Below are 57671 nucleotides of genomic sequence, written 5' to 3' on the forward strand. Positions count from 1 at the left end.
ATATCGGTCTGCAAAATGTCCTGCTCCTTAGGGTCTGTTATCACTGAACGCGATGGCGGCAACGGCGACCGTTCTCTCGCATTAGGCTACCTTGATCGGCAACGGCTCCTGCGCCTGCGGGTTCTCGTAGACGTGGTAGATCGACGGTACGCCGCTGCGATCATCAGTGCGCACGCCCAGGTCGCGAATCAAGCCGTCGCCGATATCGTAAATCCAGCCGTGCAGGCTGAGTTTTTGCCCGCGATCCCAGGCGTGCTGCACGGTCTTCGTCTTGGCCAGGTTTTGCACCTGCTCGATTACATTCAGTTCACACAGGCGCACCAGGCGATCCCGCTCATTCATTGCATCGAGATCAGTGGCGTTTTTCGCGTAGACTTCCTTGATATTGCGCAACCAGTTGTCCACCAGGCCGCACTCGTCGTGCCCCATGGCCGCGCGCACACCGCCACAGCCGTAGTGGCCGCAGACGACCACGTGCTCCACGCCCAGCACATCGACGGCGTACTGCAACACCGACAGGCAGTTCAGATCGGTGTGGATAACCAGGTTGGCGATATTGCGGTGCACGAACAGTTCGCCGGGCGCCATGCCGACGATCTGGTTGGCGGGTACGCGGGAATCGGAGCAGCCGATCCACAGGTATTTCGGTGCCTGCTGTTCGGCCAGGCGGGTGAAGTAATTCGGATCCTCCCGCAAGCAGGCCGAGGCCCACTCGCGGTTTTTCAGGAATACGCGATCAATTTCTGCCATCTTCCGATACCCGTTCCACGTCGAGCATATCGATACCGCTGATATCCGCCGCGCAAACCAGCTCGGTGAGAAAGACATCGATCATCTGCCGGCGCAGCTTCTCCCGCAGGTAGTAGCCGATTTTTTCCTCGACATAAGAAAACTCCAGCGGCCGCCCCGGTTCCAGCTGTTCGACATAGATCAGGTGCCAGCCGTACTTGGTCGGCACCGGCTGTTCAACCAGGCCGGTGTCGCCGGCGAATACCGCCTCTTCAAAAGGGGCCACCGTATCGCCGGGACCGACCTGGCCGAGGCTGCCGTCGGCGTCGCGGGAGGAACAGTCCGAATGCTGCCGGGCCAGTTGCGCGAACTGCAGCAGTGGATCCGGTGCGTTGCGGATTTGCTCCAGCAGTGTTTCGGCAAGGTCCCGCTGGCGCTCGTGGGCCCCTTCGTCATCGGGTTTTACCGCCAGCAGGATATGGCGCACTTCGGCCAGCGGCTGCGACCTGAACTTTTGCCGGTTAGCGGCAAAATGGTCAAGGCGCTGTTCGCGGGTCGCCTTGAGCTCCGGCACTTCCCGCTCGAGCAGCTGCTCGATCACCTCGTCGAATGCTTCGCTGCTGACATCGATATCGCTGTCGCACAGCCCGCATTCATGGGCCCGTTCACGCAGCAGCTCGGCCAGTACCAGCGACCGCGCCGCCGCGTAAATGGCCTCCCGCGGCGTCTCCGCGGGGTGATACTGCATCTCTGCATAGATCTCCTGTTCCGGAATCCGCCGGCCGTTTACCAGCACCGGCCCGAGGAACAGCTGATCGTTTGCATCGCTAGCCAACAGTGCGCTCATGACAACCTCCCGGCCTTACAGGCTGCTAGTGGTTTTGGCTCTTACGACCTGATAGTTACGGCGGAAGTACTGCACCGGCACGCTCCATACGTGTACCAGGCGGCTGAACGGGAACACCAGGAACAGGGTCAGGCCCAGGAACACGTGCAGTTTGTAGATGATGTGCACTCCGCTGATCGCGGCCGCCGCTTCGGATCCGTTGAGCGTGACAATGGACTGCGCCCAGGTCATCAGCTTCAGCATTTCCGCACCGTCCATATGACCGGCGGAGACGAAGATGCTCAGCAGGCCGAGGATCAGTTGCACGTACAGCATCAGCAGGATGGTGATGTCCATGCGTGAAGAGGTGGCGCGCACACGCGGGTTGGTCAGGCGGCGGTGCAGCAGTATCGTCATACCGATAAAGCAGACCACGCCAAACAGTCCCCCGGCCCCCATCGCCAATGCCTGTTTGGTGGACGCATCGACGCCCAGCACGTGCCACACCGCCTTCGGTGTCAGCAGGCCAACGAAGTGGCCGGCGAGAATCGCCAGCACACCGATATGGAAGAGGTAACTGCCGATGCGCAGTTTTTTCTTTTCCAGCAGCTGGCTGGAACCGGTGCGCCAGGTGTACTGATCCCGGTCGTAGCGGATCAGGCTGCCCACAAGGAAAACCGTGAGCGCGATAAACGGATAGATTCCGAAGAAAAGTGTATTGACGTAATTCATCGTTAACTCCTAAGCGTCACCGGCTTATCCGGCAGTGTGGTTGCCCGCATCGACCCAAGTGATGGACTTGTCGTCCTTGAATTGCGCCGCGCTGGGGCGCTGCACACTCTGTTCACAGGCGCTGCCCTGGGCAGCGGAGAAGCTGACTACTTCCTCTTCCCAGATCTTGTCCAGCGCCTCCGGCGTATCGTCGCGCTCCTCCTTGGCTACCTGTGCGGCGAGACCTTCCCGGTCGACCTCGACACCGGCGAAATCCACCAGTGCGTCGAGCAGTTCCGCGTACACGGATTCCTTGTCGCGCAGGCGCGCGGCCAGCAGGGCGAGAATATGCGAGATCTCTTCCAGCCATTCGCGCGCGGCGTCTTCCTGGGTCGCGCAGAACTCAAGGTAGGTGGGCAGGTAGTCCGGCAACTCGCGCTCGGCGAGTTCGAGGCCGGCACTGCGGTACTGCTTGAGCAACTCCACCATGGCCTGGCCGCGATCGCGGGACTCGCCGTAGATATGCTCGAAGATATGCAGCGACACCGCGCGGCCGCGCTCGAACAGGCCGTCGTACTCGCTCTGCCAGTCGAGCAGATCGCGACACTCGTAGTGCGCGACAAAACACAGCAGCTTGTCGCGCATCGAGGACGTCAGGTCGTTGGACTCCGCAATAAAGTACGTGAGCTCCGGCAGATGCGCGGCGAGCGCATCGTCCGGGTAGTCCAGCAGTCGGGATATCAACTGAAGGGTTTTCATGACCTGCTCCTGTTAGTCGACAATTTTCGCCGGGATGACCTGGCGCACTGTCTGCTTCTTGCCGCCAAAGATATTGACGGAGTCGTTGCCGGTGCTGCAGCCGTTGCCGAAGCTGAAACCGCAGGAGGACTTCATGTCGTAGGCATTTTCCGCGTAGGCCTTGTGGCTGGACGGCACCACGAAGCGATCCTCGTAGTTGGCCAGGGCCATGTAGCGGTACATATCCTCGACCTGCTGCACGGTCATGCCGGCCTGCTCCAGCAGATCGCGATCCTGCACACCATCCACGTGGATACCGCGCATGTAGGCGCGCATCACGATCATGCGCTCCAGCGCGCGCGCCACCGGCGCCTCGTCGCCCGCGGTCAGCAGGTTGGCGAGGTACTTCAGCGGAATACGCAGCGTGGACAGGTCCGGGATCTCGGCATTCATGCCGACGGTCACTGTCTCGACGTGACCTTCCTGTACCGCGTTCTGGATCGGTGACAGCGGCGGCACATACCAGACCATCGGCAGCGTGCGGTACTCCGGGTGCAGCGGCAGCGCCACTTTCCAGTCGATCGCCATCTTGTAGACGGGGGACTGCTGCGCGGCGTCGATCCACGCCTGCGGAATGCCTTCCGCGCGCGCGGCTGCCTGCACCTGCGGATCACTCGGATCGAGGAAGATGTCGCACTGCGCCTGGTACAGGTCTTTGTCGTTCTCTACCGAGGCCGCTTCTTCGATGCGATCCGCGTCGTACAGCAGCACACCCAGGTAGCGGATGCGGCCAACACAGGTCTCGGAGCAGATGGTCGGCTGCCCGGACTCGATACGCGGGTAGCAGAAGATACACTTCTCGGACTTACCGGTTTTCCAGTTGTAGTAGATCTTCTTGTACGGGCAGCCGGACACGCACATGCGCCAGCCGCGGCACTTGTCCTGGTCGATCAGCACGATGCCGTCTTCCTCGCGCTTGTAGATGGCGCCGCTCGGGCAGGACGCCACACAGGCCGGGTTGAGGCAGTGCTCACACAGGCGCGGCAGGTACATCATGAAGGTGTTTTCGAACTCACCGTAGATGTCCGCCTGCACTTCGTCGAAGTTCTTGTCCTTCTTGCGCTTTTCGAATTCGGTACCGAGGATTTCTTCCCAGTTGGGGCCCCAGTCGATCTTCTCCATGCGCTGGCCGCTGATCAGGGAGCGCGGCCGGGCTACCGGCTGGTGCTTCTGCTCGGGGGCCTTGTGCAGGTTCTGGTAGTCGAAGTCGAACGGCTCGTAGTAGTCGTCGATTTCCGGCATATCCGGGTTGCCGAAAATATTCGCCAGCACGCGGCGCTTGCCACCCTGGCGCGGCTCCAGCTTGCCGTTCTTCTTGCGGATCCAGCCGCCGTTGTACTTGTCCTGGTTCTCCCACTCTTTCGGGTAGCCGATACCGGGCTTGGTCTCGACGTTGTTAAACCAGGCGTACTCGACCCCCTCGCGGGAGGTCCAGACGTTTTTACAGGTGACGGAACAGGTATGGCAGCCGATGCACTTGTCGAGGTTCAGCACCATGCCGATTTGCGCTCTTACTTTCATTGAACTGCCTCCTCTGCGGCCGCAGCCACTTTGACATCTTCTCCGTCGAGCCAGTCGACCTTGTTCATCTTTCTCACAATTACAAACTCGTCGCGGTTACAACCGACGGTGCCGTAGTAGTTGAAGCCGTAGGACTGCTGCGCATAGCCACCGATCATGTGGGTGGGTTTCATCACCGCACGGGTCACGGAGTTGTGGATACCGCCGCGGGTGCCGGTGGTTTCGGCTCCGGGGGTGTTCACGATGCGCTCCTGGGCGTGGTACATCATCGCCATGCCGTCCGGTACCCGCTGCGATACCACCGCGCGGGCGGCGATGGCACCGTTGACGTTGAAGATTTCGATCCAGTCGTTGTCTTCGATACCGGCCAGCTTCGCGTCTGTTTCACTCATCCACACGATGGGGCCACCGCGGGACAGGGTCAGCATCAGCAGGTTGTCGGAGTAGGTGCTGTGGATACCCCACTTCTGGTGCGGGGTGATCCAGTTCAACAGGATTTCCTTGTTGCCGTTGGACTTCTTGTTCAGCACCGGCTCGACGGTCTTCAGGTTGATCGGCGGCTTGTACACACACATGGTCTCGCCGAAATCACGCATCCACTCGTGATCCTGGTAGAACTGCTGGCGGCCGGTGATGGTGCGCCAGGGGATGTACTCGTGCACGTTGGTGTAGCCGGCGTTGTAGCTCACATGCTCGTCTTCCAGACCGGACCAGGTCGGCGACGAGATGATCTTGCGCGGCTGCGCGACGATGTCGTTGAAGCGGATCTTTTCCTCTTCCTTCGGCTTCGCCAGGTGCGTGTGATCGCGGCCGGTAATCTGGCCGAGCGCCTCCCAGGCCTTCACCGCCACCTGACCGTTGGTCTCCGGTGCCAGCGACAGGATCATCTCCGCGGCGTCCACCGCCGATTCGATCTTGGCGCGGCCGTTGCGCTCGGAATCCTCGCTGTAGGTGCGGTTCAGCTTCTTCAGGAAGTCCACTTCCGCATCGGTATTCCAGTTGATGCCCTTACCGCCGTTGCCGAGTTTTTCCAGCAGCGGACCGATGGAGGTGAAGCGGTTGTAGGTGTTCGGGTAATCGCGCTCCACCACGATCATGCTCGGTGCGGTCACGCCCGGCACCAGGTCGCACTCGCCTTTCCACCAGGACTTCACGCCGAACGGCTGCGCAATCTCGGTGGGCGTGTCGTGGTGGATCGGCAGGGTCACCAGATCCTTTTCCACACCCAGGTGGCCCTGGGTCAGGTCGGAGAACTGCTTGGCGATGCCCTTGAAGATTTCCCAGTCGCTGCGCGCTTCCCAGGCCGGATCCACCGCCTTGGTCAGCGGGTGAATAAACGGATGCATATCCGAGGTATTCATGTCGTCCTTCTCGTACCAGGTGGCGGTCGGCAGGACGATGTCCGAGTAGAGACAGGTGGTGGACATGCGGAAGTCCAGGGTCACCAGCAGGTCGACCTTGCCCTCGCGCGGCTCTTCGCGCCAGGTGACATCTTCCGGCTTCTTGCCGCCGGACTCACCCAGGTCCTTGCCCATCAGGCCGTGCTTGGTACCCAGCAGGTGACGCAGCATGTACTCGTGGCCCTTACCGGAGGAACCCAGCAGGTTGGAGCGCCAGATAAACATATTGCGCGGGAAGTTCTGCGGGTTGTCCGGATCCTGGTTGGCAAACTGCAGTTCGCCGCTCTTCAGTCGCTGCACTGCATATTCCTGCGGTGACATACCGGCGGCTTCGGCATCCTTGACCAGCTGCAGCGGGTTCATACCCAGCTGCGGCGCGGACGGCAGCCAGCCCATGCGCTCGGCGCGGCTGTTGAAGTCGATGATGGAACCGCTCCACTTGGCCTTGTCGGCCAGCGGCGAGATCACCTCGGTCATCTCCAGCTTCTCGTAGCGCCACTGGTTGGAGTGGTTGTAGAAGAAGGAGGTACCGTTCATATGGCGCGGCGGGCGCTGCCAGTCGAGTGCGAACGCCAGCGGCGTCCAGCCGGTCTGCGGGCGCAGTTTCTCCTGGCCCACGTAGTGCGCCCAGCCACCGCCACTCTGGCCGATACAGCCGCACATCATCAGCATGTTGATGAGGCCGCGGTAGTTCATGTCCATGTGGTACCAGTGGTTCAGCGCCGCACCGACGATGACCATGGAACGTCCGCGGGTCTTGTCGGCGGTGGTGGCGAACTCGCGCGCAACGCGGATGACATCATCGCGCTTCACGCCGGTGACCTTCTCCTGCCAGGCCGGGGTGTAGGGCTTGTCCTCGTCGTAGCTCTGCGCGCAGGCCGGGTCATTGAGGCCGTGCTCGACACCGTAGTTGGCCAGGGTCAGGTCGAAGACGCTGGCGACCAGGATGGTCTTGCCATCGGCGCCGCTGACCTTCTTGACCGGCACCTTGTACTCGATCACGTCTTCGTGGTCGGTGTGCTGGAAGTAGTCGTACTCGTGCGCCTGGCCTCCAAAATAGGGGAAGGCCACATTGGCGGTCTCGTCGGCGCAGTCCTTCAGGCTCAGTTTCAGCTTCAGCTCGGAACCGTCGGCGCCGTCGCGCGGCTCGATGTTCCACTTGCCCTGCTCGCCCCAGCGGTAGCCGACAGAGCCAGTCGGGGATACCAGTCGTCCATCTTCGTTGATGGCGATGGTCTTCCACTCGGGGTTGTTGTCCTGGCCGAGGTTGTCCACCAGGTCGGACGCGCGCAGGAAGCGATCCTGTACCAGGCGACCGTCTTTCTCCTCCAGGGTCACCAGCATCGGCATGTCGGTGGTGTTGCGCACATACTCGGTGAAGTAGGCGCTGGGCTTGTCGACGTGGAATTCCTTCAGGATCACGTGGCCGAAGGCCATCGCCAGCGCGGCGTCGGTGCCCTGGCGCGGCGCCAGCCAGGTGTCGCCAAACTTGGAGCACTCCGAGTAGTCGGAGGTGATGACACAGGTCTTGGCGCCCTTGTAGCGCACCTCGCTGAGGAAGTGGGCATCCGGGGTACGGGTCTGCGGGACGTTGGAGCCCCACACGATCAGGTAGTTGGAGTTGTACCAGTCGGCGGATTCCGGCACGTCGGTCTGCTCGCCCCAGATCTGCGGCGAGGACGGCGGCAGGTCGCAGTACCAGTCGTAGAAGCTCAGGCAGTTACCGCCGATCAGCGACAGGTAGCGCGCGCCGGCGGCGTAGGAGACCATCGACATGGCCGGGATCGGCGAGAAGCCGGAGACGCGGTCGGGGCCGTAGGTCTTGGCGGTGTAGACGTTGGAAGCGGCGATCAGCTCGTTGACCTCGTTCCAGTCGATGCGCACGAAGCCGCCCATACCGCGGCATTCCTTGTAGGACTTCGCCTTGGCCGGGTCCTCGACGATGCTGGCCCAGGCCTCGACCGGGTCGGCGTGCTTCTGCTTGGCCTCGCGCCACAGTTTCACCAGGCGCTTGCGGATCTTCGGGTACTTGAGGCGGTTGGCGGAATACATGTACCAGGAGTAGCTGGCACCGCGGGGGCAGCCGCGCGGCTCGTGGTTGGGCAGGTCCGGGCGGGTGCGCGGATAGTCGGTCTGCTGGGTCTCCCAGGTGACCAGACCGTCTTTTACATAGATCTTCCAGCTGCACGAACCGGTGCAGTTAACCCCGTGGGTGGAACGGACGATCTTGTCGAATTGCCAGCGGCGACGGTAACCGTCTTCCCAACTGCGGTCATCGTAGGTTTTTTCGCCGTGGCCATCGGCGAACGATTCCTTGTGCTTTTTGAAGTACTTCAGGCGGTCCAGAAAGTGGCTCATACATTACTCCGAGACAGACATGCCGGTGCGTGATTTGTAGGTGGGATGGAATATAAAAGCTGCCACCGAGGAATACACCGGGGGGTAAAACGGCCAAAATGAAGGCCCTACTCCTTTGGGGGTAGAGCCAGGAAAGCGCTACCGCCCCGCGGCGCAGTAATGGCCGGGCCAGCGGGCATTTCTGCCTCCGCGGAGGGGTGGGAACCGCACAGTTGGTTTTTTGGGGGTACTACCAAATACAATGCCTCTAGGCATAATGTGCACGTACCAGCAAAGGCGCCTCCTATGGCCAAGGTTTTCCATCGCATCCGTCAGTCCATCGTGTTCCGGATCGGCGTGTTACTGCTGCTCACCGCCGTAGTCGCGATCAGTTCGATGGTGGCGTCCTACGTCATCTCCGATGCGGCCCAGCACGACGCCGAGGCGATCAACGTGTCGGGTTTCGTGCGCGCCATGAGCTACAAACTGGCCTCCACCGCGCAGAGCGGTGACGCTGCGGCCACGCAGGAGCTGGCGGACGCTCTGAACAAGCGGCTGAAGAAGATCTCCGACATTTCGAATTTCCCCCTGTCCGATTCCTCGGCAGCGGCGCGGGACTTTCGCGAGGTACAGCAGGACTGGCAGCAGCATATGCGGCCGTTGCTGGAAGCCGTCGCCACCGGCGAGCGGGATATCGGCAGTGCGGAACTGTTGGCCACCACCGATACCTTTGTCGACAAGGTGGACAAGCTGGTACTCGACTACCAGCGTATCGCCGAAGACAAGGTCGAGTTTCTGCGCATCGTGCAACTGACCTCGCTGTTCGCCACCATCACCCTGGTCTATTTCTCGATGTTCACCCTGTCGCGCTCGGTGGAGCAGCCGCTGCGCGAACTGATCGCCAGCTGCCGGGGAATCGCGCGCGGCAATTTCCGCCCGCGGCTCACCATGCTGGAAAGCGAGGACGAGCTGGGCATGCTCGCGCAAACGATAAAGGGCATGAGTGAGGTCATCGACCAGACTCACCGCCAGCTGGAAGACCGCGTAAAGGAAAAAACCAAACAACTGCAACAGAGCCACGAAGTACTCGATTTCCAGTACCGGCTGGCGCGGCGCATCAGCGAGGGGCCGCTCAACGGCAACGAGATAGAGCGCTGGCTGGAAGAGTTCAGCGAGCTGACCAATCTCTCCGATCTGGACCTGTGCCTGATGACACCGGAGGGAGAAACCCCCTACGAGCACCTGATTTACGGCGAGGGCAACCGCAGCTGCGAGGAGCAAGAGTGCTTCAGCTGCTCGCGTTCCTGCGGCCCGGCGGCGGGCATCGAGCAGCGCCTATACCGCTTCCCGCTCGAGGCGGACAAGCGCAATTACGGCGTGCTGGTGTGCAGCCTGCCCAGCCACCAGCTGTTGCACCGCGAGCAGCAGCAGCGCCTCAGTGCGTTCGCCGATGCGATCACCACCGCGATCACCCTGAAAGAGCGCGGCGAGCACGAGCGCCGAGTGGCGCTGATGGACGAGCGCGGCATCATCGCCCGCGAACTGCACGATTCCCTGGCCCAGTCGCTGTCCTACCTGAAAATTCAGGTGGCGCGCCTGAGCCGCTGCACCAAGAGTGACAGCATCGATCGCGACCAGGTCAGCGAGATCACCGACGAACTGAAACAGGGGCTGAACAGCTCCTACCGGCAGCTGCGCGAACTGCTAACCACCTTCCGCCTGCAGGTGGCCGAGGGCGGCCTGCGCGATATCCTGCAGCGCTCCGTGGAGCAGTACCGCGAGCAGCACCCGGAAATCAATATCGAGTTCAATTACGAACTGGAGGAAATCCCCCTCACCCCCAACGAGGAGATTCACCTGCTGCAGCTGGTGCGCGAGGCTTCGCAGAATGCGGTCTATCACTCCTGGGGTGATCGCGTCAGCATCAATCTGGTGCCGGGCGCCGGACAGCGGGTCCTCGCCAGCATCTGTGATAACGGCAAGGGCATCAGCGATTCGCCGGAGAAGCGCAACCACTTCGGCATGTCGATCATGCAGGAGCGCGCCAGTAACCTCCGCGGTGAACTGGATATTCACCGGCGCGATACCGGCGGCACCGAAGTGGCATTTTCATTCCTGCCCGAATACGCCCGCGCACGCCTACCGGAAAACAGGGACGATTCCGACGTGTTTCACTCCGACCGCCGGGCTAGTGGTTCAAGCGGTAAATTCGGTAACTAAAGCTCACAGCTACAGACTCCAGGGCAAGGCGAAAAAGCGCAGGACTAGCAGGGCTAATTCAAGCTTTTTCAACGCAGCACTGGGGGCTGTGGCGAAGAGATCAGTTACAGGATTTACCGCTTGGACCACTAGATAACTCCGCAATGACAGTACGCCGCTAAGGAAGCAACATCGATGGACTACGGCCAACTGAAACACCTGCACATGACACTCGCGCTGTTGTCATTCAGTGGCTTCGCCCTGCGCAGTATCGGCCTGATGGCCGGCGCTACCTGGGCTGCGGGCCGGCCGGCAAAAATACTGCCGCACCTGATCGATACCGCGCTGCTCGTCAGTGCCCTGTGGCTGCTCGCCAAGCTCGACTGGGTACTGCTATCGCAACCGTGGCTGATCGCTAAGCTGGTCGGCCTGCTCGGCTATATCCTGTGCGGCATGCTGGCACTGCGCTTCGCCCGCAACAACAGTCAGCGCCTGCTGGCGTCCCTGGGCGCTACCGCCTGTTTCGCCTATATACTCGCCGCCGCAGTGACCAAGAGCCCGCTGCCATTTCTGTAAGGGCATATTGTGCGATGGCTACCCATTAATAGCCGGGCGCACAGCGGGCGGCGCGGATAAAATAGGCTACCCGCAGCAGTAACCACATCGGTCGAAAACGGCGTGAAACCCGATACCACCACCGCGATGCGCGGACTGATTGCCGAGGTCCGCAACACCATGCCATTCAGCCTGCCGGCCGCCGAGCTGTGCGCCGGCCCCTGTCGCGGCTGCCCGAAAAAACTGCTGGAATATCTCGACCAGGAACTAGAGGAGTGGGAGACGCGCCTCGACGGCGGCGAGAAACCGACCCTCGGCGATGTGTCGAAGTTTGCCAGGACCTGCCACCGTATTTACAAATCACTGGCGGCCAACCAGCTGGTGGAGCCGCTCTGAGTTACCGGGTATTTGTGGCACCTTGCGATCCACTTTCAGACGAAAAACCCGGCGCACGTCCGTAATGCTGTTCACTTAACAACACCGGGACGGTACCGCTACCGGGTATAGCTTTGTGAGACACGCCGTAAACCCATCCATGGGGGCTCGACTGCGGCCATCCAGGCCGCAGACGGTCTCACAAAGCTATACCCGATATCGCCACCTTCGCAGCAAGATCAACTAAGTGAACAGCATTGGGCGCGCGGCCGGGTTTGTCGCAGACTGGCAGTAGTGGTTCAGCCCTTACCTGACAGTTCCCGGGCTTTGGCCTGGTCCTTTTCCATTTTCTCGTCGTTTTCTGAGATCACCTGGTGACCCCGTACCTGCAGCATGTATTTGGCTGCGGCCATGCGCACCTCCTCGGACAGATAGTTCTGCGGCGGCATGGCCGGGTAGTCTTCGCGCTTCTTGGTGGGATTGGTAATGTACTCAACGATGCCTTCCGGATTATCCATGTACAGGGCCTGGATAATCTGGGTCGGCGGGCCGATCATGCGCACATTGTAGGCGTGGCAGCCGGCGCAGACGCCATAGTAGGCAGACTTGCCCATGTCTTCCGCGGCGATCTCGCGCTTCGGTGCCGGTTCGTCCAACAGGAAGGTGATCACCTCCGCGGTGTCGCTGAAGCCGCAGGTACCGTAGCTGTCGAGGCCCGTCGTCGGGTACTGGTTGCGGTCGAGGATGCAGCTGTTTTTACTCTCGCCGACGTTGAGGATTTCGACCGGGCCGGTGGTCAGCGACAGGGCCTTGAGCGCCTTGATTTCCGGAATCGGGTCAGTGCCGTTGTCGAACATGAAGTTGTTGAGGATCGCCACCTCGTCCGAACTGGGATCGGACTCCGGATCCAATGTCAGGTTGGGCGCATTGTGGTGATCGGTAATCAGGATGCCGATGTTCTTGTTGCCGCTGATGACATTGCCTTCGATGGTGGTCTTGTCGCCCGCCATGTTCAGGATCCCGGTTCCGGCCGGCACGCCGGCCACAATAGAGCCCACTGCGCCGAAGTTGGCAGTATTGTTGTTGACGATAAAGTTGTTGCGCACGATGGTGTTGACCGTGTCCTTAATCGGCAGGCCCGGGGTGATGAATACCAGTACGCCGCCGGTATTGTCGTGCACATAGTTGTTTTCCACGATGGAATCGCGGGTGTTCTCAATCTCGATGCCCGCAACGCTGTCGAATACCTCGTTGTGCGACACATGGATATTGTCACACATGCCCACGTAGATGGCCGCGTCCTCGATGCCGCTGAGGATATTGTGTGAAATCAGGCCGTTCTTGCCCAGCTGGGGGAAGATGCCGTACACGCCGGTATCGATCACGTGATTGTTGCGGATCAGGAAGTTGTTGCCCGCCTGCCCCATGACCGCATTGCCCTTGTAGTGCTGGATGCGGAAGTTCTCGACGGTGATGTTATTGCCGGAATAGAGAATGGCGTCGTTAAGTTTTTTCAGGCCTTCCATCACCGGCCACTGGCCATCGACGACGACGCCGGTCAGCTGGATATCATCCTTGTCGATGTAGACGGTTTCGCTGTAGGTGCCGGGGTAGACCCTGATCACATCCCCCGGGGCGGCCTCGGACACAGCCTTCTGGATAGAGTCACCGTCCTTTACTTCCCACACCTGGCCGGCACCGCTGGCGCCCACGGAACTGTCAAAACGCGCACTGCCGGACAGCGCTGCCGCTGAAGATTCACTGGTGAAACGGTCGGCATCGCCGATGATCGTGTGGCTGTTGTCCTGCCCCCATTGCTTGCCGACATAGGCGCCGGCCGCCAGCAGGCCCAGCGCCGCGACTGCAGTAACGAATTTGTTGGCCATGTGATGTCCTTTTTATTATGTGCGTGGTGAATGTGAATCGGTTTTGAGCTTTGATCCCAATCAGTTGCGTGCCTGTATTTGCAGCGCTTCCGGCAAGTTGCCGATGGGCGCAAGGCCCGACGGCACCCGCACCGGGGTACGCGGAATGAACATTTCGTCGGTCAGCGTGCCCATGAAATCCACCAGGCGATCGATCTCCTCATCGCTCAGGTCCGGCTCCCAGATGTGCCAGTGCAGGATCATGCGCTGCTTTTCCTCATCCGGCAGCGCGTGGCCGCGGCCGAGGGTATAGAACTCCGCGGCATCGCGCAGGGTGTCAAAAGTCCCCGAGTGCATGTAGGGCGCTGTCTTGACGATATTGCGCAGCGACGGCACCTTGAAGCCGCCGTGCCAGGTGGGATTGTCGAAGACGGCAGCGGCGCCCGGGTCGAACTTGCGCCCTTCCGGCTCGTTCACGCCGATTACCGCTATCTGCTGGTTGGTGAACAGCGGCGGCGTATGGCATTCGGCACAGCGCGCCACGAAGGAGCGGAAAATATTCAGCCCCTCCTTCTCTTTCTCGTTGAGTGCGTCCTGGTAACCGTGCGCGTACTGGTCGTAGCGGCTGTTGAGCGAAACCAGTGACGACTCGAAGGCGGCGATGGCGGTGTAGATCTGCTCCAGGGTCGGCTGCCCCCGGTGCCCCGGGAAGGCCTCGCCAAACAGCCGCCGGTAATCGGCACTGCCGCCGATATCGGCCAGCAACTGCGCAGGATTGCTGCCCATCTCAACCTCGGAATACAGCGGACCCTGCATCTGCTGTTCGAGGTTATCTGCGCGCGCATCCCAGAACAGTTTCTGCAGGAAACCCACGTTCCACAGCGTGGGCGCCGCGCGCGGCACCTCTGCGCCACCAATACCAATACTGGTTGCGCGACCATCGGCAAAACCCAGCTGCGGATGGTGGCAGCTGGCACAGGACAGGCTGTTGTCGCCGGACAGCAGCGGGTCGAAGAAGAGGTAGCGCCCCAGGTCAATCTGCTGCGGACTGAAGCCGTCGCGCACCGCCGGCAATGCCGTCCTCAGACCGCCCACGCCCTTGTCTTCCAGCGACTTGTAACCATCGTAGAGGGTGCGCAGCCTGCACTGGTTGCTGTCGGCCAGCTCGAAGCCCGGCGGGCAGTCGCTGGCCAGCTCAATCGGCGCGGCTGCGGCGGTACTGGCACCGGTAGCCATGCTGCCACTGAGCGTGGCGGCCAGGGCGGTGGCCCAGAGGATCGGGTTTTTCATGCGCATCTTGTCGTTATTCTTGTTTGTTCGCAGATCAATTTATTCGGTCTTTTATTCGGTCTTGCTGTTCAGGAATGCGGCCACGTCCTTGAGTTGCTGGTCGTTCAGGGTGGCAGCCATCATTTTCATCTGGCGGCCGTACTTGTCATCCGGGTGGCTGCCGCGGAGACCTTTCCTGAAATTCTCGAATTGGCGAATCAGGTAGGCGTCTCCGAGGCCCACAAGCCGCGGGGAATTCAGCGCGTCATTGCCCTGGCCGGCGCTGCCGTGGCAGGCGCCGCACTTGCTCTGGTACTGCTTGTTGCCCTGCACCGGATCGCCTGCGACCGTGGCGGCGGGGCTTGCCGCTGGCAGACCGGCGATAAAGGCCGATACGTTTTCCACCGCGGCATCATCGGCCAGCATCTGCGCCATCGGCCGCATCTGCGCGCCGAGTGCATCACCCTCTGCAGTGCCGCGCACGCCGCTGCGGAAATATTGCAGCTGGCGCACCAGGTAATCGGCCGACTGACCGGCCAGCGCGGGTGCTTTCATGGCTGTGCTGCCCTCTGCCGCCTGTCCGTGGCAGGCGGCACAGGTCCCGTACAGCCCCTTGCCGGCTTCCGCATCGGCGGCATGGCTGACGGAAGCCGCGATAAACAGGGGGGCCAGTAGCAGGGATTTCGCGATGATCGTTTTCAGGTGCATTGCATTTCCTTCGCTCGGCCGGCGCCCTGCCCGAAACGACGTTCGGGTGGTTCGCGCCGGTGACAAATCGGTACATTCGTACAAATCACGGAGACACAGATTAGCAAGTAACCCCCGCCGTAAATAGCGCGGCAGTCGGCGAATTGGCCCCGTTTTCGAAATCCGTCAGCGCCAGCGCCGCCCCACGGCGCCATCTGGTACCGGCATTTCTGCCACTCAGTCGATATGGCGCATCAACATGCTGTAGCCGATATCCTCGGCCGGCAGCTCCAGTGGCAGGCGCAGGCGTACCACATGGCCGGAGCCGGGCGCCGCGTCGAGCGGCTCGCCGCGCTCGCTTTCCAGTACCTCGAGGCGGAAGCGCTGGTTGCCGGCGGGCGTGACCAGTTCCAGCTGGTCGCCGCGCTCGAAGCGGTTCTTCACATCCACCGTCATCCAGCCGTCCTCCAGCGCCAGCGCCTCGCCGACGAATTGCTGGTTGGGATTGCTGGACACGCCCTTCTCATAGTTCTGGAATTCGCTCGGCACATGGCGGCGATAGAAGCCCTCGGTATAACCGCGGTTGGCCAGGTGCTCGAGGCTGGACATCAGCGCGAAGTCGAACTCGCGCCCGGCCAGAGCGTCGTCGATCGCGCGGCGGTAGACCTGGGCGGTGCGCGCTACATAGTAGTGCGACTTGGTACGCCCTTCGATCTTCAGCGAGTGAATGCCCATCTGCACCAGGCGCTGCACATGCTGTACCGCGCGCAGGTCCTTGGAATTCATGATGTAGGTGCCGTGCTCGTCCTCGTATACCGGGATCAGCTCGCCGGGGCGGTTTTTCTCCTGCAGCAGCATCGGCGCCGGGTTGTCACTGGCCGGATCGACTTGGTGCGCGGCAACCAGGTCGCCGGTCTCGGTCTCCCGCGCCGGGTGGGCGTTGTATTCCCACCGGCAGGCATTGGTGCAGGCGCCCTGGTTGGAATCGCGATGATTGATATAGCCGGACAGCAGGCAGCGCCCGGAATAGGCCATGCACAGCGCGCCGTGCACAAACACCTCCAGCTCCATTTCCGGGCAGCGCATGCGGATCTCCTCGATCTCGTCGAGGGACAGCTCGCGCGACAAAATGACCCGCTCGAGGCCCTGCTGCTGCCAGAACTTTACCGTCGCCCAGTTGACCGCATTGGCCTGCACCGACAGGTGTACCGGCATGTCCGGCCAGCGCTCGCGCACCAGCATGATCAGGCCGGGATCGGACATGATCAGCGCGTCCGGCCGCATCGCAATCACCGGCTCCATGTCGCGCAGGTAACTGCGCAGCTTATCGTTGTGCGGCGCCACATTACTGGCGACATAGACCTTCTTGCCGAGCCGGTGGGCCTCGTCGACCGCCGCGGCCAGGTTTTCGATGCGGTTGAACTCGTTGTTGCGCACCCGCAGGCTGTAGCGCGGCTGGCCCACATAGACCGCATCGGCGCCGTAAGCAAATGCAAAGCGCATGCTTTTCAGGGTACCGGCCGGAGAAAGGAGTTCAGTCATGGTTTACCTCTACAAAATCGTGCCGCGCTCAGACTCGCCAGTGTCCGTCCTGCAGTTCCTGCAACAGGATCTTGCGCAGGTAATCGCAGTATTTTTCCAGGTAGGTCTGGCCGCCGCTGCTGGCCATAACCCAGGGGTTCATGATCGTGTGGCGCAGCACGAACATGCCTTCGACCTGTTGCTGGGGATCGCTGACACTGGTGCAGAAGGCTTCGGCATCCAGGCCCAGCTTGTCCGCCAGCCGCTGTGCCGCTTCATCGTCCAGGTTGCGGCGGAACACCGAGGTAAAGGAGCCGACAAACTCCTTCGCCTGAATCGGCTTGTCCGGCTCCACCTTCAGGTGGTCGAACACCCTGCGGGTAAAGGCGTTCTGCCGCACCGGGCTGCGGTTGCCACGCGGGTTGACGCCGATACAGATCAGGTTGGTGTCCGGCTCGAACGGCAGCACCAGGCTGACCTGATCCTTGAGCTCTTCGGCCAGCTCCAGCAGGTGGTCGTGCAGGTATTCCGACGCCTGTATCGTGTGCCCCATGACCCGGCCGAAGCGTTCCGCATCGAGCGGCAACACCCGGTGGGCAACGTAAGCCGCCGCCGCGTTGGCGCCGGGCTTGGAGCCCTCGAGCACATACTGGCCGATATTGCGCAGGTCGAAATCGGACTCGTCGCTGTTCTCGTCGAACACATAGGCCGCCTTCTGTGTCAGCAGTTCGGCCACATCGCGATTGCGGCAGACAAAACCGCCGGTGCCGTAGGGTAGATAGCCCATCTTGTGCGGATCTATGGTGATCGAGTCCACTTCACCAAGCGCGGTAAAGCTGCGATACACCGATTCCGACGGGAAGTAGCGGAAGTGCTTGCGCACCTGCTCCCGCGGCACCACACCGCCCTGCTCGTCGCGGAAGATGGCAGCCAGGTAGCCGCCCCAGGCCGCATCGATATGAATGCAGAAATCGGTACCCTGAGCGCGACAGCGCTCGCGCACCGCCACTATCTCGTCGACCGGGTCGATGGTGCCGAATTCGGTGGTGCCGAGCACGCCGATCACTGCCAGTACCGGGCGCTGCTCCGCGTGCAGCTCCGCCAGCTGCTGCTCCAGTGCCGATATATCCATGCGCATGCGCGCATTCATCGGCACCTTGAGCAGGCGCTGGCTGCCGAAGCCGAGAATCTTGACCGCCTTGCTCCACGAGTAGTGGGCACTCGCCGGGGCGAGAATGACCGGCGGTTTCAGGTCGGTGTGCTGGAAAAACTCCACCGGGCCGAGTGTCTCGATGCGGTAGCGGTCGACGGTATCCAGCAGCTGACGCCGCGCGCGGCCGTCGGCCATCTGCGCCAGCGCGGCACTGCGCAACTCGAGCTGGCGATCGATCGGCAGGTTGAACAGCTGCCAGTCGCTCGCCGCGGCGATATCAATACCGAATTCTTCGACCGGCACTGCCAGTTGCAGCTCGCGGCAGGCGCGCGCCAGGGCGATGCCGAAAAACTTCACCGCGCGGAAATTCCACAGGCTCTCGTAGTTGGCGCTGCTGCCGCCGCTGGTCAGGTGGCCCCAGGCACAGGGCGACTGCGATTCGTCGGTATTGAAACCGAACATGCGCGCGAACTGGCGCCCCACCTCCAGCTCCATGTCAATGGTCACGGTGGCCGCATCCACCGACACATTGTTGGGGTTGTAGAGCGTGGCCACCTGCTGGGCGATCAGTGCCGGCATCAGCGTCTCGGACACCATATGGCCGACATAGCGCGGATTGAAAAAGGGCACCGATCTTTTCAGCCGCGCGGTGAGCTGGTGCAGTTCGAACTGCATGCGCGCGATGGCATCGCGATATTTCGGCTGGTTCTGCATCTGCGGCGTGATCGGCGGCGTGTCCTCCGGGTGGAAGTTGCGGCGCCAGAACACGTGGTCGCGCATAAACTCGACGACAAATTTTTCCAGCACATCGTTGTTCTCACCGTAGGCGCCGAGAAAATACGGACTGAGAAATTCACCGGTTTTTTTCACAAATAATCTCCTATCCCGCCTGACCGTCGGCGCGCGGCGCCATCAGCATCGGCGCGTAGTAATACAAATAGAGTCCGTAGCCGAGCAACCAGCCACACACAGCCACCAGCAAGCCGTTACTGGCCGGGGCCCAGAAAATCCGTGCCAGCGCCGCCAGCACCAGCGCGGCAAAAGCCAGCGGCATCAGGCGCGGGCATTGCAGCGTGCGGCCGGTATGGCCGAGTGTGACGCGGCTGATCATTGCCAGAATCATGCCGCCGATGCCGCCGACGGCGAACGCGTGCAGCGCACCGCCCTCGAGCCCGGGCGCAATGCCGGTCCAGGCGAGAAACGCCATCAGGAAGCCCAGCACGATGAACCAGTAGCTCAGGTGCAGCGACCAGAGCAGCGGCTCACGCCAGATCAGCGACGGGCGCCAGCGCCAGCAGCGCACCAGCTGCAGCAGCGCCAGCGCCAGTGCCAGCCAGCCCCACAAGGGTTTCGGCAAATTGAATCCGACGGCGAGCAGCAGCGCCACCACCGTGATGTGGCTGCCGATTTCCAGTAGCGCAATCTTGTCGCGCTGCGGCAGCTGAAAGCGCCGCGCGGTAAAAAAGGGAATCACCCGGCCGCCGAATATCGTGATCAGTCCGGTAACCAGCAACAGCGTCACCAGGCCGGCGCTGCGCTGCCACCCGGGCAGCAGCCAGTGGGCGGCGGCCAGTGCCGCGAACGCGATCAGCGCGGGAATCAAAAACAGGTTGCGCCACTGGCGCACGGCGAGAATGCGGCGGCCGGCGAGCACCGCGGCGAACAGGAAAAAGCCGCACTCCAATACCACCGGCAGCCACAGCGGCACGACTGCAAACGCATAGCCGAGCCGCGCCGCCAGCCACAGTGCGCTGAGCGCGATCAACGGCCTGCCGGTGGGCGCGCGCAGGCCGGTCCAGGTCTGCATGGCGGTGGTGATGAAACCCACCACCACGGCGCCGGCAAAACCGAACAGCATTTCGTGCGCATGCCAGGTGATACCGCCGCGCACTGTTGGCACGGAAATACCGCGCAGCTGCGCCAGCCACAGGCACAGGGCGATGCAACTCCACACCGCGGCACCGAGGAACATCGGGCGAAACGGCATGCGCCACAGGGGCGAGAGCGATTGTTCGCGTTCACGATCCATGATTTGCAACAAGACTCGACTCCATAAATTTCGCGGTGGCGGCAGCAGATCGCGCAACCCGCCGCGGCGCTACACGCTCAGGCAATTGACCTGGGTGTTTCACGATTGCCGCCACCCTCGACGGGTGGCGGCATGAAAACCACAAATGCGCGAAAGTCCACAGTGGTCTTTCGCGCTACAAAAAAGGGGGAGTTCAGACTCCCCCAAGCAACAACACACGAGTGAAGTTCAGATTATGGATTGTAGAATTCACCGTTCTTGCGCAGGTAGTACCAGTAGTTAACCACCAGGCACACTGCGTAGAAGATGGCGAAACCGGCCAGGGCGTACTCAGGTGTAGTCGCCTTGATCTGCTCACCGAACACCTTCGGAATATAGAAGGCACCGTAAGCCGCCACCGCGGAAGTCCAACCCAGTACCGGGCCGGCCTGCTCTTTCGGGAACACCATGGCGATGGTGCGGAAAGTCGAGCCATTGCCGATCCCGGTGGCCGCAAACAGCGTCAGGAACAGCAGGAAGAAGGGTACGAAATAGTCTTCCGGGGAGGCCGACGCGTAGGCTGCCTTCATGTAGTAAGCCACGCCCAGGGCACTGGCCACCATGATCACGGCACAGACCTGGGTCACCAGGGCACCGCCGATGCGGTCCGCAATCCAGCCACCGACCGGGCGGATCAGCGCGCCGATAAACGGTCCCATCCAGGCGTACATCAGCGCGCTGGGGCCATTCGCGTTGATGGTATCGTGCGTCATGACACCGTCGACCATCACGTGGCTGTAACCGAAGATCACCTTGATAGCCAGCGGGAAGGCCGCGGCGAAACCGATGAAGCTGCCGAAGGTCATGGTGTAGATCACACTCATCACCCAGGTGTGCTTGTTGTTGAAAATACGGTACTGGCGGTTGAGGCTGTTGCGGATATCGCCCGGCAGCATCTTCAGGCCGTAGACGGTGCCGAAAATCACCAGCACCAGCACGATTTCCTTCGGCACGCCCCAGCCGGAGCCGTTGGCGCTTTCCGGCAGTATCAGCCACAGGCCGATCAGTGCATTCACCAGGCCGATGCCGAGCATCAGGCTCATCTTACCGAAGGTGCTGAGCGGGCTGCCAATATCCGGGGACACCTCATCGGTGCGGATATTGTTCATGCCGAACCAGGTCGCCAGCGCGAGCGGAACCAGCAGCAGCAGCCAGACAAAACCGGCGTTCTGAATCCAGGATTCGGAACCGGCCGGCACCTTGCCGATCAGGGAGCCGGAAGAGTTAACCAGGGTCATCGGATCGCCGCCCATAGCGCCGAAGGCACCGAAGGTCATGAACAGCGGCACGATGATCTGCATGGTGGTTACGCCGAAATTACCGAGACCGGCATTCAGGCCCAGCGCCAGCCCCTGCTTTTCCTTGGGGAAGAAAAAGCTGATATTGGACATGGACGAGGCGAAGTTACCGCCGCCGAAACCACTGAGCAGCGCCAGCAGCTGGAACACCCACAGCGGCGTGTTCTTGTCCTGCAGCGCGATACCGGTGCCGAGCGCGGGTATGATCAACAGCGCGGTGGTAAACATGATCGTGTTGCGCCCACCGCACAGGCGAATAAAGAAGCTGCTGGGAATCCGCAGCGTGGCGCCGGTCAGGCCGGCGATGGCCATCAGTGTAAAGAGTTCGGATTTGGCAATCGGGAAGCCCAGGTTGAGCATCTGTACGGTGATGATGCCCCAGTAAAGCCACACGGCGAAGCCGGCCAGCAGGCTGGGAATGGAAATCCACAGATTGCGGCTTGCTATTTTTTTACCCCTGGATTGCCAGAACTGGCTATTCTCCGGGGACCATTCGTAGATATCAGACACAGTCTTGGCTCCTGCTCGGGTAATTGTTCTCGACTGCCACTATGGACAGCACCCGACCAGCGCTCAATTACCATCAATAAGTACTCCCTTTTTCCCGCACACCGTTTTGCCGACGTCCCAATAGCCCGGAAAACCGCCCACACAGCCATATTCGCCGCGGCTGAAAGAGCCCCGCTGGCGCGCGATTACCTCCTTAGGGGTAGAGCTCTCTGGCGACGTGTCGCCTGTGCTAGCATATTGGCCACTGATCAGACACCGAAACCAACTTCACTGCAGGAGCGATCATGTCCAGTCCCGCAAGAGTCATGATGGTCGACGACCATCCCCTGTTCCGCAAAGGGCTGATGCAACTATTCAGTCTGGAGCCGGGCCTGGAGCTGGTGGCGGAGGCCAGCAGCGGCGAGGAAGCGGTAAAGCTGGCCGATGAATGCGATCCCGATATCATCCTGCTCGACCTGAACATGCGCGGCATGGACGGCCTGGACACACTGCGCGCCATGCGCGCCGCCGGCGTGACCGCGCGCATCGTGATGCTGACGGTGTCCGACAACAACGCGGACGTGGTGGCCTGTATCCGCGCCGGTGCCGACGGCTACCTGCTGAAGGACATGGATCCCGAGGATATCCTCGAGCAGGTACTGGCGGCGACCCACGGCAAGATGGCCATCAGTCAGCGCCTAACCGAAATTCTCGCCTCGGCACTGCGCAAACCCGACAAATCCGGTGCCGACGCGCTCTCCTCGCTGACAAGCCGCGAATACCAGATATTGCAGCTGATTGCCGACGGGCTCAGCAACAAGCTGATCGCCCGCGAACTCGACATCAGCGATGCCACCGTGAAGGTGCACGTAAAGCACCTGCTGAAAAAACTCGGCATGCGCTCCCGGGTGGAGGCCGCGGTGTGGATGGTCAATCAAAAGCGGTCAGAGTCTACCTGACCCCGGAGTACCCCATGAGTGACTGCTGTTCCCAGCCCGGCCTGATGCCTATCGAGGCGGCCCGGGCAGCCCTGCTCGAAGACCTGGCCCCGGTCGCCGGCACCGAATCGATCCCGCTGGCCCAGGCCACCGGCCGCGTGCTGGCCCAACCGGTCGCCTCCACTGTCTGCCTGCCGCCCTGCGACAACTCCGCGATGGACGGCTACGCGCTGCGCATTGCCGATCTCGACAGCGGCATGCCGCTCGAACTGATCGGCTATTCATTTGCCGGCAAGCCGTTCGACGGTATCGTCAATCCGGGCACCTGCGTGCGCATCATGACCGGCGCCGCCCTGCCCGATGGTGCCGACACGGTAGTGATGCAGGAACAGGTTACGACACAAGGCGAGTCCATTTTTATCGGCGGCAAGGTGCGCCCGGGCGACCATATCCGCCGCTGCGGCGAGGACGTGGCCGAGGGCGAGACGCTGCTGGACAGCGGTGCGCGGATTTCGGTGGCCCATATTGCCCTGCTGGCCGCGGCCGGCATCGGCGAGGTGAGCGTGCAGCGGCGGCCGGTGATCGCCCTCTTCTCCACCGGCGACGAACTCCGTCAGCCCGGCGAGCCACTCGGCAAGGGCGACATCTTCGACAGCAACCGCATCGCGCTGCTGGCGGCGCTGGCGGAACTGGATCTGGAGGTCCTCGATCTGGGCATATTGCCGGACGACAAAGACGTCATCCGCGACAACCTGGCCCGTGCCGCCCGCGAGGCCGACGCGATTATCACGTCCGGCGGCGTATCGGTGGGCGAAGCCGACTACACGCGGGAAGTGCTGGAGGAAATGGGGGAAATCGGCTTCTGGAAAGTGGCGATGAAACCCGGCAAGCCGTTCGCCTACGGGCGCCTGCAGGGCACCCCGTTTTTCGGCCTGCCCGGCAATCCGGTCTCGGCCCTGATCACTTTCCAGCAGCTGGCAGTGCCGGCACTGACCGTCATGAAGGGCAGCGCCTGGGCAGCACCTGTGCAGCTGCAGGCCAGGCTGCAAAAGCCGGTGAAGAAAAAACCGGGCCGTACCGACTTCCAGCGCGGTATCTACTTGCGCGACGAATCCGGCAACCTGTGCGTCGAACCGGTCGGCGCCCAGGGCAGCCACATCCTCTCCGGCCTCGCCGACGCCAACTGCCTGATCGTGCTGTCCCGCGACAGCGGCAATGCCGAAGCGGGCGATATGGTCGACATAGAGCCGCTGGCGACTCCGCTGGATCTCTAGTCTTTTCTGGGTTTTCCGGATTTATTAACCCGGCGATAAATATTGCCGGGTTAATAATGGTTGATGGGATGCCTTCGTCCCACCAACCTGATACCACCCTCAGATGGTTGATAGCTCGCCCCTTAGTTGAGTCCTACAGTCGAGTTCTTCTACGAAGTCCGGTAGTCCGTAACCGATAGTTTTCTTATAGTGCGGAGAGACCTTCCCAGTCGGGCCTTCTTTTCGGGCTTCGCGATGTAGCGCATTCGAGCCCGACTTACTTCGAAGGAATAGCCTCGACCTTCACAGTTCTTGCTCTTGGCCAGCCTGGTGGTGAATTCCGTGTAAGTGTTGGTGAGGAGCATATCCGTCTCGAAGCAGGTCGTGATTTCTTCGCGCCAACTGCCCACGGCCCTGACCAGATCGCTCCAGGCTTCCTTCTGGCCGTCCGGAATGGTGGCGATCCATTTATCCAGGGCATCCTCCGCCTGCAGCCCAGTACGGTGGCAGGCAGTTCTTGGCGTACTCTGCGGGGCTCAGCGTACCCAGGTGGCTAAGGCACTGTTTCAAGTTGGCCAGTTGCATATCGTGTGAGCGACCGGCTCTTGTCATGTTGTGGACATGCTCGAATGTGCCGGCTCACCGCGGGTAGTTGATGGGCGAAACGCCCTTGTCGATACCCTGGTGCCAGCGGATGTTCACCCTGGCAACCGAATGGAGCAGCTTATTGAGATCGCGTGTTTCGTCAAGGATCAGAGCGAATTGCTCTTCTATTTTTCTTCCATGTCCTACCACTCATCCAGGCGTCTGCGGCAATGAAGTGCTGGACGCTGCCGTGGTTATCAGCAGGATGGCCTGTATTGGTGTCACGCTGATTGCCTTTCTGAGATGAGACCAGATGCCGCCCTTGACGCGCTTGCGCAGAGAGGCAGGCAAATGGTGCACCTTGCGATCCAGCGCCACTTCCTGGGCCCACAAAAAAGATACAAAAAGGGCGCTGCGGTTCACGATTGAACCCGAAAGTTTTTCCAGCAAATTTGTCACCTTTTCTATTCCGTTGCGTCTATTAGAGTAAGAACCGCGAAAAAATCATTGACGGGAGGAATTCAGCGTGACCAATTCGGCAGCCGACCCACGGGAGCCACTAACCGATTTAAGCGATGCTGACTTGGTGGAGCGGGCTCGCCGGGGGGACGGGCCGGCCTTCGAACTCATCGTACGCCGCCACAATCAGGCACTGTTTCGTGCGGCCAGGGCGGTGCTAGACGATGAGGACCAGGCCCAAGAAGCAGTGCAAGAGGCCTACCTGAACGCCTTTACGCACCTGGATTCCTATCAGGGGCGCGCGTCACTCAAAACGTGGCTGATCCGCATCGCCGTCAACCAGGCTATCAGCATCAAGCGCCGCCAGCGCCCGGTGGTATCGCTGGACGAGAAGATCGCTGTACTTCAAAGCAAGCAATCCGAGGAGGACGGCATGGCATCATTTATCGCCGACCAACATACCCCGGAAACGGCAGCCGACCACCAGGAAATGCAACACCTTCTGGAACTCGCTATCCGGCGCCTCCCGGAAATCTACCGCAGTGTCTTCATGCTTCGGGCAGTAGAAGGCCTGTCGGTGGCCGACAGCGCATTCTGCCTCGATATCAACGAGGCGCTGGTCAAAAAACGCCTGTCGCGAGCGCGCGATCTGCTCCGCCAGGATCTGGCACAGCGGATGGAAGCCCAGGCGTCCGATGCCTTTGAATTCGCCGGCAAGCGCTGCGACGCCGTCACTGCTCATGTAATGGCTGAACTGGCTCGCCAGGGAATGACTCAGCCGGTTTGAGCCGGCACTTATCCACGACACTGTTGAAGAAACTGAAAAAGGAGAGAATCCATGAAAGCCACAACCATTGTTTTTGCCGCCGGCCTGGTTGCGTTTTCCGCCAGCCCCGCACTGGTGATTGCCGCCGTCCAGGAGCCAGCCGCTAAACGAGCACAAGTTGCGATGAATATGTTTGGCGGCCCCTCCTATCATGGCGAGCCGGCGCTGGCGGTAACCGCCGCATTGGTCAAAGCCGGTGGCGGCGCCGACAACTTCAGCTTTGCCAACGCCCTGGTGGCCATGCTCGGGGAAGACACCGTGATTGCTGAGGTATCCAAGCTTACCAAGCAATACGGTGAAGATGAGGTGAACACCTTCATAAGTGGGATGGACATAGCCATCGCCTACAGCCTTAAGCGTGCCACTGAAGCCGGTATCAGTCTGCCCGAGCCGGCCGATCTCTCGGGCGCTGCACTAGCGAAGACTCTAGTAAAGGCTGGCGTCACTGCGGATGGCACTTTCTGGAGTGGTTACCTCTTCGACAAGGCAATTTCTCACCAGCTGCACAACCAGGTGATGGCGGATATCAATGCCGATGTCGGCTATCAGGCCGATAAGACCACCCATAAGATTCTCAATCAAGCCATGTACGACGTGGCGCAGGCGTTGGGAATGAGTGATGTAAAGCTGGCTGAACAGCACTGACATGACACTGCGGCTGCCTTGTCGCCCTGCGGCAGTGCAGCCCCTGATAACCTACAAACATAGAGGAGACCGCATGTTGGTTTTTGCTTTGAGTAGCTTCGGCCTGGCGGCCATTGGGGGACTGGTTCTTGCCAGCCATATCTTGCGCGGCAGATTGGCTCCCTGGTTCCTGTCGCTGGGGCATGCCCTGCTGGGTGCGATCGGTCTGGTCACCCTGATTCTCCTACTGTTGGGTGGAGATAATAGCGGCCAGCGCCTGATTGCCGCCTTTGCCCTGCTGTTGGCGGCAGCCCTCGGCGGCTTCTTTCTAGCCTCCTTCCATCTGCGCAGCAAACTGGCACCCAAGGCTGTGGTGATACTGCATGCCGGCCTTGCGGTAATCGGTTTTCTGATCCTTTTGAGCCTGGTGCTCTGACATGGGTCACCGCCTGCATCCCGCGCTGGTGCATTTTCCGGTCGCCTGCTGGTCGCTGGCCGTGGTGGCGGACTTCGCTGGGTTCTGGTTCGGCGAACCCGCCTGGCGCTGGTCGAGTGGGCTTCTCACAGTGGGTTGTGGCACGGCCATTGTAGCCATGCTCGCGGGCATACTCGAACTGGCATATGTGCCCGAAGGCCCCGCGATGCGGATTGCTTACTGGCACATGGGGGCGATGCTCTGCGCCTGCGCCCTATTCTGCACCCGCCTGCTGCTGCGACTGGAGGATTTGCGCGCGCTGGAGCCGAACACCGTGTCCCTGCTTCTGGATGCTGGCGGTTTCCTCTGCCTGACTGTCGGTGGCTGGCTTGGTGGCAAGCTGGTTTATCACCACGGCGTCTGGCGCTCCGACAGCCATTGACCCGGTAACCCAAGCGGTTGACAGGTCAATGCGACACAGGGACGTGCCCCCGCCGACCCAAATCGGCACGAGCCCGCGGAATACCCGCAGATCCGCGTATCTGCGCCGGCATTACCGGGTTAAAAACCTGCGTGCACACCACCCCGACAAACCATTGCTTGAGGAATCAACACGTGCTGCTCGAATCTGTATTCCAGGAACCTACCACAGCGCCGGAAGTGGGCGTGTCCGACCGCATCCGCCATCGCCTGATCGAGGCGGGGCAGCGCTTCCACGCCAACGACAACATCGCCGCCTTTATCCATGACGGCGAATTGGATGAATTGCGCACAGAGGTTAAACAGAAGCTTCAAGGCTTGCTGCATGCGCTGGTAATTGACACCCACAGCGACCACAACGTCGCCGATACCGCGAAGCGGGTCGCCAAAATGTTCGTGCACGAGGTGTTTCGCGGCCGCTATGAAAAGGCGCCGGCGGCTACGACATTTCCGAACGTTTCTCAGCTCAACGAGCTGATGATCGTCGGACCGGTTACGGTGCGCAGCGCCTGTTCGCATCATTTGTGCCCAATCCTGGGCAAGGTATGGATTGGCGTGCTGCCCAATGCGTCGTCCGACCTGATCGGCTTGTCCAAGTACGCACGCCTGGCCGAATGGGTGATGAACCGGCCGCAGATTCAGGAAGAGGCGGTGGTCATGCTGGCTGACGAACTGGAGCACCGCCTTCAACCAGATGGCCTGGCGATCGTCATGGAGGCCAGCCACTTCTGCATGCACTGGCGTGGGGTCAAAGACAATGACGCGTTGATGCATAACTCTGTCATGCGTGGAGCGTTCTTGAAAAACGCGACGCTACGGCTCGAATTTCTGAATTTGCTTGGAAACCGTCGTTGACTGTCCGGGTTTATTTCATCGGCCGAATCCATCCGGTGGGTATAGCATCCGTTTAACAGCAGGGGCCTTATCGCGCCCAAGTATGCTGTTCGACTGCCCGCCCATGGATCAAACAGATTATCGAGGGCTTGGAAGACCCAATATTCTACGGCTCGAGCCCATTAGATCCGTAGGATGGGCAAAGGAGCGCAGCGACGTGCCCATCAATAGACGAGCCGGGATGGCCATATGGAATATCGCCGTGCCTATTTACCGGGAGCCTGTTATTTCTTCACGGTAGTGACGGATCGACGGCAGCCACTACTGGTAGATTATATAGACCGCCTGCGACACGCATTCCGCCAGGTGCGCAACAAGCACCCATTCGAAATCCAGGCCATCGTCGTTCTCCCCGACCACCTCCACACCCTGTGGAAGCTGCCCCGGGGAGATCACGACTACTCGTCCCGCTGGATGAAGATAAAGCGGAGTTTTTCAGCAGGGCTTCCCGCTACAGGCCTCAGGGAATCACAGAGAGCCAAGCGCGAGAAAGGAATCTGGCAGAGACGCTTTTGGGAACACCTGATAAGGGATGAAGAAGACTGGCAGCGTCATCTCGACTATATCCACTACAACCCGGTAAGGCACGGTTATGTGAGACGGGCCCGCGAATGGCCCTATAGCAGTTTCCACCGGCTGGTGGCACAAGGCTGGTATACGGAGGATTGGGGAAGCGAAGTTTCAGACACGGTGCTCGATATGCAGTTCGAGTGACTGATGGCAGTTCGGTTGTCTGATGGGCACGTCGCTACACTCCTTTGCCCATCCTACATTTGCACTGCCATTCTGTAGCCTACGCCTCGCATTCCGCATTCCGCATTCCGCATTCCGCATTCCGCATTCCGCATTCCGCATTCCGCATTCCGCATTCCGCATTATGATCATGCATTGTCGTAGGATGGGCAAAGGAGCGCAGCGACGTGCCCATCAAATCAACTCACAACTTGCCAACCATATTCAGGAACACGCCCTGGCTGTCGTAATCCAGTTGCGTCAGGTCATCCGAGAAATCGGTGAAATTGTAGCCCACCCCCACCTTCAGATGCTTGCCGATATGCCGGTACAGGCCCACCAGGGCGCCGCTTCTGCGGTCCTGGGCATCGGGCAGGTCGAGCATGCGGCCTTCGATCAGCAGGTCCCAGCGGTTGACGAAGTGCCAGTCGGCGCGCAGTACATACAGGCTGGCGCGGCTGTCGAAAAATTCCGGATCCTGGCGATCCAGACTCAACTGGCCCAAGCGATAGGCGTACTTAGCACCGAGGGTCCAGCGACGACTGATGTCATAGCTGGTATCGACCGAGAAGATATGGCTCTTCTGGATAAATTCCGCGGAGGTATTGGCCACCGTGACCTGATCCCGCGTCGGCACATTGTAGAAGTAGGTGTACTTCAGCAGGGTGTTCAGGCGATCGTTTTGCACCGGGCGGTAGGCGTAGCCCATGACCGCCTCGGTGAATTTGCCATCGTAGAACTCGCCCTGGGAACTCTGGCTGTCGGAATAATTGAATTTGCCGACCAGGCGCCAGTCCGGATTGAGCTGGTAGCTCAGGGTATTTTTCAGCAGCCAGGTATCGCGCTCGGACTCGGTCACCGTGTCCTCGTCCACCGGCGTCTCCATCGCATCGGTGCGGTATTCCACCGCCGACGCGAGGCGGATATCGCCGTCGCTGAAGCCCATGTTGACGCCCACCGCGCGGCGATCCGTCTGCGCGCCGGTGCGCGGATCCTCCAAGGTGCCCGCCTCGACAGAAGTGCCGTAACTCCAGCGGTCGTTCGGCGCCAGATCCATGCCCAGCGCGTGGGTCAGGCCGGTGGAAATATCCCCGTGGCTGTACTGTTCCTCGCCGTAGATGCTGAGGCTGTCGGAGTAACGGCTGCGGAAGCCGCTGCTCATGTTGCCCTTGCGCGCGCGAATGCCGGTGTCGGTGCGCTCGTTGTCGAGGCTGTAATTCAGGTACAGATTAGTTCTGTCGGTAATCAGGTAATCGGTGCCGAGGCGCGCGGCGGTGCCGGTGTCGCCGCCGGACAGTTCGCTGTCCAGCGTCAGTCGCTCACTCACGCGGTAAGCGCCGCCGAAGCCCGCGCGGTTGTTTTCCTCGCGGGTGCCGGTGACTTCCACGGTGCCCTGCACGAAACCGAACGCACTCCAGTCCTCACCGGAATCGTAGGAGGCCTGTAACGCCATATCGGTTCTGTCGCCCTGGGTCTGGGTGGCCGGCACCACCGGCGAGAAATCCTCGCGGCTGTCGGCGCGCGCGCCGGTGCTCAGTCGCCAGTTGTCGTTGAGGCGGTAACCGACCATCAGGTCGACGGCGCTGGTCTGCAGTCCGAGTTCCTGCTCCTTGCTGTCCGCCTTCAGGCCGACGTCGAAGCGCTCGCCGATCGGCACATTGACACTGGCCCCGTACTGGGTGGTTTCGCCGGTGACAAACTGGCCCGGTGCGGAGAAACCGGCTTCGCGCTCCTGGTGGTAGAAAGTACCGGAACCGCGCGCGCCCTCGACAAAATCGCCGAGCTGCAGACTGCCTTCAATTTTGGAAGCGCCCGCCTTGGCGTCTGGGTCCAGCGGTTGTTGCTGCTGATTAAACGTGAAGCCGCCGTCGTAGGAATTGACGCTGTCCAGGTTGCCGCCCTGGCTGTCCGCCACTTCGACCTTCACCCAGCTGCCGGCACTCTTGCGCAGCGTCAGGTCGACGCCCTGCAGGGAGGTCTCGTTGTCTTCCTCGTCCTGCTGGGTGCCGCTGACACCGAGCTTGACGTAATCGCCGAGCCAGTAGTGGGCGCGACCGCCGACGGCGAGCGTATCCATTTCCTCGAAGCCCGGCGTGTACTCGTAGCGCGCGACCAGGAACTGCGGATTGCCGTTGTAGGAACCGTCCTGAATCAGCAGGTTGTCGTTGGCCAGCGCCGACAGCGGTTTGTTCAGCAATACGCGACCCTGGATGTAGTCGATATCGTAATCGATTACCGGAGTCAGGTTTTTCACGCCCAGTACCAGGCCCGAATCCTTGTCCCGCACTTCGACGCGCAGGCGCTCGGAACCGCTGAGCAGATCCTGGTGGCGGAGGAAATACAGCGAGCCGCCGGTACCGCGGTATTCGTCGCGCCCGGCGATGGTACCGGGCTCGGCACCGAAGGCGTCGACCTGGAAGCGCTTCTCGCCGAAGCTGGTCATGGCATCGCTTTCGAAGTGGCCGTTGGCACCGTAGAGGGCGCGATCGATATGGGCCAGCTCGTTATCGGTGTAGGCCGCCTTGAAATTGCCCCACAGGCCGTAGTCATCGTACTTGGAAAGTTTTACGTAAAACTTGCCGGAGGTCGGTGCATCCTCGACCACGGTGGAATCATCGCCGAAGGTCGGATAGTAGAGATCGCTGTCCAGGCGGCGGAACAGTGCGTCCGGGGATTTTTCCAGGAAGTTGGAGAAAAGCTCGTCCACCGGCCCCTCTTCGGTATCCGCACTGGCGGACAGGCGCCAGCCCTCACCGAAACCGCCGCTGGTGTAGAACGCCAGCCGGCCGTCGTAACTGACGGAGTTGTCGTAATGGGTTGAGTCGCCGGTCACCAGCGCGGCCGGGCCGTTGGTCTTGTCGTAACCGATGGTCAGGTCGGCGATACCGACGGTAAACCAGTCGTTGCTGGCAAACTGCAGATCGCGCAGGAACAGATCGCCGTTGCCTTCACCATCGAGCACCGCCACTTCCACCGTGTGCATGCCGCGATCGAATATCTGCTCGGCGACAAACTGACCCTGCTCGTTCACCGGCACCGGATTGCCGCCCAGCCAAACGGTGTGGTTTGCGGGAATATCTGCACCGTTCACCAGCACACTATTGCCGTCCAGCGGGATGTTGCGGCGCGCCAGGCGGTTCTCGCCGTAACCCACCAGCAGCTCTGTGTCGGCGTCGCCACTTTCGGCCGGCGGGTCGATGCTGTCCACCAGCCACAGCGACTGCGGGCGGGTCTCGTCGTAACGGCCCTTGTCGTCGTAAGCGCGCACCAGGTACTGCAATTTTTTCAGCGGCGCCTGGAATTCCTCGAATTCCGCCTGCCACTCGCCCTCACCGTTTTCATCCAGTTCCAAAACCGCCAGCGGTGCGTCGCGCAGGGACTGATCTTCCTCGAACAGGCGCACTTCGGTGCGTTCGATAAAGGACGGGTAGTTGCTGTAGCTCTTGAACTGCACGCGGCTGTCGGCGATTTCCGTTTCCGGATCGTCCGCGTAGCGGATGGTGCTCGGCCAGGCGGTGACATTCAGGCGCGGCTGCATTTTCTTGTTGTCGAAGCGGAACTGGATATTGGCGTTTTCCAGGGCCACGTCGGTGCAGCGCTGCAGGTCGGCGGAGTTTTTGTAGGGATCGTATTCCGGGCTGCCGTCCACGGTGATGCGCATCAGGTTCAGCGCGTAGGGATTGTGGGCCAGGGCCTCGCGGTTGATACGCTCGATTTCCAGGCGATCTTTATCCGCCAGCACCGCCAGCTCATCGTAGAGCACCTGCACTTCCACGCGGGCGCCGTCCAGCTGGATAAAGCCGGTCGCCACCACGTCATCGGACTGCACGTAACCGCGGCCCTCGAACTCCACCTGTTCGTCGCTGAGCTGCAGTTCCTGTTGGGCCTGCTCCATGGCGCGGCGCGCGCGTGCACTGGACAAGCCGACATCGTCGCCGTAGACCATCGCCTCGCGGCGCTCCATGCGCTCGTTGTCGCTGTAGCCGATAAAGCTCAGGCGTACATTGGCCTTGCCGGCAACCTCCGCCATCGCATTGCGCATCTGCATCAGCTGCGCCTGGGAAATCAGCGGATCACCGTTATCGAAGCGAATCGGAGGAATCGGGCCGCTCGGGGATTCGTGCGCAATGGTAATGGTCTCGGCACCGGCCGCCTCCGGACAGGCCTGCACACCGTCACCGGCGGTTTCCAGCGCATCGTCGTACCAGAATTCCACTTCGACGCGGCGGTTCAGCGCGCGCCCCTTCGGCGTGTCGTTGGCGGCCAGCGGCTGGGTGGCGCCCTTACCACTGCTCGTTACCATATACTCGGGCAGGCCCAGAGTATCGCGCACGGCCAGTGCGACCCTCCTGGCCTCGGCGCGGGACAGCGCCATATGATCGCTGTACAACTGTGCCGGCCCCTCCGGCAGCGGCAAGGCATCGGTGTGGCCGACAAAGTGAATCACCAGATTGTTCTTGTCAGCCAGATTCGCCCGCACTTCGCTGATGCGGCGCACGAAGGCCTCGGGCAGGTCCACCTGCCCGGCTGCGAGCCGCAGCGGCGTAACCAGGTTTTTCATGCGCGCGCGCTGTTCGCTGCCGGCGGTGTAATGCAGGCGGCAGACGGTTTCCTGGCGGCACACCTTGACCCGGTTCAGCGCCAGCGCCTCGGCACGAGCGCGCTCGGCCATCGCCTCGGCGTCCAGCGCGTCGTAGGTGACCAGTACCTGCACGCGGCGATTCAGTTCGCGCCCGGCGGTAGTGATATTGTCGGCAACCGGTTCGGCGTCACCGCGCCCCTCGAAGGACACCATGTCTTCCGGCAGCTCCAGTGCCAGCTGGAAGAACTCCGCCACCTGCTGGGCGCGGGTGCGGGTAAACTCCTCTTTATCGGCAAACTCCTCCAGCTGCTCCGCGCTCAGCGGGTCACTGTCGGTGTGGCCGATAAAGCGCAGCTGCAGGTTGGGTTGCTCGCCCAGCTCGGCGAGCTTCTCCTTCAGTTCTTGCACGGATGCCGCATTGATTTCTTCATCCACCGACTGGAACAGCAGCGGCTCGATGAAATCTTCCTCGATAACCGGCTCCGGCGGTGCGACAAAACTGGTCGCATCCTGCACCCACTGGCGACGCGGCTGACCGAGGATCATGGACTCGGTGTTGTTGCCGATTGGTTTCTCTTCGTAGACAGCCTCGGGCTCCGCCTCTTTATCGGCTGAAGGCTCCTCGACCTCTGGCGACAGCCCGGGGATTCTCTGCCACACCTGCCACCAGGAAGTCTCTTTCGACTGGACCTGTTCTGTTTCCTGAGCAAATGCCGGCAGCGCAAGGAAGGCTGCCAGTGTCAGGACCAAACGCCGGTCGCTGCCATTGGCGGATGGCCGCCCCGCCGCTCTTACCGCGGTAGAGATTTTTTTATGCGTGCCGCATTTATCAGAGAACATCACTGTAATCCTTCCTTGCTCGGCGGCGCTCCACGTCGCCAGAAGATTTCGGTTTCTATAGTCAGCTCGTAGTCGCCGTACTGCTCGGCCCACTGCTCGGCAATCTGCGCCTTGATGTGGTCCAGTCGCTCGTCCACCAGCCCCGGCTCCTCATTTTCCGCCAGGTAGGCGAGGCGCAGCACGGACGGCGCTTCACTCAGTTTTTCCAGCAGCAACTCGGTGCGCGAATGCCACTGCGGGCGCAACTCGGTAGTACCCGGCTCGAATACCGCCTCGGCCATATCCAGGCGCACGACGCGGTGCAGGCTGGAGCCGAAGTTGACCTTGATCATCTTGCCTCGGGTCGCGCGCACTACCCGTGGGTTTTCACTGGTGAGGCGATAACCACTGGGCAGGCTGCGATCATCGAGTTTCAACACGAAGTTGGAACCGCGATCCTGGTTCGGCACCACCGCACAGGTGATATGGAAACGGCCGTGGGCATCGGTCGTGGCGTTGAGGCCTGTGGCGGTAACCACCCGCGCTCCGGGCACGCCGCCTTCTCCGGCGTCCTGGTAACCGTTCATATTTTTATCGTCGTAAACCTTGCCGATGACATCGGTGCAATCGAAGGTCGGGTCGGGAATCACGCGCACCGTCGCCGACGCCTCTCCGGAAGCAACCTGCCCGGAAAGGTCGTTGAACATCCGCGCGCGGTTGATGTACTCATCCTCGCCGACACCGGAACCGACTACCAGTAACAGCTTCACGGTACGGGTCTGATCTGGATCAACACGCAGGTTGGACCAGATCAATTGCAAGCCCTCGGTCTGCGGCTCAACCGCCATGCCGTCAAGCTGTGCCGAGCCCGCCACATACTTGAAGCCCGCCGGGAAGAAATCCACCAGGCGCAGGTCGGTCAGCGGTACCGGCAGGGTGTTGCTGAAGGTGATGGTGTAGGGCACCAGCTGGCTGCGCGTAACGTTGAGCATGGCTGCAGTCTTGGTAATCGACAGCGCACCATCCAGCTGCGGATCAACCGCAATGTGGTTGTTGAACAGCTGGCTCTCACCCGGGATACGGTTGTCGTCGAGTCGCAAACGCAGGTAGTAATTGGTCGCATCGCTCTGCGCATCCACATCCACCGGCTGCGGCAATTCGGACAGTTGCGCCTCACAATAGTCGGCGGTGCCGGGAACGGCGTCCGCGCTGCTGCCCAGACAGGCGGCGACATCGAACGCGGCAGTATCACCATTCGTTTGCGGCGGAATGATCTGGGACTCGCCGGCAATGTAAGCATCGCCCGGCATCTGTACCTGAATCAGGTAGTCCGAATTCGCCGCACAGGCTGCACCGCTGAAATTGATATCGAACTTGTAGTGACCGCCAGGCTGGGTGACCTGTCCCTGCTGTTTCGGATCGTCAAAGCAGCTGTCCGGCAGCGCCATGCCGCTGGATACGCTCAACATGGTTACCGTGGCGCCGGATACCGGCACGCGCAGTACGGAATCGTAGATGACACCGTTCGGCGTCAGCGGCAGGTTCAGGTTCTGTAAGTTGGAACCGGAGCCCACATAGATATCGCTGATTTTCTGCGGACCATTGGTGAAGTCGGAGCTGCCATTACCCAGCGAAGCAGTGCTGGCGCCGGCGTTGGGGGCGCTGTAGCGCAGCTCATAGCTGGCACCACCGGCTGTCGTACTCGAGGCATAGTTCGGCACCAGCCCGGAGAACTGGAAGAAGCCGTTTTCATCACTCTGCACGGTATCCTGCAGCGCATTGTTGAAATACAGCGCCACGCTCCAGTTCTGCAGCAGGCGCTCTTCGCCGTCGAGCACACCGTCGAAGTTGACATCGTGCCAGAGATAGCCGGCCAGGTTCGCGATACCCGGGGTACCGCCGAGATCGATGGCGACACTCGCCTGCGCCATTGAGGCCGGATCATTCCATTGCACCTGTGCAGTGTTCAGAACCCGATAGCCAATGGCCAGATTGTCCGCGAGGCGAGCCTGGAAGCGCAGCGTGGCGGTAGCGTCCGGCTGCAGCTCGCCGAAAGTACCGGCGAAGTCGGCGGTAATTACCGAGCCCGTCATCGTGATGCCCGCTGCCTGGCCATTCAGTTGCGCCGAGCCGCCCACGTAGGTGAGCACACCGTCACCGGCCACCAACAGGTCATCGGTGATGGTTACATAGGTAGCCGGCACGCCACTGATGTTGGTGACCTTCACCAGGTATTCCAGCACCGCACCCGGCTCGGCAGCAGCACCGCCGACCACCGCCACCTCTTTGGTGATGGACAGCTGCTGCGCATCACCGACCACGACCTGCGTAGGTTGCGCGCCATTGGACGGGTTGCCGTCGGCATCGGTTAGCGTCAGCGGCAGTTCAACGGTAGTGACACTGCCCTGGTTGCTGATCACCGTACCGGTTGGGGTACCCGCGTTGACGCGTACTTCGAAGGTGACCGTGGCCGTCTGCCCGGAAGTAATCGCGCCCTCGCCCGCGCCGGGTAGCGGCGGTGTCAGATCATCGGAGGCAATCGGCAGCCCCGCATCCAAACGCGAAGTACCGCCGCCGTTGTCCGCGACATCAAAGCCGTTCAACTTGGTAGTGCCGGCCTCATAGGTGGTGTTGGCCGGCATCTGGTCGGTCAGCACCGCATCGGTGGCATCCACACCGCCGGCATTGGTGACGGTGATGGTATAGCGCAGTACATCGCCCGGATCGACGATGCCGACGGACAGGTTGTCCTCGGAAATTTCCACGGTCTTCTGCACCAGCAGCAGCGGCACATCACCGACGATGTCCACGGTGGGGTCATTGACGATTTCGGTGGTCGGGTCGTCCGACGCCACCTCTTCGAAAGCGCCACTACCGGTACCGCCGCCGTTGACGAAGCCCTGGTTGGAAATCAGCGTGCCGTCGCCGACATCGTTAATGGTGACGTCGAAGGTAATCACTGCCGGCTCGGCGCCGCTGGCTGCGGCGGCAATAACACCGGCCGCCTCTCCCGGCGAGTTGATCGCCATATCCGCGGACAAAGCGGTAGTTCCGCCGACGTCAGCCACGGCCGCGCCGTTCAAAGTGGTGGAATTGGCAATGTAAGTGGTATTCGCCGGCACTAGGTCGCGCAGCACCATATCCACTGCATTTTCGCTGCCGGTGTTTTCTACGCGAATGGTGTAGCGCAGGGTGTCCCCTGCCAGTAACAGATCCGCATCATCGGTAATATCCTCCGAGGTCTTTTCAACCCGGAACAGCGGTGTGGAGCTGATCAGTGTCGCGGTCGGGTCCTCGGCACCGCCCACCAGCGGATCATCACTCAAACCAAAGACCACATCGCTGATGGTCAGCTGGGCCTGGTTGAGCACCACCGTGCCGCTATTAATTACCGACGCGAGCGTGACTTCGAACACAATGGTCAGGGTATCGCCGGGCTGCCCCGCCTCGGCAATCGTCAGGTTGCTGACCTCGAGCAGGCCGGTGCCCTTGGTGCCGCCGTTAGCGGTGACATTTATTACTCCGCTGGACGCCTGTGCATTGCCTATGGAGTTCGGCGCAAACATCGCCGACGCATTGAGGCGATCCAGCTCATCCACAAGGGTGAAATCACTCAGCGGCACATCGCTGGTGTTCTGGATTTCGATCGTGTATTGCAGGCGATCGCCGGGACTGGCCTCTGTGCCCGCCTGGCCGGTGGTCAGGTTCAACACCGTCTTGCGGGTTTCCAGAATCACCGACTCAACGGAAAACTCGTGGCTGTCCTGGTGATCCACAACGCCGGGCGTACCGTCGGTGAGCTGGCGCTGGTAGGCAAAGCGCTCGGACGATGAGGCGTCGGCGCTGAACCATTGCGTGGCACCGGCGATATTTACCAGCGTGCTGCCATTGATGTTGTCGCCGTCCGCCTCGACCTGATAGCTCAGGCTCAGGCGGTCGCCTGGCGCCAGCGCATCGTCGGTCTGCAGGGTGGCGGAGAACTCGCAGGTAGGATCGCCGGCGACAAAATTAACCGCAAAGTCCGCCGCACTCAGGGTAACGGTGGAATTGTCAGCCTTGTAAATCACCGCGGTCTGAATCGCTGGCTGAACATCGCAGATACCGCCCGGGGTCGGGTTGGGCAGCCAGTCGGTCAGGGTCACGTTCCAAGCGCTCGAGTCACCGCTGTTCAGCACATCGAGGGTGAAATTGTCCGGCGTGCCCACATGCAGGGATGCCGGGCCGGTTTTATCTACCACCAGTTCGGGGTGAACGATGGTCACCGGATTGGCATCACCGCCAGTGCTGGCATCATCGCCCTGGCGCGCAACGCCGTTGTCGTAGTCGTACCAGGCGCGGTTTACAAACGGTGTCGTGCGGGCCTGGTTATTGGCGGAGTTCAGTACCTCAACGGTAATCTGCACTTCCACCTGGCCGCCGGCGGGAATATCGATTCCGCCGCTGGTGTCGAAGAGCACCAGGTTATTCGCAGAGCCGCTGTTGGTGAGTGCAACACCGCCCAATGTGGCGGCGACAAAGCTCAGGTCCACACCGGTAGCGGCCAGGTTGTCATGGATCTGCACATCCTGCAGTGCCACATTCACCGGCGTCGCGGGCACCGTGATGGTGTAAGTCAGCTGCTCACCGATGGCGACGGTAGTCTGCGTAGCGACCTTGCTCAGCACTCCCGGTCCGGGAGTGGTCAGCGCGGCGGTCGCCGGGGCACTGGGACCGTATTCCTGGCGCTCGCCCACTACACCTTCGCTGGGCACATCGTTATTGTCGAACGAGTAGTAGAGCTCGGCCTGGGCGCTGTTGGTCAGCGTCAGGCCAGCGCCGAGATCGGTATCGGCACTGACTTCATAAACCAGCGTCAGCGTCTCGCCGGGCTGGATGGTGTAGGTGTCGGCGCTGCCACTATCGAGATTCCAGCGGGCGATACCGGTATTGGCGTCGTAGCTCGGAACCAGGGTGCTGCTGATACCGTTGATGGAAACGGTACTCGGGCCGCCGTTCTGGCGCATGCCCACGGGCAGAGTGTCACTCACCACCAGGTCGTAGGCCGGCGCCGCACCACCGTTGGTGACCGCCACCGTATAGGTAGCGATTTCCCCCGCGACGATGACGTCGTCACCGTCGGCCGTGGTCGCGCTCTTGGCCACGGACAGCTCCGGTTGCAGCAGTTCCACCGTCGCTTCGGCGGTTTTGGTCGGTGCCGCAACGCCGGCCACGGTGTAGTCCAGGGTGGCACTGTTGAGTAGCTGCCGGGATGTGGGGTTTTGGGCCAGGACGTCGTTCAGTACTCGCGCACGATAGACGATCCGCAGTTCATCACTGCTGCTGCCCACCGGGTTGGTCAGGGAGGCCCAGTTCCAGCTCAGTGTCTGCGGGGCACTGATGCCATCTCCGCTGACGAGCGGATCTGCGGTGCCCGCGACGCCGAATTCGCTGACGCTGACAACGCGCTCGAACACCATGCCCAGCGGCAAGCTGTCGACCAGCTCCAGGTCGCTGTGAGTGCCTTTCTGCAGCCCGAGAGTCAGGGTGAAATCCACCCGGTCGCCCACGCGCAGGTTGTCATCGCCGGCACCGAAGGTGTCGGTCAGCCACGCCTTGGCCAGGGTCGTATTGTCCGGCGCGCCCACATTGGTGCTGTCGGAAGCGCGGTAATCGTTAAAGCCACCGCTGCCATCGCGCTCGTTACTGTCAGCGCCACTCAGGCTGGTCCAGGTGGCGGTGGCGACGTTACTCAGGATTTGTCCCGGTGCCACATCGTCCTGCACCTGCACCTGGTATTCGACAACTACCTGCTGGCCTTTCACCAGATCCCAGGCGGGCCAGCTCAAAACCTGCGGCGAGCCGGTGACTGTCGGCTCACTGGCCGCGCCGTCTACAGTTGCGGTGCCGGCTAGGTATTGCAGGCCGGTGCTGAGGGTGTCCACCAGCAGCAGGTCAAAGGCGGTGGAGAAATTGGCTCCGTCCTGTGCTTCCAGCGTCACGGTATAGGTGAGGATGTCACCGACCTGCGCGGTGGTATCCGGATCTACAATCTTGTCGACGGTAACCTGCGGCTCCACGATCAGCAGTTCGGCTGACGGCGCACTCGCAAGCGCGGTGCCGCCATCGTAGATGTAGGAAGCGCTGTTGCTGAAGGTATCCCCCGCATTGGTATCCACGGAGTTCGCCACGTGGGTGGTCAAAGTAACCACCACTTCCTGCCCCGCGGGTACGCTGGCCAGAACCAGGCTGATGTCCTGACCACTGCTGTTGTCGGTCACCGTCGCCGGGTTTCCACCGGCGGCGACAGCGGCGCTGTCATAAATCAGTGCCGCCGGCAGCGTATCGCTGATCACCAGGTTATTGCGCACGATATTGTCGGCCGGCACGGTGATGCTGTAAGTCACCGTCTCGCCGATGGTGACCTCGCTGCCGGGGGACAACAGCGCTTTCACCGGCGGTAGCGGGTTGCTGCCGTTGATCATCCACACATGATCGGCGGTGCCGTCGGTGTATTCCTGTCCAGCGGTTGCCGGCAGGGACCAGTAGTTGTCCAGCGCGGCGCCGTTGCTCCAGGCGGCGGTAGTGGTCACATCGGTATGGAAACCAATGCTGTAGGTCACCGTCAGACACTGGCCCGGCGGCAGCGGCACATCATCGTGCAGAACGATTTGGAAACTGCCGCCGCGGGTCGGTGCCGTGTAATCGAAATCGGAAACGGCCACCGCGGCGCCATTGATAGCTACCGCCGGCGCTGTCGCCAGGTCGGCCTCATCCAATTGGCTGGCCAGGGTATCGGTCACTGCAACGTTATAGGCCGGAGCATCACCGTTGTTACAGCTTTGCAGTGCAAAATCCATCTGATGGCTGGCGAGATCCACCAGATAGGGGGTAGCCTGGGAGCCATCGCCACTGACCGCCACCGGGTTGGCGCCATCGGTGACGGTGCCCGTCTTGTCGATTGCCGTCAGCAATGGTTGCAGCACATCGATGGAAACACTGGCGGGGATCGGCGCGGCAGCGCCGGTGTAGGTCAGCTGCGCGCTGTTGGGCAAATTGGTGATGGCGGTATGAGCCAGGGTGTCGGTAATGACTTCCGCCACATACTCGATCACCAGCTGATCGTTGGTGTCGTCCGCATCCGGGGTGTTGGTGATATCGCCCAGATCCCAGGTCAGCGCACCAGTATCACCGGCGGCGGGCTGGGCAATCGGCGTCACGCTGACATTGCTACCATGGGTCAGAGCGGCACTGACCAGCTGCAGGCCGGCTGGCAGTGTGTCCACGACCTGCACAGATTCGGTCAGACCCTCGCGCAGGGTCAGCGTCAGCTGGTATGTCACGCTATCGCCGACGCGCAGCTTGCGGTCAACCGCTGTGCTGAAGGTGTCGTCCCAGCTATCGGCGGCCACAGTCTTGGCGAAAGCGGTATTGTCCTCGGTTGCCAGGGGCTGACTGGCGACCGTAATAAAATAATTGTTCAGGGCTGCCGCATCCGGAGCATCGCCACCGGTGCGTTCTTGAGTTACCGGACCATCGAGGGAGGTCCAGTCCGCCGTTACGCTATTGACCAGGTCACTGCCGTCGACGGTGTTTACCAGTACCCGGTAAACCAGGGTCAGGGTCCCGCCCACCGGTATATCCAGAGCGTCGCCATTTGCGCGCCCCCAGGTCAGTAGATTGCCGTTGATATCGGGGGCGGCAGGGGCGCCGTCAATAGTCGCGGAGCCGGATTCCAGGGTTACGCCTGTGGGCAGGGTGTCGACCATAGCCAGGTCGTAGGCCACGGAGCTACCATTGTTGGTCAGTGCGACCGTGTACTCCAGGGTATCGCCGCCCCGGGCCGCCGCAGTGCCACCGCGGCTGATATTGGTGACCGACTTTGCGGCTGTCAGGTTCGGCTCGACGATGGTCATCGCCGCAGTGCTGTTGCCAGATCCCATATTCTGGCTGCCGCCCTGGGTGCGACTGTAGCTGTAACTGGCAGTATTGCTGAAGGTGACCCCGTCCTGGTTGGCGAGATCGTTTTTCACCCGCACCCGCAGCGTTACCAGGGCCTGCGCGCCCGCCGGGATATCCAGCCCGGTGACGGTATCCTGCAGCAGCAGATCAGTGCCAGTGCCGGTGTTGCTCAGGGTGTAATTCGTCGCGCCGACCGCGGCGGTGGCTGCGACGAATTCGAGTTCGGACGGCAGGCTGTCGTGGACCTGCACATCGTACAGCGGCGCTGGGACCGCTGTCGCAGGTACGGTGATCGTGTAACTGAACTCCTCGCCAATCGCCACCTCGGTGTCCGCCGGATTCTGCTTCAGCAAAGGACCGATGGAAACGATGTTGATAACGGTCGCATCCGGCAGCGCAGCTGCCGGCGGATCGGCCTGGTTGTAAACGCCATTTACATTGGGGTCATCGCTGGACGCTGAAAATGAAACACCACCGGTATCAGCATCCTCGGCATCCATCTGCGCCTGGTTGCTGACTGTATCTCCTGTTACGAGCCCGGCAAGCGTATCCACCTCGAAGGCCACTTCGATAGAGGCGAGGCTCGAACCCGGAATCACATCGAGGTCACCGGTGGGGGAGCTGATGGTAATCAGCCCCGCGCCGTCTATTGAACAGCTGGCGCCGGTCGGGCAGGTACCTTGGTCGATAACGACGGAAGCGAGATCGAATCTCGAAAGATCCAGCTGGTCCGTGATCTGGACGTTGTAGATATCCTGGTCGAGGTTGAATAGCCGCAGCGTGTAGCGCAGCCGGTCCCCGGGGAAAGCCGTTGTTGTGGGGGCTTGCCCGGTGGTGACATTGCTGACCGTTTTCTCGAAGTAATAGCCGCTGAGCGCGGCAGTCACGGAAACCGCATCCTGCTCGTCGTCGGTGCCCACAGTGCCGTCCGTGAGCTGGCCAGAAAAATCGATTCGACTGCTATTGGTGCTCGCATCGTTGTACCAGGTAGTGGCGGCGGCCACATTGGTAAGCACTTCTCCATTAGCCGGCTCATTGGGTCTGCCAGGCTGGTCCATCTGGCTGCGGTAAGTGATTTGCAGCTGTTGGTTCGGCGCCAGACCGCCTGCCGCGTCCAACAGTTCGATGGTCAGCAGACCCGGCCCGGAATTGTAGGACACCGTAAAATCGGTTCCTTCCGTCAGCGCCGCGCCCGCCATGGTGACCGTGATGGTATCGGTGGTGGGATCAAACTCCTGCATCCCGACCGGCAGTTCATCCTCGATCAGGATATTCCAGGCCGGTGACCCGCCCACGTTCTGCACATTCAGGGTAAATGTGGGCATATCGGCAAAATTAATCGCGCTCGCGCTGGTGCCTTTGGTCATCACCAGATCGGGGGCGGAAATGCTCAGCAGTTCGGCGACACCGTTCTCCCCCGGCAGCGGATCGTAAAAATCGTCGCCAATTTTCCGCGCGAACTCCCACTCGGCGGTGTTGATAAAGGATTTGCCAATAAAGTTATTCGCCGTATCCTTCAGCTCCACCTCAAATTCAAAATGCACCTGCTCGCCGGCGGCCAGAATATTCGGATTGATAATCTCCAGTGCAATCTTGCCCGGATTATTGTCGCTGCCGCCGCCCTCGTAACTACGGTCGTAATCCACCCCCTCGACCATCGGCGTGCTGCCGTAGCGCGCCCGGACTGCGCGAACTATCAGATCCACGCCCAGGGTCCCCGAAGAGAGATCATCCCAGATGGTGATGGACTGGATCTCGTTCGGAGAGCCCACGCCCGGCAATACAGTTCCGGAAACCGGGTCGTACATCACCGGCACGTCGAGGGTATAGATAAACGGCACACCCACTGTTACGGAGGAAATCGGCGTACCCGTCAGGTCCGTGGCCCGTTTATCGATCTTTTCCACCGGGATAATAAGGTCCTGGCACCCCTCCTTTACCGAGCTGAAGTCCGATCCGTTTACCGCCCAGACATAGGCCTTGCCGCCGTCGACGTTGGCACAGGCAAAGTTACCCGTGTAGCAAACGTTGTCGAAAATAATCAGGGTGCCCTCTTCGACGCTGGCGAAGTTCAGGGTCGAACTCAGCGGGCTAGCACAGCTGAAATTCTTGACGGTACAGGAACGATCGATGGAGAGCTGTTCCGACCCGGCGAAGGCTCGCCCATCGTTGGCGATGGACCCAGGTCCATCGATCACACAATCTTGCGGCAGGCCAGGGTCACCGGGCACGGTGGGTACGGAGGAAAAATCAGAGGTAGCGAAGTTAGCGGCCAGTACCATCTGGCTAAAAGGCAGGGACAACAGCAAACCCAGCAGCAGATGCGCACAAAATTTAGACAGCGATGCGGCGCAACTGCTGATAAGACCAACAAGTGCATTCGCCCAAGATTTCTGCCCAGTTACATCCGACATCTTCGTCACTTATCAGCCGCCGTTTTCAATTGACACTGTTGCCTGCAGCACACAGGTGTTAGCACCAGGCAGACACCCCCCGGTGGGCGAACTTTATTCAGAAGCGGGATTCGAGGCCGTGAAGCAGGTCATAAATAGCGGCTTGACAGGTAACTTTTTTAAGGTTTGCCAAATGGTTCTCAGGGAAAGTTGAGGTAGATTCTTAAGTAGTGGGAACGGGCTCCTGAGGCGGCGACCGGTCCGATTTTGGGAAATTATTTTCCGGCTAGCCGGCTACACGCCCTAAGCCGGAATCAGCCGAACATCGCTTGCGGGGAAGGATTGCGGCAATGACGAGCCGCTCCATCGGCCCGGGCGACGCGCCACATCCATGTTACTCGCCCGCTTCGCGGGCGAGTAACAGAGGAAATTATTCCAACCTTCCGTTATTCGGCGGCGCGCCACGCCGCCAGAAGACTTCGGTTTCGATGGTCAGTTCGTAATCGCCGTAGTTGCGCGCCCATTCGTCGGCAATCTGCGCCTTGATGCTCTCCAAACGCTCCTCTACCAGGTCCGCCTCCTCGTTTTCCGCCAGATAGGAGAGACGCAGCACGGACGGTGCTTCCTGCAGTTTTTCCAGCAGCAGCTCGGTGCGCGAGTGCCACTGCGGGCGCAACTCGGTAGTACCGGGCTCGAATACCGCTTCAGCCATGTCCAGGCGCACGACGCGGTGCAGGCTGGTGCCGAAGTTGAACTTGAGCATCTTGCCTCGCGTCGCGCGCAGTACCCGCGGGTTTTCCGTCGTCAGACGGTAACCGCTCGGCAGGCTGCGGTCGTCGAGCTTCAGCACAAAATTTGAACCGCGATCCTGGTTCGGCACCACCGCACAGGTGATATGGAAACGGCCGTGGGCATCGGTGGTGGCATTGAGACCGGTGGCGGTCACCACCCGCGCCCCCGGTACGCCGCCTTCACCGGCATCCTGGTAGCCGTTCATGTTCTTATCGTCGTACACCTTGCCGATCACATCGGTACAGTCGAAGGTCGGGTCGGGTATCACGCGCACCGTCGCCGATGCCTCGCCGGAGGCGACCTGGCCGGACAGCTGGTTGAACATGCGCGCGCGGTTCACGTACTTGCCTTCGCCGACACCGGAACCGACCACCAGCAAGAGTTTCACCTCGCGGGTCTGGTCCGCTTCCACGCGCAGGTCCGGCCATCCCAACTGCAGCCCATCCACCTGCGGCTCTATCGCCTCGCCGTCGAGGCGTGCGGAACCGGCCACGTATTTGAAACCGGCAGGGAAGAAGTCCACCAGACGCAGATCCGTCAGCGGTACCGGCAGGGTATTGCCGAACGTAATGGTGTAAGGCACCAGCTGGCTGCGGGTCACGTTCAACAGCGCCGCGGTCTTCGTGATCGACAGGGCGCCGTCCAGCTGCGGATCCACGGCAATGTGGTTGTTGAACAGCTGGCTCTCACCGGGGATACGGTTGTCGTCCAGCGTCAGGCGCAGATAGTAGTCGGTCAGCTCATCACGCGCGTCCACATCCAGCGGCGGCGGCAGTTCGGATAGCTGCGCCTCACAGTGATCCGGCGTACCCGGTAGCCTATCCGCTGTACTGCCGAGACACGCGGCAACATCGAAGCCCGCGGTATCCTCATCGGTCTGCGGCGGAATGATGGCCGATTCGCCGGCGACGTAATTGTCACCCGGTATCTGCACCCGGATCAGGTAATCCTGATTGGCCGGACAGGCGGCATCGGCGAAGTTGATGTCGAATTTGTAATAACCGCCGGCCTGGGTGACCTGACTCTGCTGTTTCGGATCATCGAAACAGCGGTCCGGCAACACCTGCTCGGTGCTGGCGCGCAACATGGTTACAGTGGCGCCGCTGATCGGCTGGCGCAGCACTGAATCGTAGATCACACCGTTCGGCGTGATCGGCAGGTTCAGGTTCTGCGGATTCGCACCGGAGCCGACATAAATCTCGCTGATGGTCTGCGGACCATTGGTAAAGTCGGAACTGGTGATACCGAGTGACGCGGTGTTGGCACCGGCATCCGGCGCGATGTACTTCAGCTCGTAGCTGGCGCCGCCGGCTGTCGTGCTCGAGAAGTAATTCGGCACCAGGCCGTCAAACTGGAAGTAGCCGTTGTCATCGCTCTGTACGGTTTCCAGTAACGCGTTATTGAAGTACAGCTCTACGGTCCAGTTCAGCAGCAGGCGCTCATCGCTGTCCAACTGCTCGTTGAAGTTCACATCGTGCCAGAGATAACCGTTCAGGTTGGCGATGCCCGGGGTACCGCCCACATCGATGGCGACACTGGCCTGATTGCTCGCCGGGGGATCATTCCACTGTACTTCCGCCGTGTTCAGCACGCGGTAGCCGATCTCCAGGTTTTCGGACAGCTTGGCCTGGAAACGCAGCGTGGCGGTGTCACCGGGCTGCAGCTCGCCGTAAACCGCGGCGAAGTCCGCGGCGATCACCGAGCCATCGACACTGATGCCACCGGCCAGGCCGTTCAGCAGTGCGAAATCGGCGACGTAAGTGAGCACCCCCTCACCGGCAACCAGCAGATCGTCGGTAATGGTGACGTAGGTGGCAGGCACCGCGCTGATATTGGTGACCTTCACCAGGTACTCGAGCACTGCACCGGCCTCGGCAGCACCGCCACCGACAACGGCCACTTCCTTAGTGATCGACAGCTGCTGCACATCACCCACTACCACTTCGGTGGGCTGGGCGCCGTTAGACGGATTGCCGTCGGCATCGGTCAGGGTCAGCGGCAATTCCACGCTGTAGACACTGCCCTGGTTGCTGATCACCGTGCCGGTCGGTGTGCCGGCATTGACCGTTACATCGAAGGTCACGGTGGCTGTCCGCGCGGAAGTGACAACACCCTCATCGGCGCCGGGCATTGGCGGCGTCAGGTCGTCGGAGGAGATCGGCAGGCCGGCGTCCAGTCGCGAAGTGCCGCCGCCATTATCCGCCACGGCAAACCCGTTCAGCGTCGTGCTGTTGGCGACATAGGTGGTGTTGGCCGGCACCTGGTCGGTCAGCGCCACGCGCGTCGCGTCCACGCCGCCCATATTGGCAACGGCGATGGTATAGCGCAGCACATCGCCCGGATCGACAATGCCCGCAGACATATTGTCGATGACGATTTCCACGGTCTTGTGCGCGATCAGTAGCGGCACGTCGCCGACGATATCCACGGTCGGATCATTCGGCGCATCGGTAGCCGGATCGTCGGAGGGCACTTCGTCGAGCGCACCGCTGCCGGCACCGTTACCATTTACAAAGCCCTGGTTGGAAATGATGGTGCCGTCGTTGACATCGTTGATGGTCACATCAAAGGTCACGACGACCGCCGCCGCCCCGGCAGCCGCCACACCGACAAAGCCTTCCGCTTCGCCGGGCGAATTGATGGCCATACCGGCAGCCAGCGGCGCGCCGCCATTGACATCGCCAATCGCGTTGCCGTTGAGTGTGGTGGAGCCGGCCACGTAGGTGGTATTGGCCGGCACCTGGTCGCGCAGCACGGCATCGACCATATTTTCATTGCCGGTATTTTCCACACGCAGGGTGTAGCGCAGGGTATCGCCGACCATCAGCAGGTCCGCATCGCCGGTGATATCCGCGGAGGTTTTTTCCACGACCAGCTGCGGAGCAGAATTAATCAACGACTGTGTCGGATCTTCGTCACCGACCACCTGCGGATCATCGGCACCGTTGACATTGGGATCGTCACTGACAAACTCCGGCATGCCCGGTGGCAGCAACCGGGCCTGATTCAGTACCACGGTGCCGCTGTCGATGACTGCCGCCAGCGTGGCCTCGAACTCGATGACGAAATAGTCCGCAGCTCCTCCACTGGCCTCCAGACTTAAATTGGCCACCTGCAAGTTTCCGCTACCCTTGGCACCGCCGCTGGCATCGGTGGCGCTGCTGTCGCTGCCGGCCGGTGCGGTAATCAGGGCGAGCGATCCGGGCACAAACAGCGGTGCGGCATTCAGCGCGTCCAGTTCGTCAGCGATCTCGATATCGCTCACGTCCAGGTCACTGAGGTTGCGCACCAAGATGCTGTAGCGCAGCCGGTCTCCGGGCGAGGCATCGCTGCCCGGGTCCTGCCCTGTGGTGACATTTACCACGGTTTTGCGGAACTCGAACGACGGCACCTGGGCGGTAATGGTGAAGATATCCTCGTGGTCGGGTAGCGAGGGCGTACCGTCGCTCAGCGCGCGCGCGTAGGCGCGCACCTGGTCAGAGGAGTCCATCGCGAGGCTGTGCCACAGGGTCGCCCCGGCGATATTCGACAGGCCAGTGCCATTTTCGGTATCGGTATCCAGCCAGGCGTCGTAGCCGATCACCAGGTGATGATCCGGCGGGATCACCGCGTTGGCGCCACTGGTGGTGACAGAAAAAACACAGCTGGCCGGATCGAAGGTGACCGCGAAATCCGCCCCCGCATTGAGCGCCTGCAAGACCGCACCGCCACCATCCACGATTTGCGCGCTGGTGATTTGCGGCTGGGTTTCACACATGCCGCCCTGGGCCGTGTTCGGCAGCAGATCGGAAATGGTGATATCCCAGGCTTCGCCGTTGCCGGTATTATGGATATCCAGGGTAAAACTGCCGGGCATGCCGGACTGCAGTGTGCCGCCGGCCGGCCCCTCCTTGTCCATCACCAGTTGCGGCTCGACGATGGTGAAGTCCACTGCGTTACCGCCGCCAGCAACGGGGCTGCCGCCCTCGAGATAGGTGTAATCGGCACGGTTGCTGATCACCGTGCCGTCCGTTGCGCTGGGCGCATCCGCGACGCGCGCGACAATTTCGATCACCGCAGAAGTGCCGGCGGTGACAACGCCCACATCGAAGGTCAGCGTATTGGCACCGATGACCGGCGTGACAGCCACTCCGTCCAGGGTGGCGCTTTCGAACAATACACTGTCCCCGAGGCCGTCGAGGGTGTCGGTGACGACGACACCGGCCAGGGAAGAAGAGGTCACCGGGCTGGATGGCACTGTGATTCGGTAGCGGATTTCCTCACCGACAGCCGCGGTGCCGTCGGCGGGCGCAAGCAGTTCCTTCAACAGCGGGTCCGCGCTGGCCGCGGTGGTCTGCATCTGGAACGGCAGCGGCAGTGAGACCGGCGCGTAGCGCTGGCCGCTGCTGTCGGGCAGCGACCAGTATTCATCCACGGTAAAGGAATTGGCCCAGCTTTCCGCGCTGCCCACGTCGCTGCGGAAACCGACATCGTAGTCGATATCCAGGCACTGGCCCGCCGCCAGGGGTGCGGCGAATGTGAACACCATGTCCTCACCGGGCGCGGCCGGTGCCGAGTATACGTAATCGCTGCCCTGCACCAGAGGTACTCCGCCGATACTTACCAGCGGCGCGCTGATCGAAGTCTCGTCGAACTGTGGCGCCAGGTCGTCAGTCAGGCGCAGGTTGTAAGCCGGCGCATCGCCGCTGTTACAGGCGTGCAGACGGAACTGCATGGTGTCATTCAGCAGATCCAGCACCGTATAGGGGTTGGTTTTGCCACTGCGCTCGGTTTTTTGCAGGCTGTCGATCAGCGGCTGGCGCAGTTCGATCAGTGCGTCGTCCTGAACGCTTTCAGAGCCGTAATTCAATATCGCGGTATTGGTCAGCTGCTGCGCCGTCGGCAGCTGGGCAATGCCGTTGTCCTCGGCAACCCGGGCGGTGTAGCGGATGATTAGCGGGGCGCTGTTGCTGAACTCCCGCTCGATATCCCCCAGCGTCCAGTTGACCGCATTCTCCTGCCCCTGGGCGGGCACTGCCGACGCGGGAATATCCGCGTAGTTGAATCCATTGCCCTGCTGGTAGGGCGCGCTGGTATCGCCGTTGATGCTGACAATCGAATCGAACACCATGCCCGGAGGCAAAGTATCCACGACCGACAGCCCCGGTGTGGTACCGGCCTGCAGCGTGAGGTTCAGAGTGTAAGTCACCGTGTCGCCGAGGCGCAGGGTGCCCACCGGCGTGTCCGCATCGCTGTCGGCGTACACGGACTTCTCGATCGCGGTATTGTCGTCGGTGACGATCACCGCCTCGGCAAAATCCGAGCAGTAATCGTTAGGCGCGGCGATCACCGGACAACCGTCACCGTGGCGCTCGAAGCCGGTGTCGATATCGTCCAGCGAGGTCCAGTCCACCCGCACGCGGTTGCTGATCGGGCTGCCGAATACGCCGCGTACTTCCGCGCGGTAAACCAGCACCAGCTCGCTGCCCCGCGGCAGATCGAGACTATTGTCACCGTTGTTTTTACCCCAGACCAGCGGCCCCAGCGGGGTGCCGGCGGGCGTGGGTTCAAAGCCACTCACATCGATACCACCGATCTGCGCTATGGGAACAAAGGCACTGTTGAATTGCAGCTCCGGGGGTAGCTCGTCGCGCAGGTTCAGGTCGAAAGCATCTGCCGTGGAGGCAGCGGAGTGGCGCACCGTGACGGTATATTCCAGTATATGTCCGCCAAGCGCCGGCTGGCCGGGGACGGATATATTGGTAACTACTTTTTCAATTTCCAGCTGCGGCTCCACCACGGTGACTGCAGCTACGGGAGGAGCGGCGAGATCCTGCTCGCTGTCGTCCTCGCCGTGGTCGTATGTCAGCGAAGCGCCGTTATTCAGCGATACGCCCTCCTGCACCGCAGCGACATTATTGACCCGGGCGAAGTACTTGATGCGGATGCGCGGGTTGAGCGGATTGCCGGCCGTATCGCTCGCCGTATCCACCTTGCCGATATTCCAGCTGATCACACCGGTCGCACCGGTGCCCTCGCCGGGGAAGCTGATAAAGTCAGATTCCGCCGGCGGCTGGGCGCTGTCGTTGATGCTGTCGATGCCGATAAATTCGTAGGTGATGTCGTAAGCACTGCTGTGGGTCAGCGCGTAGCTGGCACCGCCGGCGGCCAGGTTATCGGACACCACAACATTTTCGCTGATACCTTCCGGCAGCAGAATTTCCAGCTGGAACTGTTTGTGCGCGCCGATGGTGGGAATGACCGACGCATCCAGATCCGATTTTTGGAATTGCAGCGGCAGCACCGTGGACTGCGCCGAGGCGCTAGTTTCGTAGTTGTTGATCGGGTCGCCGGCATTGGGCAGGACGCCGATACGCATGCCGTCGTCCGCGCCATCGACACCGATATTGTTGCCGCTGTTGAGGGCGACATCGCGCCCCGGCAGTGACTGCCAGCGGGCCTGGATGGTGTTGTCCAGAATTTCCTGAGGCTCTACATCCTCGTCTACCCGTACCTGGAAGGTGAATGACTTCGTCTCGCCAGGAGCAATGGTGTAATCGGCGTTGGAACGGTTCCAACTGAAGATAGGTGCGTTCGCGCCGACAGTAGTCGTATCAATCGTGTTGGGCGGGTCCGTTCCCGCAACGCCGGAGGCTTGCAGGAAGGTCAATTTCTTGCCGCTAAGATCGTCCAAAACCTGTAGGTTGTAGGCATTAGCGGTGCCGATATTCTCGGCGGTGACGGTTACCGTGAGGATATCGTCCGCATCGCTGGTTGGAGCGGACATTGATTTGGTCAACTGAATCGCCGGCTCCCGTACGGTTACCTCGTGAGACTCGAACGGCACCACAACGGTATTGCCGAGCTCGTCGATATAGCTGACCTGGGCGGTGGTGTAGCTGCCCCCATTGCCGATTACATCGCCATCGTCAGTGTTCGCGCTGTTCTCGATACGGGCAATGAACTCTACCGGGAACTCGAACAGGCTGCCGGCTACCGTAGTCAGCTCCTGATCGCCAAAATTCCACTCGATATAGTCATTACTGCCGGTACTGGTGCAGGTCGGGGTAAAGGTTCCGCCCGGCGCAAAGCCCGCCGCATTGTAGGGGGCCGCATCCAGGTTAACCCCCTGGCCTTCGATACAGCGCATACCCGCCGGCAACTCATCGCGGATCACAAAGTTGCGCAGCTTGGCTGCGGGGATCTGCGCTGTGAGCCGGTAGCGGATTTCTTCGCCGACAACGACATTATCGCTGCCGGAACCACTGGCAGTGCCATTCGACAATGCCAACGCCTGCTTGGGTTCTGCCTGTACTTCGATGATCTGCATCTGTGCGGTGGCATCGGCAGACTGGTAGTGCCGGGCGCGACCGGCTGCGGGTGTGCCATCGCCGACACCATCGTTGTCTGCGTCGCTGTCGATGGAACGGTTCTTCGGAGCACCGCTGTCACCTTCCAGGCTGTCATAGCGGGCGAAGAAGGTATTAGTAAAGGTCTGCAGCGGCGCCACCGACTGATGCGGTTTCACGCGATAGTAAAGCGTCACTGACTGGCCAGGATCAATCCGCTCCAACGCCGTCGAGTGTTCGTAGGAGAAGGTCACGATGGCCGGAATACCGCCATCACTACAGTGAGTCGCCTCACTGTAGTCATTCGCTCCCGCAGTGATACCCACCCAACCGTCATCGCCGCTGCCAGTTTCCGGAGATCCATCGCCATCATTGTCCAGGCCATCAGACTGCAGCGGCTGTACACACATCTGGCCGGAAGGGTCCAATGTATCGGTGATGACCAAATCGTAAGCCGGTGCCCGGTCGACGCCGTTATCAGCGGTGCGGTTGGTCAGCGTCAGACGGAAAATGTAGGTCTGGTCCCGGTGCCCCTCGTTGGTGTCATCGACAAAATTGCTACAGGAAACACCGCTACCGTAGAGGTTTTCGTTACAGACCTGTTTTTCGACTTCGATAAACGGCTCGGTAACCGTCAGGTCCACGCGCCAGTCGGACTCTGGCGGATAACCCGGAATTCCCTGGGTCTCATCCACCTCGATGGTTTCGGTATCGAATACGGCAAAGAAGTGGCCGCGACCGTAGTCAGTACTTGCGCTGGCGTGCTGATTGGGGGCGGTATTGATCGTATCTACCGGGTCGTTCAGCAGGCGAGTGGTCATGTCCGTCAGTAACCAGCGGTCCCGATCAGAAATGGAATCGACTATATTCCACTCGAAGTCCGTCTCGCTGAATGCCGTATTCAGCCCGCCGAGCTCATTGACTGTGCCCGTTATATCCCGACAACTGGCGTCGGAGTCCGGATTCGGCAAGGTGGCAATCGCACAGGTCAGGCGGGTGTCATCGATATAGCCCTGGCCATCGGGGAGGTCATCGACGATCGACACATTGTTTACTTCGATCAGGTTAAAACCAGGGGTATCGAAGCCAAACCAGCCGCCGGCAAAGATTTCAAACTTGCAGTCCTCACCGATAATGATGTTGTCGTTCGGGAAGCCTGCCTCGTTCAGCTCTGAACACTGGCCGCTTTGCTGTTTCAGCAGGTTGAATCCGAGTACTTTTGCCCGCACTCCATCCAGCGTGTAGTTGTTGGCCAACTGCGGAGTTGGCGTGGTGCCGGCTGCGCCATTCAGGTCCGCCGGCTGCGGGAACGTCAACGGAGTTCCGTCGCTCAGGGTGATTTCGCCAATGACATCCGCGCGGAATGTCAGGTCATCATCAGTCGCACCGTGGTTGCGCTCTACCTGAAATACCAACGACTGCGTCTCGGTCCCGTTGGGAGATATGGTACCCAGTGCCGCCGAGGTACAGCGATACACCGTCGCAGAAGTCGGGATATAGCTGGGGCTGTTCCATACCGGATGGCCTGGCGGGTTGCCGGTCGCAGTACAGCCTGCGGCCGGCGTAACCACATTCATCGCCTCACCGAAACTCACGTAGACGAAGTAATCATTGGCATCGTGGCCACCATTATTCGTGATCTGCACGGTGAGAGGCGATGTGCCGCTATCGCGCACGATATACAGCGGATGACTCATACTGACATCGAGATCCTCCGGATCCGGTGTCACATTATCGAAGTGCTGTTGGGTTCGCGGACTGCCCGGCCCTGCGCTACAAAAATCCTCGTACTGTACGAAAAGCTGGTTTTGGCCCGACAACAAGGTATTGCTGTTCGGGTCACTGCCCGCCCCTGCGGACTCCTGCGGATCGTCCAGGTCGGCAATTTTATCGTAGAAGTCCGGTTCCACCGTCACGATACGAAATCGAACCCGGACCCTGTCGCCATGGCGGAGCATGTTTACCTGATCACCGTATATCGGGTGGGTTTCACCGCTGATCAGGCGCAAGGTTATTTCGGTGTTGTTGAGCGGATTGGAATCAAAAGCATCCCACTCCACCTGGTCCGCAAATCCCGCATAGTCCCCGTAAGCCGGGCTGGGATTGAGTACGCGCGGATCGTAAGTTGTGTCGACTACATATTCGGGGGGAAGAACATCCCGCAGCTCGATATTCTTGACTGAGCCACCAGTGCGATTGGATATAGTCAAGGTCACGAAGCCGGCGGAACCCAGCGGCTGACCGGTGTTTGTCCCGGTTATCGCGCGCTGAATTGTCAGATTACCCTGGGACAGTGCGCTCATCTGCGCGGTCGCAGAGAATGGGCCGGAGCCCGTAGATGTCTGGCTGACCCCACCCGCTCCATTTCCGGTAATCTCACAGCCCCACTGCAGGTCGGTCACCGTATTCACGCCGTTACTGCACGAGGTATTGACCTTACCGACAAAAAATATTGTCGTAGTGCCACCGGCCTCAACGTCGACGATGCCGGGACCACTGGCGAAGCCTCCCGTCAGGGCGAAATTGTTAACTGTGTTGTCAGCGGAGATACAACCACCTGTCGCAGCACCATCGTTATCGGCACTGGCCTGGGCAGCTGCCGCACTCGAGCATGCCCAGAGGATGTCCATATTGGGATCATCCATCAGCTCGTCGAGACGCACGTCCTGCATGTCTGCCAAGCCACTGTTGCCGATGCGCACCCGCCAGACGACGTCATCGTTAATGTTGCCGTAGACAGGGTCTGTCCAGTTTGTTTGGCCCGCATCGCGGTTCTGCCCATCCTTTTCCAGGGAAGGGAGCGGTTCTCGTAGAGGTAGCTGGTCGGTGTCCTCGTCAAAACCCGGCTGGGGAGGATCCGGGGTCACTGCGGTATCGACGCAGGTGTAGCTTGTACTTACTTCGATGCTGCGGGAAATAAGACTGGTCAGATTCTCTTCGGTACCAGACACACTGCGCACCGGCACGAAGATCCGCAGAATGTCCCCCTCGTTCAACTCTGCGAGGGAGGGGATGTCGCTGGAATCCCAGGAAAACGACTGGCCAGAGCCCTGAGTGGTGACCGTTTGCGGGAAGCCGCCGTTAAGTGCGGCTGTGACGCTCCCGGCAAGTTCCAGCTCGGGAAACAACGTCTCGGTGACGGTAATATCGCGAAGCGGATCACCAGACCCAGTACGCGTGGGGTTGCTGACCTGGATCTCGATCGTGCCGGTGCCGCAAAGCTCACAATAACTGTCACTGAGATCGTGACGGACAACTGACTCCTGACTGGGACAGTTGAGGGCGGCCTGCGCGCTTGCAACAGGCAACAGCCATCCACCGCCGGCGAGAACAAGGCCAACAAGCGCGCTCTTCCAAGACTTACGCCCAGTTACATCCGACATCATCGCCACTTTTCAGCCGCCCTATTCAATTGAAACTCCTGTACGCAGCGTCCACCGACACTGCGGCCGGACAGACACTCCTCGGCGGGCGAACTTTATTCAGATGGAGAATCAGCAGCCGTGAAGCAGGTCAAAATTAACGTTCTTGCGGGGAACTTTTTTTACGTTTGCAAAGTAGTTCTCAGGGAAAATCGAGGCAAACTCTAAATATTTAGGAAAAAATTTTAGAGCCCGCTAGCTGATGTCGATAGATAGGAACCGCCCCCTCCCGCATGCGGGAGAGGGCTTGTTTTGCCAGGCTAGCCAGCCGGCAGGAAGTCGATCGGGTAGAGGATGGTAATGGTCGGCACACCGGCTTTTGGGCCGAAGTTAAACCGTTTCACCCTCGCCACAATCTTGGCGTTCAGCGCCGGGGAATCCATATCGCTGGTTTCAACCTTGGCCATGGACACAGAACCATCGGGCTCGATGGTGATCTTCAGGACCATCTTGCCCTGCAACGCCGGGTTGTTGCGCAGCTCGCGGTTGTAGATGCGATAGAGCGCAGCCTTGTAGCGGTCGAAGACAATCTGGATTTCCTCGTCGGTGCGCGACGGCCCCGCTCCATCGCTGAGCGGCCTGTCCTCACCGGCAAAGTCACCTTCGCTGCCAATCGAACTCTCGACCCGGGAGAAGGCCACGCCCGAGAGCGCCGTGCCTGAACCACCGACATTGCGGCTGAGGCTGGCGGTATTGATGCCGCCACTGCCGGCTTTGGCCGCCGCGGTGATAAGCGAGCGCTGACTGCGGTTTTCCTTCTTGCCGGCGGTACTGAGCTGGGTCTGCTGGCCGAGGCGATTGTCCAGGTCGTCCTCGATGAGATCCTGGAAGTTGTCCTTGAAGGCCAACACGCCCGTGCGCTCCGCCTTCTTGCGCGCGTCCTTCTTCTCGGCCTTGGACGGTTTGGGATCCTGCTTGGCAACCTGTTGCTTGGGCTCGGGCTTCTTCTCGTCCTGCTTCGGCTTGGGTTTCTCCGGCTCCGGTGGCGGTTTCGGCTTGGTTTTCTTCTCGATTACCAGCTTGGCCAGGCGCTCGGGAATTTCAACAACCTCGTCCGCTTCCGGCTCGGGTATTTTCCACAGGGGCACCAAATAACCGAGCAGCAGGGCCACCAGCAACGACACCAGTACGCAGCGGCGGAAGCGGCGCTCATCCTCGCCCTGGGTGTGCCAGGGCATGGACATCGGACGGAAGTCCTGCTGTTCGAACTCTCGTGTTATTTCAAATTCGAACTGCGACTCTTCCTCCCGAAGGCGCAGCTGTTCTGCCCGCTCGTCTAACTCGAAAATTTCGTCGTTGCAGCTCTCGATCTTGTCGAGTACGCGACGACGGCGCTCCTGCAGCAGATCGAGGTTCGCGTTGTAGACACTGACAGTGTGCTGGATGCGCC

30 protein-coding genes and 1 pseudogene (2 of these 31 cut by a window edge) are annotated in these 57671 nt (G+C 60.9%); 11 read left to right on the top strand and 20 right to left on the bottom strand.

All coding sequences use genetic code 11. The features are described 5' to 3' along the window. The 7 genes from ubiM to BUC36_RS06650 form a co-directional block, all read right to left on the bottom strand. Positions 1-14, bottom strand: the start of a protein-coding gene (ubiM, locus tag BUC36_RS06620) for a 5-demethoxyubiquinol-8 5-hydroxylase UbiM (RefSeq protein WP_073272939.1). 1144 nt of this gene lie to the left of the window's left edge; the window shows 14 of its 1158 coding nt (coding positions 1-14); it begins with the start codon at positions 12-14; its stop codon lies off the left edge, out of view. A gap of 67 nt (positions 15-81) precedes the next feature. Further along, positions 82-750 (bottom strand): carbonate dehydratase, encoded by a 669-nt coding sequence (gene can / locus BUC36_RS06625; RefSeq protein WP_073272941.1) that lies wholly within the window; start codon positions 748-750, stop codon positions 82-84. Continuing rightward, positions 737-1576 carry a peptidylprolyl isomerase gene (locus BUC36_RS06630; protein WP_073272943.1) on the bottom strand — a complete coding sequence of 280 codons (840 nt, stop codon included), beginning with the start codon at positions 1574-1576 and terminating at the stop codon, positions 737-739. The genes can and BUC36_RS06630 overlap by 14 nt, the downstream gene beginning before the upstream one ends. A 15-nt stretch (positions 1577-1591) precedes the next feature. After that, the gene (gene narI / locus BUC36_RS06635) at positions 1592-2287 is read right to left on the bottom strand and encodes a respiratory nitrate reductase subunit gamma (protein ID WP_073272945.1); all 696 of its coding nucleotides are present in this window, start codon (positions 2285-2287) and stop codon (positions 1592-1594) included. A 24-nt stretch (positions 2288-2311) separates the two neighbouring features. After that, complete coding sequence (gene narJ / locus BUC36_RS06640) at positions 2312-3025, bottom strand: nitrate reductase molybdenum cofactor assembly chaperone (RefSeq protein WP_073272948.1); 714 nt, start codon at positions 3023-3025, stop codon at positions 2312-2314. Positions 3026-3037: 12 nt separating this feature from the next. Then, positions 3038-4585 (bottom strand): nitrate reductase subunit beta, encoded by a 1548-nt coding sequence (gene narH / locus BUC36_RS06645; RefSeq protein ID WP_073272950.1) that lies wholly within the window; start codon positions 4583-4585, stop codon positions 3038-3040. Further along, positions 4582-8343, bottom strand: a complete 3762-nt coding sequence (locus BUC36_RS06650; protein ID WP_073272952.1) for a nitrate reductase subunit alpha — start codon at positions 8341-8343, stop codon at positions 4582-4584. The genes narH and BUC36_RS06650 overlap by 4 nt, the downstream gene beginning before the upstream one ends. A gap of 285 nt (positions 8344-8628) precedes the next feature. Here BUC36_RS06650 and BUC36_RS06655 point away from each other — a divergent pair, with 285 nt between their 5' ends. From BUC36_RS06655 to BUC36_RS06665, 3 genes are all read left to right on the top strand, one after another. After that, entirely contained in the window at positions 8629-10542 is a 1914-nt protein-coding gene (locus BUC36_RS06655) for a histidine kinase (RefSeq protein WP_073272954.1), read from the top strand. 174 nt (positions 10543-10716) lie between these two features. Further along, a complete protein-coding gene (locus tag BUC36_RS06660) occupies positions 10717-11097 on the top strand; it encodes a SirB2 family protein (RefSeq protein WP_073272956.1) in 381 nt (126 codons plus the stop codon). Positions 11098-11199: 102 nt separating this feature from the next. Continuing rightward, positions 11200-11472, top strand: a complete 273-nt coding sequence (locus BUC36_RS06665; RefSeq protein ID WP_073272959.1) for a hypothetical protein — start codon at positions 11200-11202, stop codon at positions 11470-11472. 278 nt (positions 11473-11750) lie between these two features. Here the strand turns inward: BUC36_RS06665 and BUC36_RS06670 are convergent, their stop codons facing one another. The 7 genes from BUC36_RS06670 to BUC36_RS06700 form a co-directional block, all read right to left on the bottom strand. Then, positions 11751-13337 carry a parallel beta-helix domain-containing protein gene (locus BUC36_RS06670; protein WP_073272961.1) on the bottom strand — a complete coding sequence of 529 codons (1587 nt, stop codon included), beginning with the start codon at positions 13335-13337 and terminating at the stop codon, positions 11751-11753. A gap of 60 nt (positions 13338-13397) precedes the next feature. Continuing rightward, entirely contained in the window at positions 13398-14606 is a 1209-nt protein-coding gene (locus BUC36_RS06675) for a cytochrome-c peroxidase (protein WP_407661767.1), read from the bottom strand. A gap of 51 nt (positions 14607-14657) precedes the next feature. Then, positions 14658-15293 carry a c-type cytochrome gene (locus tag BUC36_RS06680; RefSeq protein ID WP_073272963.1) on the bottom strand — a complete coding sequence of 212 codons (636 nt, stop codon included), beginning with the start codon at positions 15291-15293 and terminating at the stop codon, positions 14658-14660. A gap of 216 nt (positions 15294-15509) precedes the next feature. After that, entirely contained in the window at positions 15510-16814 is a 1305-nt protein-coding gene (gene trhP / locus BUC36_RS06685) for a prephenate-dependent tRNA uridine(34) hydroxylase TrhP (RefSeq protein ID WP_073272965.1), read from the bottom strand. Between the two features lie 28 nt (positions 16815-16842). Further along, positions 16843-18816, bottom strand: coding sequence for a pyridoxal phosphate-dependent decarboxylase family protein (locus tag BUC36_RS06690; protein ID WP_073272969.1), 1974 nt, complete (start codon positions 18814-18816; stop codon positions 16843-16845). Positions 18817-18826: 10 nt separating this feature from the next. Beyond that, complete coding sequence (locus BUC36_RS06695) at positions 18827-19987, bottom strand: NnrS family protein (RefSeq protein ID WP_073272971.1); 1161 nt, start codon at positions 19985-19987, stop codon at positions 18827-18829. Between the two features lie 221 nt (positions 19988-20208). Further along, positions 20209-21822 carry an MFS transporter gene (locus tag BUC36_RS06700; protein WP_073272973.1) on the bottom strand — a complete coding sequence of 538 codons (1614 nt, stop codon included), beginning with the start codon at positions 21820-21822 and terminating at the stop codon, positions 20209-20211. A 284-nt stretch (positions 21823-22106) separates the two neighbouring features. On the opposite strand from BUC36_RS06700, the gene narL reads away from it, so the two are divergent. Both narL and moeA read left to right on the top strand, forming a co-directional pair. Then, positions 22107-22760 carry a two-component system response regulator NarL gene (gene narL / locus BUC36_RS06705; protein WP_073272975.1) on the top strand — a complete coding sequence of 218 codons (654 nt, stop codon included), beginning with the start codon at positions 22107-22109 and terminating at the stop codon, positions 22758-22760. A gap of 14 nt (positions 22761-22774) precedes the next feature. Then, a complete protein-coding gene (gene moeA, locus BUC36_RS06710) occupies positions 22775-24013 on the top strand; it encodes a molybdopterin molybdotransferase MoeA (RefSeq protein ID WP_073272978.1) in 1239 nt (412 codons plus the stop codon). A gap of 99 nt (positions 24014-24112) precedes the next feature. Here moeA and BUC36_RS06715 read toward each other — a convergent pair. Beyond that, positions 24113-24492: pseudogene (locus BUC36_RS06715) on the bottom strand (transposase); the annotation flags it as partial. Positions 24493-24787: 295 nt separating this feature from the next. Beyond that, a complete protein-coding gene (locus BUC36_RS06720; protein ID WP_143186899.1) occupies positions 24788-25036 on the bottom strand; it encodes a hypothetical protein in 249 nt (82 codons plus the stop codon). A 67-nt stretch (positions 25037-25103) separates the two neighbouring features. Here BUC36_RS06720 and BUC36_RS06725 point away from each other — a divergent pair, with 67 nt between their 5' ends. The 6 genes from BUC36_RS06725 to BUC36_RS06750 all read left to right on the top strand — a co-directional run bounded on the left by BUC36_RS06725 (position 25104) and on the right by BUC36_RS06750 (position 28989). After that, the gene (locus BUC36_RS06725) at positions 25104-25823 is read left to right on the top strand and encodes an RNA polymerase sigma factor (RefSeq protein ID WP_073272983.1); all 720 of its coding nucleotides are present in this window, start codon (positions 25104-25106) and stop codon (positions 25821-25823) included. A 51-nt stretch (positions 25824-25874) separates the two neighbouring features. After that, the gene (locus BUC36_RS06730; RefSeq protein WP_073272985.1) at positions 25875-26507 is read left to right on the top strand and encodes a hypothetical protein; all 633 of its coding nucleotides are present in this window, start codon (positions 25875-25877) and stop codon (positions 26505-26507) included. A gap of 73 nt (positions 26508-26580) precedes the next feature. After that, a complete protein-coding gene (locus tag BUC36_RS06735) occupies positions 26581-26922 on the top strand; it encodes a hypothetical protein (RefSeq protein ID WP_073272987.1) in 342 nt (113 codons plus the stop codon). A 1-nt stretch (position 26923) separates the two neighbouring features. Further along, complete coding sequence (locus tag BUC36_RS06740) at positions 26924-27343, top strand: DUF2231 domain-containing protein (RefSeq protein ID WP_073272989.1); 420 nt, start codon at positions 26924-26926, stop codon at positions 27341-27343. A 173-nt stretch (positions 27344-27516) separates the two neighbouring features. Further along, a complete protein-coding gene (gene folE / locus BUC36_RS06745) occupies positions 27517-28236 on the top strand; it encodes a GTP cyclohydrolase I (RefSeq protein WP_073272993.1) in 720 nt (239 codons plus the stop codon). Between the two features lie 228 nt (positions 28237-28464). Continuing rightward, positions 28465-28989 (top strand): REP-associated tyrosine transposase, encoded by a 525-nt coding sequence (locus BUC36_RS06750; protein ID WP_073272995.1) that lies wholly within the window; start codon positions 28465-28467, stop codon positions 28987-28989. 223 nt (positions 28990-29212) lie between these two features. Here the strand turns inward: BUC36_RS06750 and BUC36_RS06755 are convergent, their stop codons facing one another. The 4 genes from BUC36_RS06755 to BUC36_RS06775 form a co-directional block, all read right to left on the bottom strand. Further along, the gene (locus BUC36_RS06755; protein WP_234994906.1) at positions 29213-34429 is read right to left on the bottom strand and encodes an OmpA family protein; all 5217 of its coding nucleotides are present in this window, start codon (positions 34427-34429) and stop codon (positions 29213-29215) included. Next, positions 34429-44649: an isopeptide-forming domain-containing fimbrial protein gene (locus BUC36_RS06760; RefSeq protein WP_159435992.1), complete on the bottom strand. Its 10221-nt coding sequence runs from the start codon at positions 44647-44649 to the stop codon at positions 34429-34431. Before BUC36_RS06760 ends, BUC36_RS06755 begins: the two co-directional genes overlap by 1 nt. A gap of 520 nt (positions 44650-45169) precedes the next feature. After that, positions 45170-56167 carry a DUF11 domain-containing protein gene (locus BUC36_RS06765; RefSeq protein WP_159435993.1) on the bottom strand — a complete coding sequence of 3666 codons (10998 nt, stop codon included), beginning with the start codon at positions 56165-56167 and terminating at the stop codon, positions 45170-45172. A gap of 374 nt (positions 56168-56541) precedes the next feature. Further along, on the bottom strand, positions 56542-57671 hold the 3' portion of the coding sequence (locus BUC36_RS06775; RefSeq protein ID WP_084535669.1) for an AgmX/PglI C-terminal domain-containing protein. It continues 247 nt past the right edge of the window; only the last 1130 of its 1377 coding nucleotides appear in the window; the start codon falls outside the window, past its right edge — the gene reads right to left on this strand; the stop codon is at positions 56542-56544.

It is taken from the genome of Microbulbifer donghaiensis (assembly GCF_900129095.1).
Taxonomy (GTDB): domain Bacteria; phylum Pseudomonadota; class Gammaproteobacteria; order Pseudomonadales; family Cellvibrionaceae; genus Microbulbifer; species Microbulbifer donghaiensis.

Excerpts from the sequence above, each read along its gene's own strand:
- narI (WP_073272945.1), bottom strand. The coding sequence starts at position 2,287 with ATGAATTACGTCAATACACTTTTCTTCGGAATCTATCCGTTTATCGCG.
- trhP (WP_073272965.1), bottom strand. The coding sequence starts at position 16,814 with ATGACTGAACTCCTTTCTCCGGCCGGTACCCTGAAAAGCATGCGCTTT.
- BUC36_RS06735 (WP_073272987.1), top strand. The coding sequence starts at position 26,581 with ATGTTGGTTTTTGCTTTGAGTAGCTTCGGCCTGGCGGCCATTGGGGGA.
- BUC36_RS06750 (WP_073272995.1), top strand. The coding sequence starts at position 28,465 with ATGGAATATCGCCGTGCCTATTTACCGGGAGCCTGTTATTTCTTCACG.
- BUC36_RS06650 (WP_073272952.1), bottom strand. The coding sequence starts at position 8,343 with ATGAGCCACTTTCTGGACCGCCTGAAGTACTTCAAAAAGCACAAGGAA.
- BUC36_RS06670 (WP_073272961.1), bottom strand. The coding sequence starts at position 13,337 with ATGGCCAACAAATTCGTTACTGCAGTCGCGGCGCTGGGCCTGCTGGCG.
- BUC36_RS06660 (WP_073272956.1), top strand. The coding sequence starts at position 10,717 with ATGGACTACGGCCAACTGAAACACCTGCACATGACACTCGCGCTGTTG.
- can (WP_073272941.1), bottom strand. The coding sequence starts at position 750 with ATGGCAGAAATTGATCGCGTATTCCTGAAAAACCGCGAGTGGGCCTCG.
- narL (WP_073272975.1), top strand. The coding sequence starts at position 22,107 with ATGTCCAGTCCCGCAAGAGTCATGATGGTCGACGACCATCCCCTGTTC.
- BUC36_RS06630 (WP_073272943.1), bottom strand. The coding sequence starts at position 1,576 with ATGAGCGCACTGTTGGCTAGCGATGCAAACGATCAGCTGTTCCTCGGG.
- BUC36_RS06740 (WP_073272989.1), top strand. The coding sequence starts at position 26,924 with ATGGGTCACCGCCTGCATCCCGCGCTGGTGCATTTTCCGGTCGCCTGC.
- BUC36_RS06730 (WP_073272985.1), top strand. The coding sequence starts at position 25,875 with ATGAAAGCCACAACCATTGTTTTTGCCGCCGGCCTGGTTGCGTTTTCC.
- BUC36_RS06675 (WP_407661767.1), bottom strand. The coding sequence starts at position 14,606 with ATGAAAAACCCGATCCTCTGGGCCACCGCCCTGGCCGCCACGCTCAGT.
- BUC36_RS06655 (WP_073272954.1), top strand. The coding sequence starts at position 8,629 with ATGGCCAAGGTTTTCCATCGCATCCGTCAGTCCATCGTGTTCCGGATC.
- BUC36_RS06755 (WP_234994906.1), bottom strand. The coding sequence starts at position 34,429 with ATGTTCTCTGATAAATGCGGCACGCATAAAAAAATCTCTACCGCGGTA.
- moeA (WP_073272978.1), top strand. The coding sequence starts at position 22,775 with ATGAGTGACTGCTGTTCCCAGCCCGGCCTGATGCCTATCGAGGCGGCC.
- narH (WP_073272950.1), bottom strand. The coding sequence starts at position 4,585 with ATGAAAGTAAGAGCGCAAATCGGCATGGTGCTGAACCTCGACAAGTGC.
- BUC36_RS06680 (WP_073272963.1), bottom strand. The coding sequence starts at position 15,293 with ATGCACCTGAAAACGATCATCGCGAAATCCCTGCTACTGGCCCCCCTG.
- narJ (WP_073272948.1), bottom strand. The coding sequence starts at position 3,025 with ATGAAAACCCTTCAGTTGATATCCCGACTGCTGGACTACCCGGACGAT.